Genomic DNA, 55,208 nt, shown 5'->3' with positions numbered 1-55,208 from the left:
CCGAGGCTGCAACGGACGGGTGCAATGAAGCCACCCTCCTAATTAGCGGTTGCCCAACGGTCGGCGGCGAGATCGTTGACGGCGGTGTTGAGCTGGGCGGTGAGGTGGCAGTCCCTGGATCCGGCAACGGTGGCGGTAACGGTACAGGGGGTGCAGGAAGCAACGCCCCTGTTGTCGCCCCGCCGCAACCGGGCCAATGGCTGCCGGGCAGCGATCGCGGCGCTCCCACCGTGACTGGTCCGGTAACGCTGAGTGACCTGGTGAATTTCCGTCCTGCGCCCGGGGTCGACCACATGGAGCCCAACGGCTGGATGATCGTCGGCCTCGACACCAACTTCTATGCCAGGTCCGCAGTGCAGGTGCAGGACGGTCTGTTGTTGGGGGAGCCGGCATCCGTTCGTTTCACCCCGGTGCGTTACCACTGGACCTACGGCGACGGCACGCGAGCATCACGCTCGATGCCAGGCACGACCTGGCGCGCTCAGGGAGTCGATGAGTTCGATCCGACGCCGACGAGCCACGTGTACACGTCGTCCGGTACCTACTACATCGACCTCACCATCGACTTCGCCGCCGAATATCGCTGGGCCGGAAGCGACTGGACCACCATTGCCGGGACCATCCCGGTGCCGGCGAACCGGCTGGTCGCCACCGCCGGCGGAGCCAAGACGGTGCTGGTCGAGCACGAGTGCACGCTCAACCCGACCGGTCCCGGCTGCTGATTGCTCTCACCACCGAATCGAGCCGCCGCTCTGGGCCGCTCCGCTCCTGTGTGCTGCTGACGCGCACGGGTCGCTGACACGCGAACGGATCTGCAGCACCGTAATCCGCGACGCGTACCGATCGGAGGCACGCCTATACATATGGGCAAGCGACTCTCCGATCGATGCGCGCGACGGCTATGAGCGGATGCCACGCGCCGCTTTGCGTCGCGCTCGGCCATTCGAAACCGGGCGCGCCACTGGAAAGGCAGTGCGGCACTGACTCTCGCCCGGGAAAACGAAGAGTTAACCGGGAATGCCCATGCCCGCGCCGCCGTTCAACCAACGAGCGGCGCGCTCTCAGTGTGCGCAAATAGAATGCTCAGGTTGCCGGTGAAAGCTGGCTGCGCCGCCTGAAAGGAGCACCCGATGTCCGACAACACACCGTCGCAGCCGAAACCCGAGTCCGAGACCCCGAGCACCGAACCGAACACCGACCCGAGCATTCCGAACCCGAACCCGGACCCGACCGAGCCCGAGACTCCGCAAACAACGCCGAGCACTGAGCCCGACGCCCCGCGTAGGGAACCCAGCAACCCGAGCGCACCAGACCCCACCACGCCGACCACGCCGGCACTGAGCCCCGGGGCGCCACCGGCACCCCCCGCTCCGCCAGTACCGCCGACCGGGTCGCACCCGCAGCAAGCGTCCGCGACACACCAGTCCACGGCACACCCGTCGCCGGCACAATCGGCGTCAGCGCCACAAACGGCGCCAGCCGAGAAGCGCAACGGCAACGTCGGCGTGATCGCCGCGCTCGCCGTCGGTGCCCTGATCGGTGGTGTGTCCGGGGCCGGCGTGACCGCCATCGCCTTCAACAACAATGGCGGCCAAAGCTCCACGATCAGCCCGACCGACACCAACATCACCGTCAACGACCCGGGCAACGCGACCACCATCACTGCGGTGGCTGCGGAAGCCGCCCAGTCAGTCGTGACGATCTCGGTTCGCGGCGAAGGAGCATCCGGAAGCGGTTCCGGCGTGTTCCTGAGCGATGACGGTTACGTTCTGACCAACGCCCACGTCGCCACCCTGAGTGGCGCGACGGCCGACCCTGCGCTGAAGGTGCAGACCTCTGACGGCCACCTCTACGACGCAAAGCTTGTCGGCAGCGACCCGATCGCCGACCTCGCCGTGGTGAAGATCGACGCGGAAGGGGTCGAGTTCAAGCCGGCGAAGTTCGCCGACTCGTCCCACCTCAACGTCGGTGACACGGTGGTCGCACTGGGCGCCCCGCTCGGCCTCCCCAATACGGTCACCAGCGGGATCATCAGCGCGCTGAACCGCAGCATCACCGTCTCGTCGTCCGCCGTTCCGGAGGAGACCGAAGACTCGGCGCCGCCGCCCGAGGATGACGGCAACAACAACGGCCCGTTCGATTTCTGGGAGTTCGACGACGATTCGGCGGACCGCCCGGCGCCCACCGCCACGATCGCCCTCCCGGTGATCCAGACGGATGCCGCAATCAACCCCGGCAACTCCGGCGGTGCCCTTCTGGACTCTGACGGAAACGTGATCGGCATCAACGTGGCCATCGCCAGCGCCGGAGGTTCGCAGCAGGCATCCGGCAACATCGGCCTCGGTTTCGCGATCCCCTCCAACCTGGCCGAACGCGTCGCGGAGGAACTGATCGAAGACGGAACCGCGAGCCACGGCCTGCTGGGCGCGAGCGTGCTCAGCGTCTCCGACGACCAGGAGGCGTCAAGCATCAGCGCCACCGTCGGCTCTGTCATCAAGCAGGTCACGCCCGGTGGCGCTGCGGATGCCGCGGGGCTGCAGCCTGGCGACATCGTGACGCAGTTCAACGGTATGCCGATCACCAGCAGTACCGACCTCACCGCACAGGTGCGCGTGCTTCCTGGCGGGGCGGATGCTGAACTCGTCTACGTGCGCGGCGACCGCACCGAGACGGTCACCGTGACCCTCGGCGAACTGTAGAAACGCACCAGCCAGACAGCGAGGTGCCGCCCGCTTCGGTGGGCGGCACGGTCGTGTTCACGTACCGGAATCACCGAGGTACGGAATACTAGGCTTAGCCGGGCCCACCTGCCGGGCCACCCATGACAAGGCGACGACTGGACAGAATGACGCGCGGAACCCCTGAGCATCCCGACAACGCCGGGACATCTCACGCTGCCGGGCCCGCCGACCCCGACACCCTGCCCGGAGTGTCCTATGTGATGCCCGTGCTCAACGAGGTGGAGCACATCGAGGCCGCCGTGCTCAGCCTCGTCGACCAGGACTATGCTGGCCCGTTCGAGGTCGTGCTGGCGCTCGGCCCCAGCGTCGACGGAACCAACCAGGTCATCGACGAGTTGGCGAAAGCCGACCCGCGCATCCGCAGCATCCCCAACGAATTAGGCTCGACGCCCGGTGGGCTGAACGCGGCCATCCGGGCATCCAGCTACCCGGTCGTGGTCAGGGTGGATGCGCACTCCGTGCTTCCGCGCGACTACACGCGGCTCGGCGTTGCCGCACTCCTTCGCAGTGGTGCAGACAACGTTGGCGGCATCATGAAGGCCGAAGGGGTGACCCCGTTCGAGAAGGCGGTCGCCCACGCCTACGGGGCGAAGGCGGGCCTGGGGGGCACGCCGCACCACGTCGGCGGAAAAGAAGGGCCGGCGGATACCGCCTACCTGGGCATCTTCCAGCGGCACCGCCTGGTCGAGGTAGGCCTCTTCGATGAGGGCATCAAGCGCGGGCAGGACTGGGAACTGAACCGGCGGCTCCGGGCTACCGGCGGAACCGTCTGGTTCACGCCCGAACTGGTCGTCGTCTATCGCCCCAGGTCGAGCCTGTCGAAGCTGGTGCGGCAATTCGTCGCGACCGGCATCTGGCGCGGCGAACTGGCGAGGCGTTTCGCGCGGGAGAACGGCATCCGCTACTTCATCCCGCCGGCGATGGTGCTCACGGTGCTGGTCGGGATCGTGCTCGGGATCTCCGGCGTGATGAACAACAACTGGCTCACGCTCGCGTTCATCCCGCCGGTCGTCTACGGCCTCTTCGTGCTGGCGGCGACCATCCCCGTGCTGACCGCCCATGGCATCCGCACCGCTGCGTGGTACCTGGTGGTGCTGCCCTGCATACACTTCGGGTGGGGAACCGGTTTCATCCTCGGGTTCCTCAAGCTCACGCGCAACATCACGGCACACACGGGAAGGTGACAATTGACGTCATCCGCCGGCGGCACCGCCCGCCCCACGTCCATCGCGCAACTGCGTGAAGTGTCGCAGCCGCCCGAGGTGCGCTCGCGTGCGAACGCCGAGCACTGGACCGCATCGCTTTACCTGCGTGACGTGTCGCCGTACCTCACCTGGCTGCTGCTGAGAACGTCGATCTCGGCGAACGGCGTCACTGGGCTGATGATCCTGGTCGGCTGGGCGACCGCACTCTCGCTGCTCGTGCCGGGGATCGCCGGGGCAGCCCTGGCGCTGGTGATGGGCCAGCTGCAGATGCTGGTGGACTGCTGCGACGGCGAGGTGGCACGCTGGCGCGGCACCAGTTCGCCAGCGGGGGTCTTCCTCGACAAGGTCGGGCATTACACGACGGAGGCGCTGATCCCGATCGTGATCGGCATCCGCGCCGCCGGCTACCCATTCGACGCCCCCGACGACTTCTTCTGGACCACCCTCGGTTTCGCCCTGGCGGTGTTCATCATCCTGAACAAGGCGCTCAACGACATGGTGCACGTCGCCCGCGCCAACGCCGGGCTGCCGAAACTGGCCGACCGCAAGGGGGAGGCGGAACCCAGTCAGCGGATGATCGCGAAGCTTCGTCGCGCGGCCCGCTTCGTGCCATTCCACCGCCTGTACCACTCGGTCGAGTTGACCATGCTCGCGTTCCTGGCCGCCATCGTCGGCCTCTTCGTCGGCGCCGAGGTGGCCGACCGGGCCCTGTTGCTCGTGCTGGTTCCCCTCGCGCTGCTTGCGCTGCTCGGGCACTTCGTCGCCATCATGGCGTCGCGTCGGGTGCGCGCGTGACCGCTGAGAACCACCCAGAGTTGCCGTTCCGGAGCGATGTGCCCGTTCCGCCGGGCACATCTCTCCGGAACGGGCACAATCGCAGTGTCGGGGTGGTGGTACTCACCCAGGGGACGCGTCCGGATGACCTCGCAACGGGCATCCGCAGCGTGCTCGCCCAGACCGGGGTGGCCCTCGACGTGGTGGTGGTGGGCAACGGATGGCAGCCGACCGGACTCCCCAAAGGGGTGAAAGCCCTCGCCCTCGACGAGAACCTGGGCATTCCGGCTGGCCGCAACCGCGGCGTCGCCCAGGTGAGCGGCGACTACATCTTCTTTCTCGACGATGACGCGAACGTTCCGTCGCCGACTTTCCTGACGGATGCGATCGGCCTGATCGAAGCGGACCCGGGCATCGGCCTGGTGCAGCCGCGCGTGGTTGACCCGTCTGGCGTCACCAATCCGCGGCGCTGGGTTCCGCGCATCCGCAAGGGGGAGGCCACCCACTCCAGCAACGTCTTCTCGGTGTGGGAGGGCGCGGTGCTGTTGCCGCGCGCGGTATTCGACGCCACCGGAGGCTGGGCCGAGCCGTTCTTCTATGCCCACGAAGGCATAGAACTGGCCTGGCGGGTGTGGGACCAGGGACTGCGGGCCTGGTACGCGGGCGAGCTGGTGGCGCATCATCCGGCGATCGAGCCCACCAGGCACAGCTACTACTACCGGTTGAACGCGCGTAACCGCGTGTGGCTGGCAAAACGGAACCTGCCAGCGGTGTTCGTGCCGCTGTATGTCGGATGCTGGACCGGTGTGCAGGTCATCCGCTGGGCGCGCAGGCCCGCCGCGCTGAAGGCCTGGTTCGGCGGCTGGGCGGCCGGCTGGCGGGAGAGCGCAGGCGAGCGACGGAGCATCGGGTGGGTAACGGTTTGGCGGATGACGCTCGCCGGTCGTCCCCCGTTGATTTAATGTCATGGTGCCCTTGATCCACGATGTGAAGACCGCGACGCGGGTCGCCCGCAACCTGCTGCGATCGCGGCGGACGCGCCGGGAGCTGGCCAACCGTCGTGACAGCTTCGCCCCCCAGAGCCCGGGCAGCATCCAGATCGCCGTCTACTTCGCCGACACCAAGGTGAACCTCTACCAGTTGCGGCAGTGGTACGCGCCGCTCGCCGAGCTGTCGAAGAGCTGGCCGGTCGCCATCATCTCCCGCTCGCCCAGCGCGGCACTCCGCCTCATCGATGAGGCTCCGGTTCCCACTCTGTATCTGCGCAAGGTGGCCGACCTGGAGAGCTTCGTCAACGAGCAGGATCTCAAGATCGTGTTCTACGTGAACCAGAACGCGCGCAACTTCCAGATGTTCCGGTACGGGCGCATGTGGCACGTTTTCATCAACCATGGTGAGAGCGACAAGATGTACATGACCACCAATCAGTTCAAGGCGTACGACTACAGCTTGGTCGCGGGAGACGCCGCAGTGGAGCGGCTGCGTCGCAAACTCTGGGATTTCGACGTCGACGGGCGAACCATCAAGATCGGCCGGCCACAGGCCGACCATTTCGCCGGCGAGTTTCCATACACACCGGATGATCGCACCGTCGTGCTCTACGCCCCCACCTGGGAAGGTGACCGCGAGGCCGCGGCCTACGGCTCGGTGCAGTCGCACGGCGTGACCCTGGTGAGCAAGCTGCTGGCTTCCGGCAAGCACCGGGTCATCTACCGTCCGCATCCGCGCAGCGGCGTGCTCGACCCCGGGTTCAAGCGGGCGAATGAGCAGATCATCGCGGCCATCGCGGCGGCTAACGCCCGCGACCCTCAGGCCCAGCACGTGTACGACGACGGCCCGACTCTCGGCTGGCAGCTGGCCGCCGCGGACATCGCGATAACGGATGTCTCGGCCATGGTTTACGACCGCCTCGCCACCGGCAAACCGCTCCTGGTCGCGCGCCCGGTGTCGGAGACTGCCGAAATCGATGAGAGCGGGTATCTGGGCGCAGCGGAGTGGCTGAACGCAGACCAGGCCGGTGACATCATCGACCTGATCGAGCGTGTGCGTACCAGTGACGAGGCGCAACGGCGTCTCGAGTACTGGGTGGAACGCCACTTCGGCGACACGACGCCCGGAGTCACCACCGCCCGGTTCCACGCGGCGGTCGAGCGACTGGTGACCGAGTGGCACCGCAACGCCGCGCTGCACGTCGGGGAGAAGCGGGTTCGGGAGTCCGACCCGTTCGACGCCGACGCCGATCAGGAAGACGACGGCCCCTCCGCCGACTGAGCACCAAGGCTGCCTGAACTCGTCGAGACCCTGGCCCACGCCGAGGCCCCAACGCTGAACTCCTTCTCAGCTTCGGCTCCTACGCTCGAACAATGTCATTCGCAGACGATGTGCGCGCCGCACAGCGGGTCCTGCGCAACGGCTGGCGGTCTATGCGATCGCGAAACCGGCTGGCCGCAATGCCGGGTGCGTTGGAGCATCCGCCCCCCAATTCGGTACGAATCGCGGTCTACTATTCGGACAGCAACGTCAACCTCTACCAAGTGAGGCAGTGGTACGCGCCGCTGCTGGAGCTGTCGAAGACCTGGCCGGTGGTGGTCATCGCCCGGTCCCCGGGGGCGATGCTGCGCCTGCTCGAGGAGTGCCCGCTCCCGGTCGTCTACCTCCGCAAGATCGTGGACCTCGAGAATTTCGTGCTCGAGCAGAACCTGGCCGCGGTGCTGTACGTCAACCAGAATGCCCGCAATTTCCAGATGTTCCGGTACGGGCGCATGTGGCACGTTTTCATCAACCACGGTGAGAGCGACAAGGCCTACATGTCGAGCAACCAGTACAAGTCGTACGACTACGCCTTCATTGCAGGGCAGGCCGCAAGTGACCGCCTGCGCCACGCCCTCTGGAACTACGACGTCGACGCTCGAACGTTCATGATCGGGCGGCCTCAGGCGGACTATTTTGCCGGGGAGCCGCCCTTCCCGCCAGACGGCCGAACGGTGGTGCTGTACGCGCCGACCTGGGAGGGCGACCGATCGTCGATGAGCTACGGGTCCGTCGCGTCGCACGGCGTGGAGCTGACCAGCTCGCTGCTGGCCGACCCGAATTATCGCCTCATCTACCGGCCACACCCGCGCAGCGGGGTCGTCGACCGTGAGTATGGCCGCGCCAACGAGCAGATCATCGCAGCCATCCGCAAGGCGAATGCGACCGACCCGGATGCCCACCACGTGTACGACGACGGCGGCGTGATCGGCTGGCAGTTGGTGGTGGCGGATGTCGCTATTTCGGATGTCTCGGCGATGGTTTACGACCGACTGGCGACGGGAAAGCCGATCCTGATCACCCGGCCGGTGTCGCCGGACGCCGAGATCGACGACTCCGGCTACCTGGGTGCGTGCGAGTGGCTCACCGTCGACGGGGCGCGGGACGTGATCTCCCAGGTGCACGCGGTGCTGAACAATCCGGATGCTCGAGAGCGGTTGCAGTTCTGGGTGGAACGGTACTTCGGCGACACCACCTCTGGAGTGGCAACCCAGCGCCTGCACGACGCCGTCGCCCGGCTGGTCGCCGAGTGGGAGCGGCACGCGAGGCTGCACGTGGACGACCCGCGAACCCGTGAGCCCGACCCCTTCGTGGAGGACGCCGAGCACGAGGAGGGCCTCCCCGCCACCTAGCCCCACGCCCCTGTGGGTTGAGTAGTCCGCGAAGCGGGCGTATCGAAACCGCGCTTCGAACTACCCGTTCGTCCCAGGAGGCAACTGTTTCCGCAACGGAACCACACGCATCCGTCGCTTCGCGCCAGGCTCCCGCGGTACCCGCACCCGCGGCTCAAGGTTCCCCGGGAAGGCCGCCGGAGCCGGTCCGAACGCCTGCCGCGAGGCCTGCACGATTTTGCGCCCCAGGATGTTGCTGCCCACTCCACCGATGACGGCGCCGATGCCGAACGGAAGCAGACGTCCGACCGCGTTGGTGGTGGTGGTCCGTGCGAACCGGGCGAGGAACGCGCGCTTGACCCGGTCGGCGATCGGCCCCATGAACGCTTGCGGCACGTTCCGGCCGATCACGTCGCCCCAGAAACGCGTGCGCGGCACGGCCTGACCCGTGGCCTGTGCAGCCAGGTTGCGCACCAGGTCGGCGCCAGACGTTCCGAGCATCATGGCCATGACGATCGTGCGTGCACGGTCGGGGTCGGTGACGGCGATTCCGTGGATCTCGGTCACCGACTGCGCGAACAGGGCGCTCGCCTCCAGGAATACTGCGGTCTCGACCCCGGTGAGCGCGAGCCCGATGCCGGTTCCGACCCCAGGGATGACGGCGGATGCCCCAACTCCGGCACCGCCGGCCGTCACCGCGGTGAGGAAGTGGCGCTCCAGGATACGGATGATCTGCTCGGGCGAGGCATCCGGATGCCGCCGGCGAACGTTGCGTACATGCGCAAGCACGGCCGGCCGCTGCGTGGTGAGCAGCCGGTCGAAGCCGCGCACCGCCATCGGATGCTCGGCGACGTGCTCAGGGTTGATCTGGTTCGGGTCAACGATCTGCATGGCATCCTCTCGCGGGGTTCACCATCATAAGTCGCCGCGCTGATGGGTTGTCGGTTGCCCCCCACCTGCCAACGATGACCGGCCTTTCATCGATGAGAGGTAATGCCGGGTTCATCGAAGACAAGCGTGGGCACGCTTCAGCGACTACCGTGGTGACACCATGAATCCCCAATCGCTTACCGACTCCTACTCCGCTGCCTGGGCTGAATGGGAGCAGTCCGGAGAAGACGAACTGTGGGAGTGCGTCGCAGCCGACTTTTGATCGTAACGATGACGAGGTTTGTCGTCGATGACGGTGTTTAGAACAGGCGCATCGTCGACAAACACCGTCATCGTCAGAAGACTTGCTCGTGAGCCTCGACGGGCTGAAGTTACGCGGGCTCGCCGTAATCGGCGTTGTAGCGGTCGAGCACCTCGCCGATCGAGGAGTCGAGCACGAGCGCCCCCTTGTCCAGGTACAGGCCGCGGGTGCAGAACCGCTTCAGGTCTTTCTCGTTGTGGGACACGAAGAACAGGGTGCGACCACCGGTGAGCAGTTCCTCGATGCGGCGGTAGCACTTCTCGCGGAAGGCCTTGTCGCCGACCGCCAGCACCTCGTCGACGAGGATGATCGGCTCCTCCAGCCGGGAGATCACGGCGAACGCGATGCGCACCTTCATCCCGCTCGACAGGTGCTTGTACGGGGTGTCCAGGAAGTCGCCGATCTCGGCGAAGTCGATGATCTCGTCGAAGCGGGCCTCGATCTCGTGCCGCTTCATGCCGTGCAGCCCGGCAGTGAGGAACACGTTGTCGCGCACGGTGAGGTCATCGACGAAACCGCCGGTGATCTCGATCAGCGGCGCAACACCGCCGTGCACGCTCACCGAACCCTCGTCGGGCAGGATCACCTCGGCGACCAGCTTCAGCAACGTCGACTTGCCCTGGCCGTTGCGCCCGACCACGCCGATAGCCTCGCCGGCGGCCACCGTGAAGTCCACATCACGCAGCGCCCAGAACTCGCCGGGCCGGCTGCGCCGCCTGCTGCCGGCGAACAGGTCCTTGAACGAGCGGCGGGCGCGACGGTTCCTCTTGAAGCGGATGCCGGCATCCGCCACCGTGATGACCGGCGCCCCTTCGACGTGCTCGCTGACCGTGGTGGACATCAGATCTCCTTCAGCACGGCACGCTCGGTGCGTTTGAAGATCATGAGGCCCAACACCAGGAAGAGCACACACATCGCTGCCCCGATCCCCACGGTCAGCCAGTCGAGCTGGTCGGGGAAGAACGCCGCGCGGTACAGGCTGAAGATGCCGGCCAGCGGGTTGAAGGACGCCCAGAAGCGCAGGTCCTCCGGAAGGTCGACGACGCCGTAGATGATCGGCGAGGCATAGAAGAGGAACCGCAACGCCAGCTTGGTGGCGCGCTCCAGGTCGCGGAAGAAGACCACCAGCGGTGCGACGATCAGGCCGATGCCGGTCACCAGCATCGCCTGCAACAGCAGCGCGAGCGGGAAGAACACGACCTGCCAGTGCAGCTGGGCCCCGGGGGAGAAGACCGCGAACACGACGAGCACCGGGATGCTGGCGATGAACTCGATGCCCTTCGACAGCACCAGGCGATTCACCCAGATCGTGCGTGGGATCTTGGTGGAGCGCACCAGCTTCGCCTCGCGCAGGAAGGCACGCGTACTGTCGGAAACGGCGCCGTTGAACCACATCCACGGCAGCAACGCGGTGAGCAGGAACACGATGTACGGCTCTTCGCCCACCGGGCGTTCGAACACCTGCGTGAACACGAACCAGTAGATCCCGGCCATGACCAGCGGGTCGAGGATCGACCAGACATAGCCAAGGGCGGATGTCGAATACCGCACCCGCAGGTCGCGAACGGTCAGCAGCCAGAGGGAATGGCGATACCGTTCGAACGGCGACCACGCTGGTCGGGTTGGGGCGAGTGCGGACACGACCACTATCGTATGGTCTCGCGCATGCGGGTTGAGTAAGTCGCTTAGCGACCGTATCGGAATCGAGGTCTCGATACGCGCCTTCGCTGCGCTCAGGGGCTACTCGACCCGCATGAGGAATGCGGGTTACACGAAGAGGTTCGCGCGCTCCAGGTCTTCCTGGAAGTCGACCTCGACCGCGTACAGGTCGGAGATGTCGACCGGCTCGAAGCGCAGGCCGTTCTGCTCGATCGCCAGCTCGATGCCGCGCTCGAAGTAGTCCTGGTCGCCGACCCGGCCCAACTGGCGGAGCAGCACGGCCTTGTCGTCGCGTGAAACGTAGTTGATTCCTACGGCCTCGCCCAGCCCGCCCTTGACGGTCTTGGACAGTTCGCGGATGTAGCCCTCAGCATCCGTCGTGTACTTGACCTCTTCATCCGCCACCCGTGAGGTGTTGACGGAGATGAACGACTGGTCGCGGGCGACCAGCTTGGCGGCACGCTCCAGGGTCTCGGGGTCGAAGACGACGTCACCGTTCATCCACAGCACGCCACCGGGGGCGGATGCCCGCAGCGCGCGCATCAGGGACTTGGACGTGTTCGTCTGGTCGTACTGCTCGTTGTAGACGAAGTTTGCCTCGGGGAACGCCTCGATGATGTGCTCGAGCTTGTAGCCGACGACGATCGTCACCTTCGCGTTGTTTCCGAACGCGTAACTGATGTTGTCGAACTGCTGCTGCATGATGGTGCGGCCGTCGCTGAGTTCAGTCAGCGGCTTGGGCAGCGAACGACCGAGACGGCTGCCCATTCCGGCTGCCAGGATGACGATCTGCGTGCTCACGAGTTTCTCCTCAATGTCTGTGACCTGCCGCACTCGGCAATCCGTGGGGTTCACCGATTGTTGGGGGCGCGACTGTTGACTAGACACCTCGTTGTGCTCTAAGTACGTTACCGGCGGATTCACCGTTCTCACAGGATTCACAGGTGCTTGTAGTCAATTTGTGATGAGCCCGTCAGCGTGGCTCCCGATGCCCGGCCGCGTTGGTACGGTTGCTGTGTGGCCACCGAACCGATCGCATCCGAGACCCGGTATTCGCTGGAGGATGCGCTGGCCCGCTTCGACACCCTCATCGATCAGCTGTCGTCGGCCACGGATGATGCCGTCACCGACGAGGTCGATGAACTGCAGGCGGATGCCACTGAGCCCGTCATCGAGGAGCGCGCCCCGCTCACGAGGCCGGCGAAGCGCCCCACCGGCGAGTTGGTGTTGCAGGTGAGCGGCCTGGTGAAGTCGTTCGGCGACACTGTCGCCGTCGACCGCATCGACCTCGACGTGCGTCCCGGAACGATCTTCGGCATCGTCGGCCCGAACGGTGCGGGCAAGACCACGACCCTGTCGATGGTCACCGGGCTGCTGCGCCCGGATGCCGGCGAGATCAAGCTGGCCGGCGCCGACGTGTGGGCGGATGCCTCGCGAGCGAAACGGGAGATGGGCATTCTGCCCGACCGCCTCATCCTGTTCGACCGCCTGACCGGCCGCCAGCTGCTGCACTATGCCGGCCTGCTTCACGGGATGGACACGAAGACGGTGAAGGCGCGCACCGCTGACCTGGTCTCCACCATCGGCCTGGACGAGGCGCAGCACCGCCTGGTCACCGACTACTCGGCGGGCATGACGAAGAAGGTGGCGCTCGCTGCGGCGATGATCCACGCCCCGCGCCTGCTGGTGCTCGATGAGCCGTTCGAGTCAGTCGATACGGTTTCCGCTGAGCGCATCATCGACATCCTGAACCGCTACGTCGTTGCGGGCGGAACGGTCATCCTGTCCAGCCACAGCATGGACCTGATCGAGCGCATCTGCGATGCGGTCGCGGTGATCGTCGACGGACGCATCCTGGCGACCGGCACGGTGGCGGATGTTCGTGGTGACCAGTCGCTGGAGGAGCGGTTCGTCGACCTGGTCAAGACGAACAATGCGGGGGAGGACCTGGAGTGGTTGCGGTCTTTCTCCGACTGAGGCTCGCGCAACTCGCGAACTCGCTGCGTCGTCCGCCGGTGCACCTGCTCGGACTCGCCGTGCTGCTCGGCTACGCCATCGCCGGCACCATGACCGCTCTGGGCGCTGTTGACGACTTGCGCATGGCCGACACCGACTTCGCGGCAAGCGTGATCGTCGTCTGCGGCTCACTGACCATCTTCCTGTTCCTCTTCATCCCACTGTTCTTCGGGTCTGACGACCCGGCAGACCCGCGCGCCTGCGCGACCAGCGGGTTGCAGCCGCGGCAGATCGCCACCGGACTGGCCGTTTCTGCGCTTCTCAGCGTCCCGGCGCTGCTGCTGGCAGTTCTGGCTGGTTCGCAGGTGCGTGCCTGGGTCGAGCATCCGGATGCCGTGGTCGTTGCTGTCGTCGCAGCCATCATCATCGTCGCTACCGGTGTTCTCGGCGCCAGGCTCACCCGGTCGATCGCCGCCTTCTGGTTGCACGGGAGGCGTGCCCGCGAGATTGTCGGCCTGATCGTGACCGGCATGCTGCTGGTGGTCAGCCCCGGCCTGATCGCCATCGCGTCGACCGACTGGTCGACTCGCGACGCGCGGTCGAGGCTGGCGGATGTCGCGCAGGCGCTCAGCGAGACACCCCTCGGCGCGCCGTGGGCGGCTCCGGCACTGGCTGCCGGCGGCGACTCGGAGGGAGCCTGGCTGCTGCTCCTGTACGGGGTGGCCGTTCTCCTGGTGCTGTGGATTCTCTGGCAACTCCTGGTCGCACGGATGCTGGTCACCCCCCACCGGCCGGAGACGGTGATTCGCGCGACCGGGCTCGGCTGGTTCGCCGTGATGCCGGGCAATCCGCTCGGCGCGATCGCCGCCCGCAGCCTCAGCTACTGGATGCGCGACGGCCGGTACCGGCTTGCCCTGCTGGTCGTCCCCGTCGTCCCGATCCTGCTGATCGTCCCGTTGCTTATCGCGGGGGTCTGGTGGCAGAACCTCGCCCTGATTCCTCTTCCGGTGATGTGTCTCTTCCTGGGCTGGATGATCCACAACGACATCTCCACCGACAACACGGCCCTCTGGCTGCACCTGGCGACCGAGACCTCAGGCTGGGCCGACCGTATCGGCCGAACCGTCCCCCCGCTGCTGTTGGGCATCCCGCTCATCGCCATCGGAGCGCCGATCACCGCGCGGCTCTACGGGGTTCCGGATGTCCTGCCAGCCGTTTTCGGAGTCAGCGTCTGCCTGCTGCTGGCCGGGCTGGGAATCTCCAGTGTCGTGTCTGCCCGGCATCCGTACCCCACGGTGCGCCCAGGGGACAGCCCGTTCGCGCAACCGCAGTCGACGGCGTCGTCGCCCGGGCAGGCGCTCTCATTCTTCGGCACCATCCTGGTCACCTCGCCCGTGCTGGTGCTGGCCGGGCTCGGGCTGGGCGTCGGCGAGGACTGGAACCGGCTGGCGCTCATTGCGGGGCTCGCCATCGGCGTCGGCGGCTACACCCTCGGGGTGAGCATCGGGGCACGGACGTTCGCCAAGCGCGCCCCCGAACTGCTCGCGTTCAACCTGCGCAACTGACCGCGGCGTCTCGCGCATTTTCTGGTGCACCAGCTCTTGCACGTGTTGGCGCGCCTGTGCCAGTTGGCAACCGATACCTTCTCGGTGCAGCCGTGCCTAAACTGGATGCCATGAGTGACACCGAACCCGGAGGCGGCACCACCACCATCGACCGCGAGCTCGAGGAGCTCCTCAAGCAGGAGCAGGTGGATGATGGCGACCACGAGCGCTACTCGCACTACGTGCAGAAGGAGAAGATCCTCAAGTCGGCGCTGAGCGGCAAGCCGGTCATTGCGCTGTGCGGCAAGGTGTGGACCCCCGGCCGCGACCCGCAGAAGTTTCCCGTCTGCCCCACCTGCAAAGAGATCTACGAGGGCCTGAAAAAGTAGCCCGGGCGAGCTTCTCCCTGAGAGATGCTTGGCGCGCACCCTTCCGTGGTGCGCGAACGAATGCGTGAGGCCGGAACAGGTGGCGCGGTCTGACCGATGAGCTGCGCACGGATATGCGCAAGCGAGCCACGGATCGGTGCGCGCTGCTGAAGATGGGCAGTCTCGAGCCGCGAGCGACGCGCGCAGGCTACGCGTAGACGGTGGGGATGACGGGCTCGCCGCGGCCGAGCCGGAAGGCCTCCGGGGGGAGCTCGGCGATGGCAGATGCCCGGTGCTCGCGGGCGAGCACCGTTCCGGCCGGCCCGCGGTAGCGATCATCCGCCACCCCACCGGTCACCAGCGGCACCAGCAGCGGGCGCCCGCCATGATCGTCGCGTTTGCCGACGTGGATGGTCTCCTCGACTGCTACACCGCCCTCGAGAGTGCGCACGGGAAACTTGCGGCCGCCGACGGAGATCTTGTTCGCCGACTTCTTGGCGACGGCCACCCATTCGCCGTCCGAACCCTGGCGGGCCACCAGCTTGTAGACCATCCCGGCGGCGGGGGATCCGGACCCGGTGACGACGGATGTCCCGACGCCGTAAGAGTCGACCGGCGCCGCACGCAGGGCAGCGATGGTGAACTCGTCGAGGTCGTTGGTCACGGTGATCTTCGTTCCGGTGGCTCCCAGGCCGTCGAGCTGCTTGCGAACCGCTGCGACCTGACCGGGGAGGTCGCCGCTGTCGATCCGGACGGCGCCGAGCCCCGTCCCGGCGACCTTGACGGCCAGGTCGACCGCGGTGGTGACGTCGTAGGTGTCGATCAGCAGCGTGGTCCCGGCGCCGAGGGCTGCGACCTGGGCGCGGAAGGCATCCTCTTCGCTGTCGTGGAGGAGGGTGAACGAGTGGGCGGCCGTGCCCATCGTCGGAACACCCCAGGTGCGGCCGGCCTCCAGGTTGCTGGTGGCGCTGAAGCCGGCGATGTACGCAGCCCGGGCGGCGGCTACCGCGCTGTGCTCGCCGGTGCGGCGAGAACCCATCTCGGCGAGGGGGCGCCCGTTCGCGGCGCTCACCATGCGGGCGGCCGCGCTGGCGACCGAGGAATCGTAGTTGAACACGCTGAGTGCCAGGGTCTCGAGCACCACGGCTTCGGCGAAGGTGCCCTCGACGATGAGCAATGGCGAACCGGGAAAGTAGACGTCGCCCTCCTGGTAACCCCAGATGTCGCCGGTGAAGCGGTAGTCGGCCAGCCAGTCCGCGGCCTTGTCGTGCAGCACGCCGTTGTCGCGCAGCCAGCCGATTTCGGCATCCGTGAACCGGAACCGGTCAATGAGGTCCAGAAGTCGGCCGGTGCCGGCAACGATCCCGTAGCGGCGTCCGCCCGGCAGGCGCCGCGCGAACGCCTCGAAGACGCACTGGCGTTCATGGGTGCCGGCGCGGATGGCGGCATCCACCATGGTGAGCTCATACCGGTCGGTCAAAAGTGAGGAAACACTGTTCGCGCTGGTCACTCGGCAAGCCTACTCACGGGCGAACACTAAACTGGAGCGCGTGACTGACGCGCCGATCGGCATTTTCGATTCCGGGGTCGGCGGGCTGACCGTCGCCCGGGCGATCATCGACCAGCTTCCCGGCGAGTCGATCCTGTACGTCGGCGACACCGCCCATTCCCCGTACGGGCCGAAGCCGATCGCCGAAGTGCGTGGCTACGCGCTTGAGCTGATGGACGACCTGGTCGCGCAGGGTGTCAAGCTGCTGGTCATCGCCTGCAACACGGCATCCGCTGCCATGCTCCGTGACGCCCGCGAGCGGTTCACCGAGGCCCACGGCATCCCGGTGGTCGAGGTCATCCAGCCGGCCGTGCGCGCCGCCGTGCGCCAGACCCGCAACCAGCGCGTCGGTGTCATCGGCACCCACAGCACCATCAAGTCGAAGGCGTACGAGGATGCTTTCGCCGCAGCCCCCGACCTGCAGATCTTCACCCAGGCCTGCCCCCGTTTCGTGGAGTTCGTCGAAGCCGGCGTCACCTCGGGCGACGAGCTGTTCGCGGTGGCCCGCGAGTACCTGCAGCCGCTTGTCGACGCCGAGGTTGACACCCTGGTTCTCGGCTGCACGCACTACCCACTCATGTCAGCCGCCATCCAGTACGTGATGGGGCGTGACGTGACCCTGGTCTCCAGTGCGGAGGAGACCGCCTACGACGTCTACCGCAAGCTGGTCAAGCACGGGCTCCAGCGCACAGCCCCGGAGCCCCCGACCTACACTTTCGAGGCCACCGGGGAGAGCAAGAGCGAGTTCACCTCCCTGGCGAGGCGGTTCCTCGGCCCCGAGGTTTCTACCGTCGACCTGGTGCAGACCGGCGCCATCCACCTTCCCGTCACGAACTAGAACACCAACCTGAGAGCAGACGCCACCCATGACAGAACTCCGCGCCGACGGCCGCACCAACGACGCCCTGCGGGACATCACGATCGAACGAGGCTGGAGCGACCAGGCGGAAGGCTCGGCGCTGATCTCGTTCGGCCGCACCAAGGTGCTCTGCACGGCATCCTTCACCAACGGCGTACCGCGCTGGATGGCTGGCAAGGGCAAGGGCTGGGTCACGGCCGAGTACGCGATGCTGCCGCGTTCCACCAACGAGCGGATGGGCCGTGAGTCCGTGAAGGGCAAGATCGGTGGCCGCACCCACGAGATCTCCCGCCTGATCGGCCGTTCGCTGCGCGCCGTCGTCGACATGAAGGCACTCGGGGAGAACACCATCGTCATCGACTGCGACGTTCTGCAGGCGGATGGCGGCACCCGCACGGCCGCCATCACAGGTGCGTATGTCGCTTTGGCGGATGCCCTCGACTGGGGCCGCGCGAACAAGTTCATCGCCCAGAAGGGCACCCCATTGATCGACAGTGTCGCCGCAGTATCGGTCGGGATCATCGCCGGCACGCCCATGCTCGATCTGGCATACACCGAGGACGTCCGCGCCGAAACGGACATGAACGTGGTGACGACCGGCCGCGGGCTGTTCATCGAGGTGCAGGGCACAGCCGAGGGTGCGCCGTTCGACCGCACCGAACTGGATGCGCTGCTCGACCTGGCGTTGGCAGGCACCACCGTGCTCACCGAGTTCCAGAAGGCGTCGCTGCAATCGTGACCGGTGTGAAGGTGGTTCTCGCGACGCACAATGCGCACAAGGTCGTTGAACTGCGCAGGATCCTGGGGGAGCAGCTCGCCGGGTTGGACCTGGTGGGCTACGACGGACCTGAGCCGGTCGAGGATGGCGAGACTTTCGAGGCGAACGCGCTGATCAAGGCCCGCGCAGCATCCGCTCACACCGGGTTGCCGGCGATCGCCGACGACTCCGGGATCAGCGTCTACGTGCTGGGCGGCGCACCGGGCGTGCACTCCGCCCGTTACGCGAGCACGCGGGACGACGCAGACAACTACCGGCTGCTCCTCAAGAACCTGGGTGAGAGCACCAACCGTGACGCCGACTTCATGTGCGCCGCCGCGTTCGTCGATGGCGACTTCGAGCATGTCGAACTCGGCGTCTGGCCGGGGACCGTGCTGCTCGAACCGGTGGGGTCCGGTGGGTTCGGTTACGACCCGATCTTCCGGCCGGCCGGGCTCGAGGTGGCGTCTGCGGAGTTGACGGCCGACGAGAAGAACGCGATCAGCCATCGTTCGCGTGCATTCGCGGCGCTGCTGCCGGTGGTACGCGAGCGGTTGCTCTCCCGATAGCGCTAAAGTTTCGGTATGCCGAAACTTTGGTCCGGTGTCAGCCGAAACCTGTTCACCGTCGTTGTGCTGACGGGGGTACTTACGGCGTGTGCACCGGTGGCCACGCCGGCAGCGCAGGACACCGGCAAACCGGTCGTGCTGACCACCTTCACGGTGATCGCTGACATGGCATCCGTCGTCGGGGGAGATATCGTCGACGTCCAGTCCATTACCAAGGTGGGGGCAGAGATCCACGGCTACGAGCCGACGCCGTCCGACCTGAAGCGGGCGGCATCCGCAGACCTGATTCTCGACAACGGTTTCGGGCTGGAACGCTGGTTCGAGTCGTTCGTCGAACGGCTGGACGTTCCGCACGCCGTGCTCACCGACGGCATCAAGCCGATCGACATCGAGGTGGGCGACTATGCCGGTCGCCCGAACCCGCACGCCTGGATGTCGCCACTGGCCGGACAGCGCTACGTCGACAACATCGCCGAGGCGCTGAGCGAACTGGTGCCAGAGCACGCGGCGACCTTCACCGCCAACGCGGATGCTTACAAGGCCCAGTTGCAGTCCCTCGTCGATGAGCTGAAAGCAGCGGTGGATGCCATGCCGACGCGGCAGCGGGTGCTGGTGACCTGCGAGGGCGCGTTCAGCTACCTGGCTCGGGACATCGGCCTCACCGAAGGCTACCTGTGGCCGGTCAACAGCGACACGCAGGGAACGCCCCAGCAGATCAAGGCGGCCATAGAGCTGGTGCGGGAAGCGGATGTCCCGGCGGTCTTCTGCGAGACAACGGTGAGTGACGAGTCCCAACTCCAGGTGGCCAGGGAGTCTGGCGCTGAGTTTGGCGGCAAGCTCTATGTCGACTCGCTCAGCGAGCCGGGCGGGCCGGTGCCCAGCTACCTGGACCTGCTGCGCTTCGATGTGGAGCTGATCGCGGAGGGGCTGTCGCAATGACCGGGCCGATCATTTCTGTCACCGGCCTCGCCGTTCGCTACGGCACCGTGCAGGCGCTCAGCGACGTGTCTCTTGAGCTGCTGCCTGGGCGCATCATCGGCGTCATCGGAATGAACGGCTCTGGCAAGTCCACGCTGTTCGCGTCGATCATGGGCACGGTGAAGGTGGCCGGTGGCACGGTCCGGTTGTTCGGGGGAGACCCCGCCAAGGCGCGCCGCAACAACCTGGTGTCGTACGTTCCCCAGTCCGAGGCGGTGGACTGGGACTTCCCGATCTCCGTTTCCGACGTCGTCATGACCGGCCGCTATGGCCGGCTCGGCGTGACCAGGCGGCCGCGTGCCGGTGACCGCGACGCGGTCGCCAGGGCGATCGAACGCGTCGGCCTCAGCGAGTTCGCCGACCGGCAGATCGGCGAGTTGAGCGGCGGACAGCGCAAGCGGGTGTTCGTCGCCCGCGGCATCGCGCAGGAGGCATCCCTGATGCTGCTGGACGAGCCGTTCGCCGGCGTCGACAAGGGATCAGAACACACCATCATCCAGCTCTTGCGAGCCCTCGCCGACGAGGGCCGTGGCATCCTGATCTCCACCCACGACCTGGCGGGAGTGCCTGAGCTCTGCGATGAGGTGGTCCTCCTGAAGAACCGGGTGCTCTTCCACGGACCACCGGAGGAGGCGTTGAACGCCGAACGGCTGGCGATGGCGTTCGGATGGGAGCCGGCATGATCGACTGGATCCTGGAGCCCCTGCAATTCGAGTTCATGACCCGCGCCCTGCTGGTCACGGTCGTCGCCGCGGTGACCTGCGCGCTGCTGTCCTGCTGGCTGGTGCAGATCGGCTGGTCGCTGATGGGCGACGCCGTCTCGCATGCGGTGCTGCCCGGGGTCGCGATCAGCTACATCCTGGGCTGGCCGTTCGCGGTCGGCGCCTTCATTTTCGGTGCCGGCGCGGTCGCCCTGATCGGCGGGGTGCGGGCCACCACGAAGATCAAGTCGGATGCTGCGATCGGCGTGGTCTTCACCAGTCTGTTCGCTCTCGGCCTGGTGATCATCTCGGCCACACCCAGCCAGACCGACCTGATGCACATTCTCTTCGGCAACGTGCTCGGGGTGAGCGACAGCGACATCTGGCAGGTGGTCGTGATCGGCGCCGTCGTGATCGCCGTGCTGCTGGTGAAGCGGCGCGACTTCACGCTGTTCGCATTCGACTCGGCGCACGCCAACGCGATCGGCATCAGCACCCGCTGGTTGTCAGTCGTGATGCTCGGTCTGCTGGCACTGACCGTGGTGGTCGCCCTGCAGGCGGTGGGCATCGTGCTGGTCGTCGCGATGTTAATCACCCCCGGCGCGACGGCCTACCTGCTGACCAAACGGTTCGACCGGATGCTCTGGCTGGCCATCGCGGTGACGGCGATCGCCTCGGTGCTCGGCGTGTACGGAAGCTACTACCTGGATGTTTCCACCGGTGGTGCGGTGGTCATCGCGCAGGCCGCGGCGTTCATGCTCGCCTACCTGTTCGGTGCGCGGGGCGGAGTGGTGACGACGTTGGTGCGCGAGCGGAAGGCCCTGGCGACATGAATATCGTGATCGAGGACTACGTCAAGACCATCTACTCGCACACCGAGTGGCAGGATGACCCGATCACCCCGTCGGAGTTGGCCGCGAGGCTGGGGCTGGCCGCCTCGTCGGTGACGGAGATGGTGAAGAAGCTGGCGGCATCCGGCCTGGTCACGCACGTGCCGTATGGGGCTGTCACCCTGACCGAGAGCGGCCGGATGCTCGCCCTCCGGATGCTGCGAAGGCACCGGCTGATCGAGACCTGGCTGGTCGACTCGTTCGGGTACAGCTGGGATGAGGTGCACGACGAGGCTGAGGTGCTGGAGCACGCGTTGTCGGACCGGTTGCTCGAGGCGATCGCGGACCAGCTCGGGCACCCGGTTCGCGACCCGCACGGTGACCCGATTCCGTCGGCGGATGGCGTGGTGGTGCGACCGGATGCCGTGCAGCTGGCAATTGCCGCGGACGGCCGGCGGGGCAGGGTGGTACGGATCAGCGACCGTGACCCCGGACTGTTGCGCTACCTGGAGGCGGAGGGCATCCGCCTGGATTCTTCGGTAGAGGTCGTCGGGCGAAAGCCGTTCGGTGGTGCTCTCGCGGTCCGGGTCGACGAGTCCGCGCACGACGTGGGTCACGAGGCTGCGGCGGCCATCTGGATTTCGCTCGACTAGCGTTGAGGGTGCCATGAATGACAATGAGATCAACCTCGAAGCCCCCCTCGCCACCCGCATCGCGCTCGCCGTCGAACGGTTCGGGGAGGACGCACTGGTGAAGCACGCGATCGGCCTGCTCCGGGGCCGCAACGAGGGGGAGGAGACCCTCCTCTGCCTTGGTGGCCGGCATGCTCGAGGGATCCTGGACGGTGCACCCGCGCTGTACTGGCCGGAAGTGTGGGGTGCGCGGGCGCTGCTCCACGTCTGGGACGACTCCGCGGCGTCCGCGGTGCTGGAGAGTGTGCAGAATCAGGCGTGGCGGGTCCGCGAGATGTGCCTGAAGGTGTGTGCGGTGCGAAAGCTCGGTGATGCCGGGCTGCTGAAGCGTCGCCTGACGGACGAGAACGCGCGGGTTCGGGCTTCTGCAGCGCATGCGCTCGCTGCGGTGGGAACGACGGATGACAGTCCCCTGCTCGAACCCCTGCTTCGCGACCCCGACAAAGACGTGCGGCGGGCAGCCGGCGAGGCGCTCAAGGCGCTGGCCTGACCGCTTCGGATCGTCTCGCTACTTCGGGTCGTTGCTGCGGTCCTGGTCGAAGAGGGCGGGGTCGAGCACGACCTCTTCCGCGGTGAGGGGCTGCACGCCGTCGCGCACCGCCTTCCGAGCCTTCATCGTCGACTGCACGTAGTGCCAGACGGTCGGGATCAGCGTGATGGTGACCGCACCGAGAAGGATGACGTCGATGTATTCGCGCACGAAGTCGGCGACCGGCGGGATGTAACCGAGGAGGTAACCGAAGAAGGTCAGCCCGGCGCCCCAGATCATCGCGCCGATGAGGTTGTACAGCGAGTACTTCTTGTAGTTCATGTGCCCGACGCCGGCGGCGACCGGAACGAAGGTGCGCAGGATGGGAACGAAGCGGGCCAGGATGACGGCGAGTCCGCCGAAGCGCACGAAGAAGGCGTTCGTGCGTTCGACGTTCTTGCGGCTGAACAGGCCGCTCTCCTTGCGTTCGAAGACCTTGGGGCCGAACTTGTGCCCGATCAGGTAGCCGACCTCACCGCCCAGGAAAGCGGCCACTCCGATGGCCAGGCACACCCACCAGATGTCGATCTCGATGACGCCGGCGAAGGTGAGCAGGCCGGTGATGACCAGGAGGGTGTCACCCGGCAGCAGGAAACCGACGAGGAGGCCGGTCTCGGAGAACACGATGGCGCAGACCCCGATCAGGGCGAATGCGCCGAACCCGTTGATCAGCTGCTCAGGGTCAAGCCAGGGAATGAGTGCGTAAGGCAACAAGCGGGGGGACTCCAGTCGGTGAGCTGGTGGAACGCGGGTGGTTCAAGGGTAACGGCACGATGGTCGGAACCACCTCGGGGTCAACCCTGGACTTCAGTACGGGAGAAGGGACTTGAACCCTCACGCCTTTCGGCACCAGAACCTAAATCTGGCGTGTATACCAATTTCACCACTCCCGCGGGAGAACCCAGTTTAGCGGGCGGCTACCGCTCAGGATGCGTCGGCGGCGCTGCAGGCATCCGCCAGCGTCTTCGGCAGTTCCAGCGTCTTGTGGATGCGCCAGGTCGCCTCATCCGATCCCGGGTAGGCGAAGACGAACGGCTTGTCCCCGATGGTCCCCGGTGCGGCCAGGGCCTGCAGTTTCTTCAGGTCCTGGGCGTAGGCATCGTGGAGGGTTGCCACGTCTGCGGGGTCGATCCCCTCGGCCCAGGTGGCGCTCGAGGAGAGGTCGGCGATGGTCGTCTCCAGCGCCGTGGCAAGGAGCCCGGCCTTCGTGGTGGCCGCCGCCAGGTCCTGGGCGTCGAGGGCTGCCTGGTATTCGGTGAGCGCGAGCTCGGACGGGCAGACCGCTTCAAGGTACTGGTCGCTGCCGCCGCCGGTGGCACCGCTGGCGCACCCCGTGATTGTCAGCGTGAGCACGGCTACCGCCGCGAATGCGATTCTTTTCAACGTCGCTCCCCCTGGTTTCCGACAAGACCGCGTTACAGCCTAGGGGAGGGCGGATGCGTTGTCAGCGCTTGGGGGGGCCCCAGAACGGGTCTGTGCTGCGGGCAGAGTGGCCTGTTCGGGCCATCCGCCGCCGTCAGCTGAAATGGCCCGTGCTGGCGAAGCAGGCAATGGGCAACGCCGCGGACACTAGATGCAGTCGTCCCCATCCGGGAACGTCAATTCAGAAAGGACCGGCTCATGCCGTTCATCGAAGTCAATGTGATCAAGGATGTTTTCACCCCTGAGCAGAAGCGGGAGATCATCACCAACCTCACCAATGCCATGGTCGGAATCGAGGGCGAGAACATGCGCCCGGTCACCTGGTGTGTCGTTCGCGAAGTGGCGAGCGGCGATTGGGGAATCGCGGGCAATGCACTCACCACTGCCGACGTGAAAGCCCTCGCTGCCGGAGTAGGAGTCTGAGCTTGTGGCAGCCGGGCCCCGGTGACACCATTGCGGGGTGTCCGTAACACCCGAGGACGTGGCTGCCGCCAAGGCCGCCCTGAGAGCGGGTCGCTGGCCAGAGGCTGCGGCCGCGTACTCAGCGCTCGCGGTAGCGACCGACGATCCGAGCGCCCATGACGGTCTCGCTCAGGCAAGCTGGTGGCTTGACGACTCAGAGACGACCCTCCAGGCTCGGGAGGCGGCATACCGCGGTTTTCGAGCGATCGGCAAGGATCGTGACGCGGTGCGGACCGCCGCCACCCTCGGCTACGACTCCATGCTCTTCAGCATGGGCGTCGCGGTCGGGCGCGGATGGCTGAGCCGGGCGGCGGACCTGCTCGACGGACGCTCAGACCTGGTTGAGGCAGGGTGGCTTGCTGTCAGGAAGGCCGAAGTCGCACTCGCGATAGACCACAACGCCACCGAGGCGCTCGCGGCGGCAACGTCGGCGCAACGGGTCGGCCGCGGCACCGACGACGACGACCTGGTCGTGGTCGGGCAGGCTCTTGCCGGGCTCTCCCTGGTCAGGCTCGGTGACGTGTCCGCGGGTATGCCGCTGCTGGATGCGGCCGCCACTGCGGCGACTTCCGGTGATGTCGATGACATCATGTGGATCGGCAAGATCTGCTGCTGGCTGATCAGCGCCTGTCAGGAGACTCATGATGTGGACCGTGCCACGCAGTGGTGCGCCCGGGTCGATGAACTCTGTACCCGACAGGAACTCGCACCGCTGTTCGCCGCGTGTCGCACGCTCTACGCCTCAGTTCTCGTCGCCCAGGGGGAATACGCGGAGGCGGAGGAGAAGCTGGTCGACGTGCTGGCCCTGCTTGAGCATTCCCGTCGGGTCGGACGACTGGATGCGGTCGTCCAACTGGGGGAGCTCCGCCGTCGCCAGGGCCGGCTCGCAGATGCCGAATCGCTCCTGAGACAGGGCGGGTTCGACACGCGTGCCATGACCGGCCTGGCCCAGGTCAAGCTCGCCCAGGGAGACGCGGCAAGCGCCTGGTCGATCATCAGCGAGCTGCTCCGTTCCGTGCCCCCGGAGCAGCAACTGGAGCGGGTTGACCCGTTGGCCGCGGCCGTCGAGATCGGAGTGACAGCCGGGCATACCGCTGAGGCACAGGATGCCGCCCGGGAACTACGAGCCATCGCAGAGCGGATTCGCACCGATTTCCTCGTCGGAGCGGCCGCGGCGGCTGAGGCTCGGTTGAGCGAACCAGAGCAGGCAGTGGTGCTCTGGCAGGTCTCGGTCCGGCGGCTCAACGCCGCGAGACTGCCCTTCGACGAAGCCGATTGCCGACTCGAACTCGCCGAGGTGATGCTTGCCCTGGGTGACCGAACCGGTTCCCGGGAGCACGCCGCGCTCGCCCTTGACGTGCTTCTGCCGCTCCAGGCGGGCCAGGCCATTGATCGCGCACGACGCCTGCTCGGCCAACACAATGCCGGCCCGCTCACCGGGCGCCAGACCGAAGTTCTCCGCCTGGTCGCGCGCGGACTGTCCAATGTCGAGATCGCCGCGGCGCTGCACCTCAGCGAACACACCGTGCACCGTCACATCGCAAACATTTACAGTGCACTCGACCTCGGTTCCCGCGCCGCCGCCGCCGCGTACGCGGTCAACCGGAGGATTATCTGAGTGGCTACGAAGCTCCTAGCAATTGTGCCATCGCCTTCTCGAGCTGCTGTTCGGGATTCGTTCCCTCGCCCTGTGAGCGCCAGGCCACGACTCCGTCCGGTCGCACAATGACTGCCCCCGAAGGGGACAAGCCGTACGCCAGTTCGAAGGTGTCCGCTTCAGCCAGGAGATCCGCGCCGTCGCCGACGCGGTAGGAGCGCAGCGGCACCGAGCTTTTCGTCTGGACGGCGGCCGCAGCATCCGACCACGCCTGTCCGGCGGATGCTGCCAGCAGCACGAAGGAATCGGTGAACAGGTCGTGAATCGGCACGTCGGCACCACCCTGCCGCAAGGTCAGGTGGGGGGCCCGTGCACCGACCTCGGTCAGCGGTTCGCGCGGGTGCACTGTTGCGGATTCGCGGTCCGGGTCGACCGGGCCGCCGCTCGGGTCGATGACCGCCGATGAGCGGTACACGCTTCCCAACTCGACCGCTTCGGCTGCGCGAGGGGTGGCCAACGGCTTGGTGTCGTCGGTGGCCCTCTCCGCATAGCGGCCCGCGTAGATCGCGTAGGCCTGCTCCATGGTCATCAGGCCGGCCGGGCGACGCTCGGCGTCGTAGCTGTCGAGCAGTGAGGGGTCGGCGTGGCCGTTCAGCACCATGGCCAACTTCCAGGCCAGGTTGTGGGCATCCGCCACCCCGGTGTTGCCGCCCCAGCCGCCGGTCGGTGGCATGGTGTGGGCGGCGTCGCCGGCCAGGAACACGCGGCCGTCGCTGTAGCGCTCGGCTGAGGTCGCCGACGCCTCCCAGCGCTGCACGCTCTCGATGTCGACCGGTGTGTCGTCTGCGCAGCCGAGGGCGGTTCGCACATAGCTGGCGCAGGTCTCATCGCTCAGGTCGGCGATGAGGTCTTTCTTCTCGCCGGTCGTAGGGTCGTTCGCCGAGAATACGGAGAGGAACCCGGAACCGCGGTCAAAGGAGAACCGGAAGAAACCGAGCAGGTTCGGGTTGAGTACGTAGATCACGCTCAGGTTGCGGTCGCCGATCATCTCGGTGAGGTCGGCCTTGAAGTAGATGGTGATGCACTCGGAGCTTCCGTGCCCCTGCATCGCGATACCCAGCTGTTCCCTGATCGAGCTGTGGGCGCCATCCGCCGCCACCAGGTATTGGGATCGGATGGTGCTGGTCGCCTCTGAATCCCGATCCTTGACGACCGCGGTGACGCCGTTGTCGTCCTGCTCCAGCGAGACCAGTTCGGTGCCGAAGGCATGGGACGCCCCGTGATCGCCGGCGGCCTTCTGCAGCACCGGTTCCAGGCCGACCTGGGTGATGAACAGCCGCGACGTGGCGCTGAGGTCTTCGACGCCCTCGTTCCAGGACTTGTAGAAGTACTGCAGCTCCTTGCCGCAGAGGCTCTCGACGGCGACGATCGCGCCGTTCTGCACGAACTCTTTCGCGGCGGCCTCTTCGACGATGTCCTGCACGCCGGCATGGCGGAACACTTCCATGGTCCCCTGGTGGAATGACGCCGCTCGGGGGTGGATTGCCGTTCCGCGGTGTTTTTCCACCACCAGGTTCGGTACGCCGTACTTGGAGAGCATCAGGGAGGTGGTCAGCCCGACCAGGCTTCCTCCGACTATGAGTACGGGTACTTCCTGGTCCGCTGTGGTTGCAGTGTCGCTCATCTTGTGACTCCGTTGTCTTCTCAAGAGGTGCTCGCGTCCGCTGTGCGGGGCCTTGGGCCGAGGCGGGGGAGTAGTTGAATTATGGGATTGCCGAGCGCTCGCTGTCAAGTGACACTGTACAAACATCAGCAATAGCAGACATTCTGGGCTGTGGATAACTGGCACGGGCGGTTCCGGGTTTGCACCATGATTGCCGCATGTCCAAGGCCGTGGCGATCATTACTGACCGCGTGCGCGAGCGCATCCGCCTGGACGGGGTCGACCTCGCTGCGGACCGCACGCTCGCCGGTCGCTACGTGCACGAAGAGGTGCAGCGTTACAGTGAGCACGCCCTCGGAGGCTCACTGCCGCTATTGGTCGATGAGCAGCAGGCCGCCCGCGACGTGGTGGCCGCGATCGCCGGGTTCGGCGTACTCCAGCCGCTCCTCGACGACCCGGAGATCGAAGAGATCTGGATCAACGGGCCCAGCAAGGTGTTCGTGGCGCGCAACGGCATCCCGGAGCAGACGCCCATCGAGCTGACCGACTCCTCAGTGCGGGACCTGGTCGAGCGGATGCTGCAGTCCACCGGGCGCCGCGTCGACCTGTCATCGCCGTTCGTGGACGCCTCGCTTCCGGACGGTTCCCGCCTTCACGTGGTGATTCCGGATGTGACGCAGAAGCATTGGGCGGTGAACATCCGCAAGTTCACCCAGCGCATCAAAGACCTGCAGCACCTGGTGGAACTCGGTTCGCTGACGGTGCCCGCCGCCCAATTCCTGCGGATGTGCGTGCTGTCGGGGCAGAACATCCTCGTCTCCGGTGCGACGCAGAGCGGCAAGACGACCCTGCTGAATGCGCTTCTCTCCTCCTCCCGCCCGACCGAGCGCATCGTCACCGTGGAGGAGACCTTCGAGCTCGACCTCTCCGCGCGAGATGTCGTGTCGATGCAGTGCCGCCAGCCCAGCCTGGAGGGCACCGGTGAGATCACGCTGCGCCGGCTCATCAAGGAAGCGCTGCGGATGCGCCCCGACCGTCTGGTCGTCGGCGAGGTGCGTGAGGCGGAATCACTCGACCTGCTCATCGCGCTGAATTCCGGCCTTCCCGGCATGTGCAGCATCCACGCGAACGGGGCGAGGGACGCCCTGTCGAAGCTGTCGACTCTGCCGCTCCTGGCCGGGCGCAACATCGACTCGTCGTTCGTCGTCCCGACGGTCGCCTCAACCATCGACATGGTGGTGCACTGCGAGTTGGAGCGCAGCGGCAAGCGACGGATCACCGAGGTCGTCGCGCCGAGCGGTCAGGTCAGCGGGTCGGTGATCGAAACCAGCACGATCTTCACCCTGCAGGACGGCGTGCTGGAGCCGACCGGCAGCTACCCGGTGCGAACGTCGAAGTTCCGGGCATCCGGGCTCGATCCGGTCACGGTACTGGCGCGGGCGGCATCGTGACCCTCCTGATCGGATGCGCGCTCGGTCTCGGGCTGCTCCTGGCCGCGTCACCATTCCTGTGGCCGAACCGGGATCGCCGCGTCCGGCTGCGCCCCCGCAAGGTCGGCGCGCTCGAGCAGCGCATCGCGCTGGCAGGCTTGCACGCGGTCAGCGTGCCAGGGCTCATTGCGGTTTCGATGGTGCTCGGCCTGGCGGCTGGCGCTGGGACGCTTGCCCTGGTGCCGGTGCTCGCGCTGGCGGTTGCCGCCGGAATCGTGGTTTCCCTGGCGCCGGCGGCCATCGTCAATTGGCGGGCGGCAGCCCACCGCCGGGCGAATCGGATTCTCTGGCCGGACCTGGTCGATCACCTGGTCTCCGCGGTGCGCTCGGGCCTCGCGCTGCCCGACAGTGTCGTCACCCTGGCGCACAGCGGGCCGGCGCCAACTCGCGAGGCATTCGCTGCCTTCGAGCGGGACTACCGCGCCACAGCCAACTTCGGTGCCTGCCTTGACAACGCCAAGGCGCGGCTGGCCGACCCGGTCGCCGATCGCATCCTGGAAACGCTGCGGATGTCCCGTGAGGTTGGCGGAAGCGAACTCACCACGGTCCTGCGCAACCTCTCTGCCTACCTCCGGCAGGAGACCGCCATCCGCACCGAGGTGGAGGCCCGCCAGTCGTGGGTGCTGAATGCGGCGCGGCTCGGTATCGCCGCACCGTGGGTGATCCTCCTCCTGCTGGCGACGCGGCCTGAGGCTGCGGCCGCCTACAACACGGCGGCCGGGGCGGTGCTCATAGCGTCCGGCGCGGCCGTGACGTTTGTGGCCTACCGGGTGATGGTCGCGCTGGGCAGGTTGCCGGAGGAACGGCGGTGGTTCCAATGAACCCACTCATCGGGTGGGGCGTGCTGCTCGGGGCCATGCTCGGTCTCGGCTTGTGGTCCCTCGTGAGCCTGGTTCCCAGGCTCGGCCGGCCGAGCCTGGCCAGTCGGGTTGCCCCGTACGTCGCCGACTTCTCCGACGGGGCCAGGGCCATGCTGGGGAGGCGCACGGTGGACCCGTTGCCGATCATCGGTGCGCTGTTCTCGCCCGGGGTCGACCGCGGGCGGAGCGCGCTCTCGCAGGTGCTCGGTGGCAATGCGACCATCGCGCTGCGGCTGCGCCAATCCGGGTCGACGCTGGGCGTCGATGCGTTCCGGTCACGGCAATTGGCCTGGGCGCTCGCCGGTGGTGCTGTTGGTGTGCTCGCGGCTTTCGCGTTGAGTCGCAGCCAATCGTTGCCCCTGGTCGCGCACGTTCTGGTGGTTGTGGTGTTCGCCGCTGCGGGTCTCGTGGGCCGCGACTATGTGCTGCAGCGGGCCGCCTCCGCCCGCTTGGCCCGGATGGCGAGCGAGCTTCCCACCGTCCTCGAGTTCCTCACGCTGAGCATGTCGGCCGGAGAGGGAGTGCTCGACGCCATCCGCCGGGTGTCCTGCATCAGCCGCGGCGAACTCGCCTCCGAATTGGGCCGGGTCATCTCCGAGGTGAATACCGGGCTTCCGCTCTCCGAATCGTTGACCCGGATGGCGGCCGGCGTGCAACTCCCCGCCCTGACCCGATCCGTCGAGCAGATCACCGGGGCACTGGAGCGGGGGACGCCGCTGGCCGAAGTGTTCCGGGCTCAGGCGCAGGACTCTCGCGAGGATGCCAAACGGCAACTGATCGAGATCGCCGGGAAGAAGGAGGTCGCCATGCTCATTCCGCTGGTCTTCCTCATTCTGCCCACCACCATCATCTTCGCCATCTTCCCTGGGATCCTCGTGCTCCAGGTCGGATTCTGAACCCGTCAACCCGAAAGGAACCCCGTGATGAACGATCTCGTCCCAGAGAACGCGCTGGCGCTGAACCCTGACCGATTGCTCGCCGAAGAACGCGGGGATGTTCCCGGCTGGGTTCTCATTACACTCATGACTGCTGGTTTGGTCGTGATCATCTGGAGCCTGGCCGGGCCGGCGCTGAGCAGTGTGTTCCAGCAGGCCATCGAACGCGTCACCGGATTCTGAAGCCACCGTGCGGTGGGGCAGGCTTGCAGATGACACCGGCACCGCGGTGGCCGAGTTCGTCATGGTCGGTGCCCTGCTCACCATCCTCACCTTGTCGGTGATCCAGCTGGGGCTCGCCCTGCACATCCGCAACACGGTGCTGGATGCTGCGGCCGAGGGTGCTCGGTTCGCCGCGCTCGCCGACAACGAGTTGGCGGATGGCGTCGCCCGAACCCGTGACCTGATCAGCGTCGCGCTCGGGCCCGACTATGCCGCCGACGTGACGGCGTCCACCGGAAGCTATCTCGGGCATCCGGCGGCCGCGGTCACGGTGCGCACGCCGCTGCCGCTGATCGGATTGGTCGGCATCGACGGCGGTTTGGAGGTGGTCGGCCATGCGGCGATCGAAACCCTCGACTGAAGCCGTCTCGCCGAAGTGCCCGTTCCGGAGAGATGCACCCGTTCCGCGGGGCACATCCCTCCGGAACGGGCACTATCGCAGCGAAGAAGGATCGGCGTCGCTCGAGTTCATCACCGCCGGCATGCTGCTGTTGCTGCCGCTCGTCTATCTGGTGCTGGTCATGTCCGCCCTGCAGGCCGGGGCGCTCGCGGTGGAAGGTGCAGCGCGGCAGGCTGCGCGCGTGTTCGTGCAGGGTGACACCGTGGCGAGTGCGACCGCGCAGGCCGAGCGGGCCATCCAGTTCGCGCTCGCCGACTACGGGCTGGACGCGGCGGATGCGACGGTGGCGGTCAACTGCGCACCGAACCCCTCCCAGTGCCTCACCCGGCTGGGAACAGTGACCGTCAACGTCGGCGTCGAGGTGACCCTGCCGCTGGTGCCTCCTGGCCTCACCCTCGACGTGCCGCTCGCCGTTCCGCTGGAGGCGACCGCGACCCAGCAGGTCTCCCGTTTCTGGAGCGGACGATGAAACGCACCGACTTCTCCGACGAGTCCGGCTCCACGCTGCTGCTCACCATCTTCTACGGGTTCCTCGCACTCGTGCTGGTGCTGCTCGTCGTCGCGGCCACCTCGCTCTACCTCGAACGCAAGCGCTTGTTCACGCTGGCCGATGGTGCCGCCCTTGCCGGCGCGGAGGCGTTCGAGCTCGACAGTGTCACCATGACTCCGGATGGCCCGCGGCCGGTGCTCCATTCGCCGGAGGTCACTGACGCCGTGACCGACTACCTCGCCAGCGCACCGCACGCGTTCCAGAACCTGGCGGTCGAGCGAGCCCAGACCGTCGACGGGCGAAGCGCCACCGTGCAACTCTCCGCGGATTGGCGTCCACCGATGGTGTCCCTGCTGGTGCCGGACGGCATCCGCATCGACGTCACCGCCGTCGCGCGGTCCGTCTTCTCGTAGCTGCCTGGGACCACGGCACCCGCTTCGTGGGTCCACGCGCATCGATCGGTGGATCGCCGGTGGATATGCACCCGCCCGCCACCGATCCGTGCGCGCCGTGGTGTGACCCGCCGCGGATTCGTACGCGTGCCTGCGATGCATGGGCGCTCCCACGCTGAACGCAAGCTGCTTCAGGCGGCCTTGCCGTGCCCGAGGAAGAGAACGGATGCGCCGAGCCCGATCATCATGACGCCGCCGGTGGCGCTGAGTCCGGCCATCCGGTTCGGTGACCTGCCGAACCATTCGCGGGCGGAACCGGCGACCAACGCCCAGATGCTGTCACTGGTGAGCGCGACTGCGACGAACACGGCCCCCAGCAGCATGATCTGCCCGGGGATGCCGCCGCTCGAATGGTCCACGAACAGCGGAAGAACGGCGACCAGGAAGATGATCGTCTTCACGTTGGTGACCCCGACCACGAAACCCTCCCAGAGGGTGAGTACCGGCCCGCGCCGAGCCACGATGGTGGTGGCGGCGTCCGCCTTCTGGTTGCGATCCCGGATCGCCTGCACGCCGAGGAAGGCGATGTAGGCGGCTCCGAGCACCTTGACGATGGTGAACAGCACGACTGAATCCTCGAGGATCGCGCCCAGCCCGAATGCGATCGCCACCGTGATGATGAACGCACCGATCGAGTTGCCGACCACGGTGAGCAGCCCGCCCACGCGCCCGAGGGACAGGGAACGACCGATGGTGAACAGCACGCTCGGCCCCGGAATGATGATCAACGGGATGGATGCCAAGCCGAACGCGATGAGGTTGGCGGCAGGAATCATAAGCAATGCTAACGCCGGTGCGGCACGTATTTCGGCACGTAGCGCAGCAGGATTCCAGCGCCCACGAACCCCAGCACTCCCATGGTCGCCGCAGCGAACGGGAGCGACGCGAGAGCGGTGATTCCGGCGATGGCGAGCGGGGCTCCCGCGGAGCCGATCCCGCCGGTGAAGCGCCAGGCGCCCAGGAACGGCGCCGGGTTCCGCTTGTCGGCCAGATCCGCCCCCAGTGTCATCAGGATGCCGCTCCCGATGCCGTTCGCCAGCGACAGGAACATGGCCGCGGCGATGAACCACTCCACGTTCTGGGGGAGGTCGTGGGTGAGCGAGAGCACGAGGTGGCCGAGGCCGAGCCCGACCATCGACGGGAGGGCGGTGAACAGGCGGCCCCAGCGGTCCATGATCTGGCCGCTGGCGTAGAACAGGGCGAAGTCTGCCGCGCCGGCGATCCCGATGATGAGGGCGGTGTTGGCGTCCCCGATGCCGATGCTGACCGCCCACAGCGGCAGGATGACCGCCCGACTGGCCCGCAGCGCGCCGATGAGGGCGGCCCCGGAGCCCAGCTTGGTGAGAACAGCGCGGTTCGCATAGATGGTACGGAACAGCCCGCGCGCTTCGCCGGCGACCAGCGCCTCACCCTCGCGCATCCGCTTTCCGTCTTCGGCGCGCACCGTGTTCAGCGTGCCGAACGCGGCGGTCGGATCCCGCACCAGGATCAGCACGGCGGCCGCGGCCAGGCAGGCGACGATGTGGATCCAGAAAGCGGATGCCACGGTGCCGAACAGGTGGATCGCACCGGCCGTGATGAACGGCCCGATGAAATAGCCGAACCGGAAGATGCCGCCCAGGCTCGAGAGGGCACGGGCGCGGTGGGTGATCGGCACGAAGCTGGTCATGAAGGCGTGGCGGGCGAGGGCGAACACGGCTGTGGCCAGGCCGACCAGGAAGACACCGAAGCTGAGGGCGACCGCGCTGGCCGAGAGCAGGCAGATCACCAGGCCGATCACGCTGAGGAACGCCGCGCCGATCATCGCCGGGCGCTCGCCGATGCGGCTGACCAGCCAGCCGCTCGGAATGTCGCCGACCAGCTCCCCGATCATCAGGATGCCGCCCACCAGGCCCGCGACCGCCAGCGTCGCCCCCAGGTTCTCGGCGAACAGCGGGATGATCGGGATGATCGCGCCCTCGCCGATCGAGAACAGCAGGGTTGGCACCAGGGCGGGTAGCGCGATGGACCGCCAGCGGAATGACGGGTCCGGCGCGGTGCTCACGGATCAACACTAGGCGCGATCAACCCGCGATCAACGCCGTGGTGCTGGCCGGTAGGCTTGTCTCGACATGGACGAGCTAGATCTTTCCGGGCAGATCGCCGCCCTCCGCGCGACCTTCAACGACATCCGTTCGGTGGTGGGTGTTGAGCGCCTCGAGGCGGAGATCGTCAGGCTGAGTGCCGAGGCGGGCGAGCCCGACCTCTGGGACGACACCGACAAGGCGCAGAAAGTCACCAGCGACCTCAGCCACCGGCAGGCGGAACTGGCCAAGATCACCAGCATCGCCGGCCGCCTCGACGACCTCGAGATCATGGTCGAGCTGGCCAACGAGGAGGGCGACGCCGACGCGGCCGCCGAAGCGCGAACCGAGCTGACCAGCATCCAGAAGATACTCGGTGACCTGGAGGTGCAAACACTGCTCAACGGCGAGTGGGACTCGCGCCCGGCCGTCATCACCATCCGCGCGGGAGCCGGTGGAGTCGACGCCGCTGACTTCGCCGAAATGCTGCAGCGGATGTACCTGCGCTGGGCCGAACAGCACGGCCACCCGACCCGGGTGCTCGACACCAGCTACGCGGAGGAGGCCGGCATCAAGTCGACCACCATCGAAGTGGATGCCCCGTACGCGTTCGGCACGCTCAGCGTCGAGGCCGGAACCCATCGCCTGGTGCGGATGAGTCCGTTCAACTCGGCAGGCAAGCGCCAGACGTCGTTCGCAGCCGTCGAGGTGATCCCGCTGATGGAGGAGAAGGAGGCGATCGAGATCCCGGAGAACGACATCCGGGTCGACGTCTTCCGCTCCAGCGGACCGGGTGGCCAGTCGGTGAACACCACAGACTCTGCTGTGCGCCTCACCCACATCCCGACCGGCACCGTCGTCTCCATGCAGAACGAGAAGAGCCAGATTCAGAACCGCGCGGCGGCCATGCGAGTGCTGCAGTCCCGGCTGCTGGTGTTGCAGCACGAGCAGGAGGCCGCAACCAAGAAGGAACTGGCCGGCATCATCACCGCCAGCTGGGGCGATCAGATGCGCAGCTACGTGCTCGCGCCGTACCAGATGGTGAAGGACCTGCGTACCGAGTTCGAGGTGAACAACCCGTCCAATGTGTTCGACGGAGACCTCGACGGGTTCATCAACGCCGGCATCAAGTGGAGAAAGCGCGACAAGGGGTAGTAGCGCGGCCTGTCGCTCCGGGCGAAAGGCGGATGCTTGCCTAGGCTCGTAGAGCCATGATTCGCCTTGACAACGTCACCAAGCTGTACCGGGGTAACACGAGACCCGCTCTCAACAGCGTCACCCTCGAGATCCTCCGCGGGGAGTTCGTCTTCCTGGTCGGCGCATCCGGCAGCGGGAAGTCCAGCTTTCTTCGCCTGGTGCTGAAGGAGGAGAACCCGAGCAAGGGGCAGATCCATGTGCTCGGCCAGAACCTCGGCTCACTCTCGAGCCGCAAAGTGCCGTACTTCCGCCGCAACCTGGGTGTGGTGTTCCAGGACTTCCGCCTCCTGCCGCAGAAGACGGTTTTCGACAACGTGGCGTTCTCGCTGCAGGTGATCGGCAAGAGCAAGGGCTTCATCCAGGAGGCAGTTCCCGACGTGCTCAAGATGGTCGGCCTGGCCGGCAAGGCCGGTCGGCTCCCGCACGAGCTTTCCGGCGGTGAGCAGCAACGCGTTGCCATTGCCCGCGCCATCGTCAACCGGCCGGCCATCCTGCTCGCTGACGAGCCGACCGGTAACCTCGACCCTTCCACCAGCGCCGGCATCATGACCCTGCTGGAGCGCATCAGCCAGAGTGGCACCACCGTCATCATGGCCACCCACGATGCCGGCATCGTCGACCAGATGAAGCGTCGCGTCATCGAGCTGGTGAGCGGGCAGGTGGTACGCGATGAGCGCCATGGCGGTTACCAGACGCAGGCAGTGCCGATCCAGGGCTTCGGTACAGGGACAACAAAGGCTGGTCCAGCACAGTCGGGGGCAGCACTGTGAGGTTCAGCCTGATCATGTCGGAGGTCGGCAACGGCCTGCGACGCAACGTGTCCATGGTGATCTCCGTTGTGCTCGTCACCTTCATCTCGCTCACCTTCGTCGGCGCCGCGATCCTGCTGCAGATGCAGATCGGCGAGCTGAAGGGTTATTGGTACGACAAGGCGCAGGTGGCGGTCTACCTCTGCACGGCGACAACCGGAACTGAGGCCTGCAACCTGACCGAGGCGACACAGGCGGAGAAGGATGCTGTGGTCGGCGTGCTGAAATCGCCGCAGCTGGCGCCGCTCATCGACCACTACGAGTTCGAGAACCATGATGAGGCGTACGCCAGGTACCTCCAGTTCACGGATGCCGGCGACGCCGACTTCATCACGCCGGAACTGATGGCCGAAGCGTTCTGGGTCAACCTGGTCGACCCGACCCAATCCGACGTGCTGGTGGAGACCCTCTCCGGTCAACCCGGTGTCGAAGAGGTCGTCGACCAGCGCAAATACCTCGACCCGATCTTCGACGCGCTGAACGCGGCCAGCTTCACCGCCATCGGCATTGCGTCGCTGATGCTTGTGGCCGCCGTGCTGCTCATCGCCACGACCATCCGCCTCAGTGCGTTCAGTCGCCGCCGGGAACTCGGCATCATGCGGTTGGTCGGCGCATCCAACCGGTTCATCCAGACGCCGTTCATCCTCGAGGGGGTGATCGCCGCGCTGATCGGGTCCGTGCTGGCGGGTGCGGCCACGGTGGGTATCGTGCACTTCTTCGTGCAGGGTTATCTCGGTTCGCTGATGGTGTCCACCTCGTTCGTCGGGCTGTCGGAGGCGTTCGTGGTGGTGCCGATCCTGCTGGGTATCGGCGCGGTGCTGGCGGCCGTCTCGGCGAATGTGGCGATCAGCCGCTACCTGAAGGTCTAGCGGCGGGCGGTTCTTTCCCGATAGCGTGCTGAGTGATGTTCGGCTAAAGGGGGAGCTGCATGGCGGTCGTCCCCGGCCCTGTTCGCAGGGTGGTGCGCAATCGCGCGCGTGTCATTGCGGTCGCCATTCTCGCGCTGGTGAGCCTTGCGGCAGCCGGGATCAACGTCACCGCCGCCGACCGTCTTCAGTCCCTGCTCGATGAGAACTGGCGGGGTGCCTACGACATCCTGGTGACCGCAGAGGGCAGCGAGGTGGCTGGACTGCTGGCGCCCAACGCGCTGGCCGGGGGCTCCGAAACCATGACGCTGGAAGACCTCGCGAGCATCCGTTCTGTCGCCGGAATCGACGTTGCGGCGCCGATCGGAGAAGTCATCATCCCGGCGCTCGCGTCGCGGCAGGAGAGGTTTGTGCTGCCCCGGGGTGCTGCCGGGGCTAATCAGGTACCTCAGGCGTTCCGCCTGACGGTGACCCGCCACACGGATGACGGACTGGGTGAGCGCCTGGTCTCCGCCGAGGTGTATCCGCTGGTGGTCGACGAGACCGATCATCCAGAGCAGGAGTGGCCGCCCTGTGTCTTCGACGACTTCGAAGTCGACCCGGAGAAGTATCCGCTGCTGGCAGCCAGCTGCGGAAACCGCACGCCTGAGGCGACCGTCTCCTATCCGATTGGCGGTGGCTGGGCGAGTGGCGGTGAGATCGACGGTGACCAGGTGTTGTTCACGCTGGGCAGCGCCGTCAACGCCAGCACCCGGGTCACCCTCGTCGACCCGGTCGCCGAGCGGGCACTGCTCGGCGAGGCCGGCGACTTCCTGAAGCCGCTCGAGGCGCTCTCGGGAGACGGGCCAGCATCGACGGCCGCGGTCGAAGCTTGGAGCGCATCGGTCGACAACGACTTCACCCGGGCGTTTGCACAGCAGAAGGAGGCGCTGGATGCCCTGCAGAGCGGGCACTACCGCTGGCTTGCTGAACTGAAGCAACTCTATGAGGACAACGGTTCGGCCATCGACTTCGAGTCCTCTGAGGCGGAATACATCCCGCTGGTGGTGCGGAAGACCGGGCCGGCTCCGTTGACGGTCACCATCACGGTGGAGGCGTTCGGCCCGGCGATCGCGTCAGGGCCGCCAGCCCCATTCGCGTCACAGCTGTTCGAACTCCCCGCGGCACTGGAAGCGGGCGACCCGGGAAGACCGATCGGATCCACCACAGTGGACGCGTCGGCCCTCCTCAACCCGTTCAATGATCGGGAAGTCCGGATCCCGTGGCCCGGCACTTCGAAGGAGGTGGGGGAGGGGCGACTCTCACCGTACGGAATGAACATCTATGCCTTGGGCAGCGCTAAGCCCCCGAACTACCGGGTGACCAGCGACGAGAAGGACGGCGTCGAAGTCGACGTGCGATCGAGCGGATACCTGGCCCCGCTCCTGTCGATGCATGACCCGAATAACATGGTCCCCCTGCAGGAGGACGGCACGGTGGCCGGAGTGGAGAGTACCTTCATCTCTGAGCTCCGGGCCAGGGCGATCACCTCCGGCTACGGGTTCGCGGCCGTCCCGGTCGGCGGTTTCTCCCTCGACGGCATCGCCGACCTGCAGACCGAACTGGGCCACGTTCCGCTCGGTGCCTACCACGCCCTGGGGTCGACGGTCGCGCTCGAGTCGCCACGCGGCGGAACCAGCACGGTGGAGTTGAACCCGAGCGTTTCCGGCCTGGGGCTGGTCAGCGCCGATACCGTGGCGATCGCATCCGTCGATTCCGCGGTCGCGATGGGCCAGCTCTCGCCGATCAATGCGGTGCGGGTGCGGGTCGCGGATGTCGAGTCATCCTCCGTCGCCGGGTTCGGCACCATTGCCACCGTCGCGCAGGAGCTGCAGGATCTCGGGTTCGTGGCCACCATCGTGGCCGGATCGTCGCCCACGGATGTGACGCTGCACGTCGACGACTACGCGTTCGGTGTGACCAGTGCCGATGACGAGCAGGAGATCGGGTATCTCGGCGCGGTCACCCAGCGGTGGTCGGAACTGGGTGCGGCATCCCGCGTCGACCTGGCCGTCTCCTTCTCAAGCTTCGGCGTACTCGCCGTGGCGCTCGCGGCATCCGCGCTGTTGCTGGCGGCGGTGCAGCTGGCGTCGGTTCCTGGTCGCCGGGCGCAGGCATCCGTCATGCGTACCATCGGCTGGGACCGCAGGCAGGTGTTCCGCTGGATGGCGGCCGAAGAGCTGGTTTCACTCGCGCTGATAGCACTGGCCGGTATTGCCGCGCTTGTCGTGTCGGGTATGCGACCGAGCGTGGGTCTCGTGGTCGGCGCCTCGACGGCGGTGCTGGTGCTCACCTCAGCGCTTGCCGTTGCGCTCGGAGCGCGCCCGACGACGGAGGGTTCCCGGTGGTGGCAACGCGGTGCACGCGTCCGAGGGGAAGGCGAGCTGGACGCGTGGGTGACGTCGAGCCCACGCTTCGCGGTGCGCCAGTTGGTGGTGCATCCGACGAGCGCCATTGTCCAACTGCTCGCGACCGTCGTTGTCGGGGCATCCGCAGCGGTGGTGGCTGTGACGGTGCTGGAGGGTCGCAGGGCAGCCGGGGATTCGGCCCTCGGCGAGTTCGCGTTCACCCAGGCTCTTGTCTCGCAGGCCGGCCTTGGGCTCCTCGCCCTGAGTGCCGGAATCGTCCTCGCGGTGATTGCCCGTCGCATCGGGCTGGCACGCAGGCGTGGGCAGTGGGCGACGATGAGCGCGATGGGGTTCAGTGCTGGCCAGCTTCGGATGGTGCAGCTGGCCGAAGGGCTCCTGGCCGGGTTGCCGTCGCTCGCCCTGGCCGGCGCCGCCGCCTGGTTCTACGTCGGAGCCGTGGCCGTCGAGTTCCGGGAGCTGAGCCTGCCGGTTGCCGCCGGTGCTGCAGGAGTATTGACGGTCGCGCTCGTGCTGGCCGGCTGGAGGGAGAAACGATGACGGATCAGGCCCAGGCAGGTCCGCTGCAATCGACACGGAGGCAGTCGGTGTCGTCGGCGACCAGTGCCCCGGTCGTCGAACTGGCGGGGGTGACCATCCGTTACCCAAGGGCTGACGGGCATCCGCTGGACATTGTGACCAACTACGATCTGCGGCTCGTGCGCGGCGAGATGCACTGCCTGGCCGGGCGGAGCGGGTCGGGCAAGACCAGCATCCTGCGAGTGGCAGCCGGCCTCGCCGCGCCGACCACCGGGGAGGTGCGCTGGAACGGCGACAGCATCGCCGCGCTCGGCGACGCCAGGATCACCGCGCTGCGACGGGACTTCGTCGGCTACCTCGACCAGAACGGGACCCTGATTCCCGGCCTCAGCGCGATCGAGAATGTGCTGCTGCCTGCTGTCGCCGCGCGGCGAACCCGCGAACTGGCATCCGTCGCGCTCGACCTGCTCGATGTGCTCGGAATCGGCGGGCAGGCCAGGAACCGGCCGGACCAGCTCAGCGGCGGGGAGCGGCAGCGGGTGGCTTTCGCGCGATCGCTGCTGCTCAGCCCACGGGTGCTCATGGTGGATGAGCCGACGGCCAGTCTCGACCGGGCCAGTGCCGACTCGGTCATCCGACTGCTGAAGGAACTGTCGGCGGATGGCATCACCGTGCTGGTCTCCGCCCACGATGAGAACCTGATCGCGGCGGCCGACAGCACGACCAGGCTTGCCTGAGTGGCACGAGCAGGGCGTTAGACTGATGGGCTGCCGAACGCAGCATCAACCGATCAGGAGTGAATCGTGCCCAGGGAACGTGGACAGAAAGTTGTCGCGTCGAACCGCAAAGCACGCCACGACTACACCATCGAAGACACCTATGAGGCCGGACTGGTCTTGACGGGCACCGAGGTGAAGTCGCTGCGTGCCGGTCGGGCGAGCCTGGTCGACGGTTACGCGTTCATCGATGGCGGGGAGGCGTGGCTGGATGCCGTTCACATTCCCGAATACACCGGCGGCACCTGGAACAATCACCCGCCGCGGCGCAAGCGCAAGCTGCTGCTGCACAAGGCGCAGATCCTGAAGATCCACAACAAGGTCAAGGAGGGTGGCTACACGCTGGTGCCGCTCTCGTTGTACTTCAGCGACGGCCGCGCCAAGGTGGAGATCGCCGTCGCGAAGGGAAAGCGCGAGTACGACAAGCGCCAGGCGCTGCGTGAGCGGCAGGACACCCGCGAGGCGCAGCGGGCCATGTCGGCCCGCCGTAACCTCGGCGAGTAAGGCCTATCCAAGGTAGGGGTACTCGGCGCCTTTGCCCTCGAGTGAGCCGGTGACCTGGCCGTTCATGTCGAATGCCAGGCAGACCACCTCACGGTCGCCCTGATCCCAACTCTGCTCACTCGGGTAGTACGGGAAGTAGTTCAGTGACGTCTCTTCGTATGGCGCGCCGATCCAGCTCCCGAAGTCCGCGAAGCACCCGTTGTCGGCATCACCGGAAACCGTTTCGTCGCCGGGATATGCGGTACCGGCGGGGAACTCATCGGCGTCGAACTCCCAGGTCAGGTACACCTCGTTGTCATGAAGGTCGTCGCAGGACGCGTCCCTGACCGCAGTCACTTCGGTCGCTTCGCTGTCGTCATCGTTCATGCAGTCACCGACCTGGATGCTGAACACATCCTTCTTGCCCTGGGCGGCATCCGTCACCTGGGTGACAAAGGCACACCCGGTCAGGCCGAAAGCCAGAATTGCACCGGTGGTGGCGGTAGCGAGCAGCATTGTGCGAGACGGCACGGGCATGCCTTTCCGGGTTGGTCAGTCGTGATGAGGGGTCGACCCAACTCCCCAAGGGAGCTGACGACCCCTCACCGTATCAGCCGATGCGGATCAGCTTCTTGTTGACGAACTCGGCAGCACCGAAACGACCCAGCTCGCGGCCCATTCCACTGCGCTTCACCCCACCGAATGGCAGCTCTGCGCTGTCCGCGCCGACGACGTTGACGTAGACCATGCCGGCTTCGATGCGGTCGGCGACCCGAAGGGCCTGCTCCTCGTCAGTGGTGAACAGGTAGGAGCCGAGCCCGAACGGGGTGTCGTTGGCGAGCTCGACAGCGTCCTCCTCTGATGCCGCCCGGTAGAGGGTGGCGACCGGGCCGAAGAACTCCTCGTGGAATGCGTCGTTGTCGCGCGTCACATCGGTGAGCACGGTTGCCGGGTAGAAGGCGCCATTGCGCTCACCCTTGACGGCGACAGTGGCGCCCTGCGCCTCCGCCCGCTTCACCTGCTCTTCGAGGTGCTCTGCGGCATCCAGCGACGACAGCGGCCCGTAGTCGGCACCATCGACGGTGGGGTCACTCGGGGTGCTGTCCAGGAGGGCGGCGGTGAACTTGTCGCGGAACTCGTCGAACAGCTCGTCGAGCACGATGAATCGCTTCGCCGCGTTGCACGACTGGCCACTGTTGTCGAGGCGACCGGCGATGGCTGCCTCCACCGTGGCATCCATGTCATCGGTGCTGAGCAGGATGAACGGGTCGGAGCCGCCCAGCTCCAGCACCACCTTCTTGAGGTGACGGCCAGCCACCTCGGCGACGGCGGCGCCGGCGGCCTCCGAACCGGTGAGGGAGACGCCGGCCAGCCGCGGGTCGGCGATGACCTTCGCGACCTGCTTGCTGTCGGCGTAGACGTTCGTGTACGCGCCTTCCGGGAATCCGGCATCCCGGAAGACCTGCTCGATGGCGGCAGCTGATTCCGGGCACTGGGAGGCATGCTTCAGGATGATCGTGTTGCCGATCATCAGGTTGGGGCCGGCGAAGCGGGCCACCTGGTAGTACGGGAAGTTCCACGGCATGACCCCCAGCAGCACGCCGAGGGAGTTGGTGCGCATGAACGCCGAACCCTCCCCGCCCAGCAGGGTGATCGGCTCGTCCTTCAGGAACTCCTGCGCGTTGTCGGCGTAGTAGCGGTAGATGTCGGCCGAGAAGTCGACTTCGCCGAGTGCCTGGTCGACCGGCTTGCCCATCTCGCGCACGATGATCGCTGCCAACTCGTCGCGGCGCTCCTCGTGCAGGTCGCCGACCTTCCGCAGCATGGCGGCGCGATCGTCGATGGACGAGTTGCGGGACCAGGTGCGGTGGGCGTCATGGGCGGTGGCAATCACCTGCTCGAGTTGGTCATCCGTGATCTGCGGGAACGTCTGGACAGTGTCCCCGGTGGCGGGGTTGACAACGGCATAACGGCTCACGAGCCATCTCCTTTCACGTCTCGGGCAGCACTACCCGAAATCCTTCTGTATGAGCTAATCATGTCTGCGGAGCCGGTGGGGACAGCGGATGTCGGCCTGGCCGGCCAGTGGCGCATCCGGTCCCGATGACGTAGACTAGAGGGCTGCCCGGGGCTCACTGAAGCGTCGGCGGCTTGACAACTCAACAGCGCGCGATAGTGACTAACTCTTCACAGGGTTGCATGGGGATGATCGGTTTCGACATTGCCTGCGCAATTGTGAGAAGCGGGTCGAGGATGCCGGCTTATCTCGTAAACGATGCCTGCAAACTATAAGTGCCAATAAATCACGCACTGACTTCGCCCTCGCTGCCTAAGCGAGCGCACTAAAGAAGTCCGTCAGTCCGGGAATGCTCTCTACCCGGGTCCTGGCGTTATCTAGAGAGATTGCTTCGTAGAGTCGTCAGAGGGCTACGAGGGACTTGAACTCTGGCTGGGCTTGTCGGTTTGGCTGTTAGTGGCAAATTCCGGAGCCGAGTAGAACGATTTCACTGACTACACCCGTAGAAGGCACATGACCACAGCAGTGGACCGGGGTTCAATTCCCCGCATCTCCACCATGGGAATGCTATCGCGCGCTGTTCGAGTCACCTATCCCGCTGGAGCCTGCTCGGCCAGTTCGCGCCATTCATCGAGAGTGCCGTCTTCAATTGCGCGTCGAGCCTCATCGACTTCGTCGGGCGTGACCAGCCCTTCCGCGACGGATGCCTCGATGTCGGCGGTCGACAGCAGTACGGCTGCAAGCACGACGCCTTCAGCGCTCACCGTGTCGCTGACCGGGAGAACGGATGCGGCTGTCCCGCCTGGACCGCAGCCGGTCAGGGCCAGGGCGGTCGCCAGCATAATAGCGACCATGGCGCCGGTGGGGCGCGGCCGACTCATCGTCCGCTCTTGCCGTTCCCGGAACCCTTGTTGCCGTTTCCGTTGCCCCTGTCTGTCTTGTCAGGCTTGTCTGCCTTGTCAGGCTTGTGCGCCTTATCCGCCTTGCCTGGCTTGGTGTCGGTCACGTCGTCGGACATCCCGTCCAGCGAGATCGGAGCATCCTCGAGCGGTTCGCCGGTCTTCTTCTCGAGCTGGACGCGAGCACGGTCCAGGCGAGCGGCGGCGTGCTCGCCCTGACGCTCAAGTTTGGCCAGGGCTGCGGCCTGCTCGTCTTCCGGCAGTGCGGTGATGTCGCCGACCTTTGCCGCGTGTCTGGCCAGCCAGGCGGTGACGTGGTTCACCTGCATCTCGTAGCGAAACTGGTGCGCACACAGGTTGGCTCCGGCTTCCGCAGCTTCGCGGCACTCGGCGAAGTCGGCTTTGATGGTGTCGAAGGCGGCGTGCCAGGCAGTCGCGACTTCGTCCCAGGCGTCGCCCTGTTCGCCGAGTTCTTCGGCGAGTGCTTCCTCGATCTCGCCCTTGTCAACGGACTCCGGGTCATCGATGGCCTGTTCGGCCAGCTCTTCCACGCTGAGTGAGATCACGCCGGCTTCGAGCGCGGCGGAAATGGCGGCCTGCAGGGCCGCAGCCAGGTCTGCGTCCGGGGCGGTGACGTTCAGGTTCTCCAGCGTCGACTCAGTGATCCAGGCGGCGACATCTTGCTCGGTGGCCGCGTTCGCCGGTGCCGCGCCAAGTGCTACTGAACCGACCACCAGGGCCAACGCCATCCCGGCCGGCCGAAGAATTCCCCACGATTTCACGATGCCCCCAAACGAAGAATATTCGGAGCGTAGCAGTCTTGGGCGCGTACCGCACCTGGGGACAGACCGATCGGTCCGCGCGGCGGACGCTCATCCCGGCTCGATCAATCGATCGGGGAGAATCGAGGCGCTCGTCGCGGTGGAGGAGGCGGTACAGCCTTGGCCGCGGTGACCTCGCTCAGCGTTATGGTGACCATCCCGCGGCGCGTTTCGATGGTGCATTCGTGGTCGCTGCGTTCGCGGAGGTAACCGACTGCGTCGGTGAATCCGTCCTCGATGCGTTTGCGCACCGTCATCCGCGTTCCCAGCGGCGCATTCTTGATGAACTCGGCCGGATTTGCCATGGCCATCAGCCTACATCGACCCACTCTTCGCCCGCCGGCTCGACGGTGCCCGCGCCTGAGGTGATACCGGAAACCAGCGATGCGAGGTCAACGCGGTCGCCTGCCGTCATCCGTAACATCGCCGTTCGCCCATAGTCCGTGCCGAGGACGGTGACGCCGCGCTGGCGAAGCTCAGCCTCGACGCGTCCGGCATCCGCGTGGGCCAGCGAGAGGCTGAAGAGTTCGCGCCGCTGGCGTTGTACAACGAGGCCGGCGACGATGGCGTCGTCGATGCTGCTGAGCACTGCGTCGGAGTACGCACGCGCCAGGCCGCCGGCACCCAGCAGGGTTCCGCCGAAGTACCGTGTCACCACGGCAACGGTGTCGATGAAGCCTCGGCCGCTGAGTACTTCGAGCATCGGCCGACCGGCCGTTCCGGACGGTTCGCCGTCGTCGTTCGAGCGCCGCACCTGGGTGGGGGCGGATGCCGGGCCGAGCACGAACGCTGAGCAGTGATGCCTCGCGGCGAAATGCTCGCGACGGGCGTCATCGATAACCGAGCGCGCTGCCTCCTCCGTTTCGACCCTGACCAGCCGGCAGAGGAATCGCGATCGCTTGACCTCGATTTCGGAGTCGACGCGGACGCCGACCCCGCCGCGCAACGTCACGTCCGCCATGCGGCTATTCTCGCGTACTGCCGCTCCGGTCCGAGGGGGTGGCGACCGGGTTGTCCGAAGTGATCAGCAACTGGCCCTCCGCAACCGACTCCGGCATGATGTCGCGCTCGATGGTGGTCGCCAGTGGGACCTCCTTGACGAAGAGCAGCAGCACGAACGCCGCGAGCGCGAGCGGCACCATGTACAGGAACAGGGGAGCCAGCGCGTCGTTGTAGGCCAGGTCGATGACCTCCCGCAGTGGGCCAGGAAGCTCCTTCACCGCACCGGGCGTCAGCGAGTTGATGCCGCCGACAGCGGATGGCCCGCCGGCGGGCAGCCGCTCGATCAGCAGGTCGCTGAGCCGGGTGGCGAAGAGGCTCCCCACCACGGCGCTTCCCAGGGACGCGCCGATCTGGCGGAAGAAGTTGTTCGAGGCGGTCGCCGTTCCGACCTGGCTGTTCGGGAACGAGTTCTGCACGATCAGCACCAGGATCTGCATACTCGTGCCGAGGCCCATACCCATGATCGCGATGTAGGTGCAGAACAACCAGAGCGGCGTGTCCGGAGTCAGCGTGCCCAGCAGCCCCATACCGACGGCGACCACGAGGGAGCCGACGATGGGCATCCACTTGTACCGTCCGTACTTGCTCACCAGTGCACCCGTGCCGACCGAGGTGATCAGCAGCGCACCCATCATCGGGATCATCAGGAGGCCGGCCTGGGTGGCATCCGCGCTGAAGGTCATCTGCAGGTAGGTGGGGAGGTAGCCGATCGCGCCGAACATGGCCACACCGGTGAGCAGCCCGGCGATGGTGGTCAGGTTGAAGTTGCGGTCCTTGAACAGGTGGAGCGGGATGATCGGCTCCGCGGTCTTGCGCTCGACCAGCACGAAGGCAATCGCGGCGACAACGGTCAGCACCGCGAGGCCGATGATGGTGATCGAGTCCCAGGCGTAATCCTTTCCGCCCCACGAGGCGACCAGCACCAGGGCGGTCGTCGCCACGGCGAGCAGGGCCATGCCCCAGCCGTCGATCCGCACCTTGCCCGGGGCACGCTTCGGCAGGTGCAGGAAGTAGACGGCGGCGAAGAGAGCCAGGATGCCCAGCGGAATGTTGATCCAGAAGGTCCAGCGCCAGCCGATGCCCTCGGTGAACCAGCCGCCGAGCAGCGGTCCAGCGACGGATGAGACGGCGAAGACCGCGCCCATCACGCCCATGTACTTGCCGCGCTCCCTGGCGGGCACGACGTCGGCGATGATCGCCTGCGAGAGGATCAGCAGTCCTCCGCCCCCGAGCCCCTGAACAACGCGACCGATGATGAGCACGTTCATGTCACCGGCCAGCCCGCCGACGACGGACCCGGCCATGAACAGCAGGATCGCCGCGATCAGCAGGCTCTTGCGGCCGATCAGGTCACCGAGCTTGCCGTAGATGGGCATCGTGATGGTGGACGCCAGGATGTAGGCGGTCATGATCCAGAGCATGTTCTCGACGCCGTTCAGCTCGCCGACCATGGTCGGCATGGCTGCGCTGAGCACGGTCTGGCTGAGGGAAGCGAGAAGCATGGACAGCATGAGGCCGATGAACAGCAGCAGGAGGCCGCGCCTGGACTCGTGGGATTGTGCTCGTGGTGCCTTGGTGGTTGTGGTCATTGAATTCGTGCAGCTACCTCTCGGAGGGTGGAAAGCGATGCCTCGAGCGCACGATTTTCGTCGGCATCGGTCGAGGGCAGTTCGGGAGATTGGGTGACATTGCGAATGGCGATGCGGATGGTTGTGGTCGCCAGCAGGACGAGCGTCTGTGCCGCGGCGGCGGGGTCGGAGAGCCCGCGGAACGACTGGTGGTTGCGCATCCGCTCGGCGACCACGGGAATTATTCGCTGCTCGATGGAGAAGACCCGAGCCATTTGGCGCTGCAGCAGTTCGGGATGCTGGCGGACGAGTTGTCGACGATCCCGCATGGTGTCGTGGTCGGTGGGCGATGACGAGAAGACGTTCCGCATCAGGTGCACCAGCTCGCGCAGCAGGTCGGGCTCACTCGATTCAGCGAATTCCGCGAGTTCGCCATCCGTCGGAATGTCCTCGTGGAAGCCGAGCATGGCGTCTTCCTTGGTGGGGAAGTAGTTGAAGAAGGTGCGGGCGGAAATCCCGGCTTCTTCGCTGATTTCGGCTGCCGTGACGGCGTTGGGGCCGACGGCGAGCGCCCGCTCCACAGCGATACGGTGGATTGCTTCCCGGGTGGCGCGCTGTTTGCGAGCCCGCAGTCCAACATCCGCTGTCATTTAAGCTATTATTGCATGGTGTGCAAGTTTGCACAACTGCAATATAGTGCACGATCGAGCCAGCATAGGATTGCCAGTTGATGACAGACGACGGCCCGAATTCGAAGCACGCGGACCGGATCCGCTGGGAAGCATTTGCAGTGTGTGCTGCCGTCGCTGCTCTGACGATCATGGACCTGTCCAAGATCAACGTCGGTCTGCCGACCATCGAGCTTTCCCTCGGCGGTGGGCCCACCGAGCTGCAATTGATCGTTGCCGGTTACGCCCTCGCCTTCGGGCTGGCGCTGGTGCCGGCAGGCAGGCTTGGTGACGTCGGTTCCCGCAAGGCCATGTTCGTCATCGGCCTGGTCTCGTTCACACTCGCGAGCGTGCTGTGTGCGCTGGCCCCGACCATCGAGGTGCTCGTCATCGGCCGCATCCTGCAAGGGGTGGCGGCCGGCATCCAGATGCCGCAGGTACTCGGGCTCATCCAGCAACTGTTCCAAGGGCAAGAGCGGGGCAAGGCGTTCGGGCTCTTCGGCGCAATCATCGGACTGTCCACGGCCTTCGGACCGACCCTTGGCGGCCTCCTCATCGCGATCGGTGGGGAAGTGGACGGCTGGCGGCTGATGTTCTGGATGAACGTACCGCTGGGAATCCTTGCCCTGATCTTCGCCATCCGGCTGTTGCCGGCCCATCAGCAGCACGAGTCGCTGAAGACGGAGCTCGATGTGGTCGGCATCCTGCTCCTCGGTGCTGCGATCTTCAGCCTCATGCTGCCGTTCGTTCTCACCACCGGTGGGCCGGACGACGATCCGAACCGCTGGTACTGGCTGATCGGATTCGTGGTGGCCGGCGTCGCCTTCGTACTCTGGGAGAAGAACTTCCTTGCTCGGGGCAAGTCGCCGGTGATCCGCTTCGCCCTGCTGAAACTGCAGTCGTACCGGAACGGCGTCCTGGTGGCCACAGCGTATTTCGCAGCGTTGCCGGCGGTCTTCCTGCTCACCACCCTGTACCTCCAGCAGGGACTCGGGCTTGCCGCCGCCTTCGCCGGCATGGTCACCATCCCGTTCGCGCTGGTCTCGGCGTACACCTCGTGGATCGGCGGGCGGCTGGTGAACAAATACGGACCGTGGCTGGTACTCACCGGCCTCGGTCTCGTCATCGCCGGGTTAGCGCTCGCCCTCCCCATCGCCGCGTACGCTCCAACAGAACTGGTGCCTTGGCTGTTATCGGCTGCGATGATCATCTCCGGTGCCGGAGGCGGACTGGTCATCTCCCCGAATCAGACGCTCACCCTGCAAGACGTTCCGGTTGCGCAGGGCGGCGTCGCCGGCTCGGTCGCCCAGGTCGGGCAGCGGGCCGGGACTGCGATCGGTGTGGCGGCAGCAACGTCCACCTACTTCGCCACCATCTACGGCGAATCCGACGCTCCAGGGATCACGGTGTACGCGGACGCTTTCCACAATGGTCTGTATGTTGCGCTCGGGCTGGTGGCAGTCGCGCTGGTGTTCGGGGTGCTCGACCTGAAAAAGTCCGCTACCGCTCCCTGAGTTCGTCGAGGGGTCTGCGCGCTAGGAGTCGCCTGCGGGCTCGCCTTCATCTGGCACTGCTGCGGCTGCCCGTTCGGCACCCTTGCCTTTGAGGCTGTACGTGGTTTTCGCCGCCGAATCGTAGACATAACAGAGGACCTCGCGGTCGCCCAGTTTCCAACTGGCGGCACTAGGTGCGAAGAAGTCGAACGTCAGGGTGCCGGCCTCCGCGAGCGGCACCCCGATGAACTTCTCGAACTCAACGAGGCAGTCCGCGGTGCCCTGCAGGGTCACGGTGTCGTCGCCGGGAAACTTCTCGGCATCCAAGTGGATGCTGGCGATGGCCTCGTTGTCGTGATCGAGCGTGCAGTTCTCGCGCGGAACATCCACTACGGCGTCCTCTGCGGTCAGGATGCTCACGGTGTTGTTGAAGCATTCGCCGACCACCAGTGTGTGGGCGCCGATGCGCTCGGGCAAGACCTGTTCGACGACAGCGGACACCTGGCTGCATCCGGTGAGGGCGACGGATGCCAGCAGTACGCTGACGAGAGCCACCGGCCGGGCGAAGCACAGGGAGAAGGTCAAGAGGGACTCTGCTTTCTGCTGGCACTCGAACGGACGGCTACATCCTATTGAGGTTTCGGCGACTTTCGTGTCAACCGGCCGAGACGACCTGCAGAACGGCGTCGTGCAGCAGGGTGTTGGTCGCGAGGGCCGATCCGTGCCACGGGCCCGGCCTGCCCGCCATCGACGTGAACCGGCCACCGGCCTCCTCGACGATCGGCACCAGGGCCGCCATGTCGTACGGTTGCAGGTCGTACTCCCCGGCGACATCGATGAGGCCCTCCGCCAGCATCATGTATGACCACATGTCGCCGTAGGCACGAGTGCGCCACACCTGGCGGGTAAGGGCGACCAACTGGTCCAGGTGCCCGTGCGCGTCCCATTGCTGGATGCTGTTGTAGCTGATGGACGCGTCGGCCAGCCGCGAGACGGCCGACACGCGCATCCGCCGCTCGCCGTCGACGTCGCGGACCCAGGCGCCGCTCCCCGTCGCGGCCCACCAGCGCTTGCCGAGCGCCGGCGCGCTGACGACGCCGACGGTCGGGGTGCCGTCGATGGCGAGGGCGATCAGGGTTGCCCAGACCGGCACCCCGCGAAGATAGTTCGCGGTGCCGTCGATCGGGTCGATGATCCACTGGCGTGACGACGAACCTTCGGTGCCGAACTCCTCGCCGAGGATCGAATCGTCCGCGCGGTCGGCGGCAAGCCGGCCTCGGATGGCGTGCTCGACGGCGCGGTCCGCATCCGTGACCGGCGTGCGGTCGGGCTTCGTGGCCACTTCCAGGTCGAGAGCGCGAAAGCGGGTGGCCGAGATCTCGTCGGCCGCGTCGGCTAATTCGTGGGCGAGGGCGAGGTCGTCGGCGAGGGAATATTCAGGCACCTGCCAAGGCTATCGCCAGCCTCGTTTCGATACGGCGCTTCGCGCCCACTCAGCCCGCAGAATTCGCGCCTGCTCAGGCGAGGGACGCGAGGAGCCGCTGGAACGAGTCCAGCCTGAGCTTGCCGGTCTCACCCAGCTCACCGCCCCCGACCCTCTCGTTCAGCTCGCAGTCCGGCGCATCCGCCAGATGGGTGCAGCCGCGCGGGCAGTCCTCGGCGATGGCGGCCAGGTCGGTGAACGACTTCAGGATGTTCGCGGCGTCGACGTGCCCCAGGCCGAATGAGCGCACGCCTGGCGTGTCGACGATCCATCCGCCTGCCACCCGGTACGACACCGTCGATGACGAGGTGTGCCGCCCGCGACCGGTCACCAGGTTCACCCGGCCGATCGCCCGGTGGGCATCCGGGACGAGCGCATTCACCAGGGTCGACTTGCCGACGCCGGAATGGCCGACCGCGACGGTGGTGTGGCCGGTGAGCAGCTTCTTGATCTCCTCGGTGGGCATCGCGCCGTGCCCGCTTGTGACAACCTTCACGTCGAGTGCGGCGAAATTCGCGAGGAACTCGGTCGGATCCTTCAGGTCGGTCTTGGTCACACAGAGGATGGGGGAGATGCCGGCGTCGAACGCGGCGACCAGGTACCGGTCGACCAGTCGGGGGCGCGGCTCCGGGTCTGCGGCCGCGACGACGATCAGCATCTGGTCGGCGTTCGCCACGATGATGCGCTCCACCTCGTCGGAGTCATCGGCGCTCCGTCTCAGCACCGTGGTGCGCGGCTGGATGCGCACAATCCGGGAGAGGCTTCCCTCGGAGCCGGAGGTGTCGCCGACCAGGTCGACGCGGTCGCCGGTGACGATCGCCTTCTTGCGCAGCTCGGAGGCCCTGGACGCGGTGGCCTCGCGCTCATCCGCGCCGTCCTCATCGATGAGGACCGTGTAGCGCCCGCGGTCGACCGTGAGCACCCGCCCGGTCACGGCGTCGCTGTGCTCCGGGCGGATCTTCGTGCGGGGCTTGTTGCCCTTCGGGTTGGGGCGATTCCGCGCCTCGTAGTCGGCGTACTTGTCGTCCTCATCGTCCTCATCGGTGAGCCAGCTCATGGGGAGGGATCAGATGAGGTTCAACGGGTCAGTGGGCTCTGCGCCGATGCCCAGGAGGGAGCGCTGCCAGAGCTCAGGGAACTGTGGCAGCGTCTTCGCGGTGGTGGCAATGTCGTCGATCTCCAGGCCCGGAACAGCGAGGCCGATGATCGCGCCGGCTGTTGCCATCCGGTGGTCTTCGTAGCTGTGCCAGAGGCCACCGGTCAGCGGCTTCGGGTCGATGGCGAGGCCGTCATCGAGTTCGGTGACCGAACCGCCCAGGGCGTTCAGCTCAGCGGTCAGCGCTGCCAGGCGATCGGTTTCGTGGCCGCGCAGGTGGCCGATTCCGGTGATGCGGCTGGGGCCGTCCGCCAGGGCGGCCAGGGCGACCAGGGCGGGCGCGAGTTCTCCGCCCAGGCTGAGGTCCAGTTCGACACCGCGGATGCGCCCGCCGCCGGCGAGCCCCACCCCGCCATCCACCGTGAAGTTGCCGTCGGCCCTGGTCACCGTCGCACCGAAGAGGGGGAGCAGGTGCTCGAGGTGCGCACCGACCTGCGTTGTCGCATCCGGCCAGCCCGTGATGGTCACCGTTCCGCCGGTGACCAGAGCGGCGGCCAGGAAAGGGGCGGCATTCGACAGGTCGGGCTCGATGTCGATCGAGCCGCCGGCAATCGGGCCAGCCGCGATGGTCCACTGGCCGGGGGCGGGGTTGACGACGGTGACTCCACGACCGGCAAGCGTGGCGATGGTCATCTCGATGTGGGGCAGGCTCGGGAGGGTGTCGCCCGTGTGAGTCAGCTGCAGGCCGTTCTCGAACCGGGCACCGGCCAGGAGCAGCCCGGACACGAACTGGCTCGACTGGGAGGCGTCGACCTCGATTGCCCCGCCGGCAACGCTGCCGGTGCCGTAGAGGCTGAACGGGAGCTTGCCCCGGCCGTCGTCGTTGACGTCGACGCCGAGCGCCCTCAGCGAATCGATGGTGGGGCGCATCGGGCGGCGGCGAGCCGACTCGTCACCGTCGAAAGCCACCGGACCCAGCGCGAGGGCAGCGACCGGGGGGATGAAGCGCATGACGGTGCCGGCGAGACCGCAGTCGATGAAGGTTCCCCCTTCGAGCTCTCCCGGGGTGACGAGAAGGTCAGGACCGTACGGTCCCTGGCCGGTTTCCTCGATGATGACGCCGAGCGCGCGCAGCGCCTGCATCATGAGCGCGGTGTCCCTCGAGTGCAGCGGAGACCGGAGGATCGTCGTCTCGCCCGCCAGCGCGGCAAGCACCAACTCCCGGTTGGTCAGGGACTTCGAGCCCGGAAGCGACAGCTCAGCGGCAATGGGGCCGGATGCGGTCGGCGCGGCCCACGGCCCGTCGGCGATGACCTCGACCAGGTCGTCATTCTCGTACGGGTCGAACTCGGGGTTGGAATATCTGGAGATCAACATTGGTTACCAGAGTATCGGCAGTCGGCCGCTGTCAGGCAGGAGAGTTGTTCGTGATCGTCTTGGAGCATGCACCCACAGTCGCTCCCCACCGCGGGCAACTAAGCTGGTCGGCGATGACGAACACGCCTGAAGACCCGCAGTCCGGTGACGCTCTGGCGGATGTCGAAGCCGAGGGGGCTGCCCTTCCGGAGCCTTCCGCCGACGAGTTGCGCGCCCTCTTCGAAGAGCAGGCGCTCCCGTACATGGACCAGCTGTATGCCGCTGCCATGCGGATGACTCGCAACCCATCAGACGCAGCCGACCTGGTGCAGGAGACCTTCATCAAGGCCTTCGCCGCCTTCCGCCAGTACACGCAGGGGACCAACCTGAAGGCCTGGCTGTACCGCATCCAGACCAACACCTTCATCAACACGTACCGCAAGAAGCAGCGCGACCCGTACCAGGGCACCATCGATGAGCTCGAGGACTGGCAGCTGGGCGGAGCGGAGTCGGCGACATCGTCGTCGACCAGGTCGACCAGGTCTGCCGAGGCTGAGGCGATCGACCACCTGCCGGACAGTGCGGTGAAGGATGCCCTGCAGGCGATCCCGGAAGACTTCCGTCTCGCGGTTTACTTCGCGGACGTCGAGGGCTTCTCCTACCAGGAGATAGCCGACATCATGAAAACGCCGGTGGGAACCGTCATGAGCCGCCTGCATCGTGGCAGACGACTCCTGCGCGGCCTGCTGGCTGAATATGCACAAAGTCGCGGCGTGGCATCCGCGCCGAGTTCCGGAGTGAAGAAATGACCGATTGCGGTTGCGAGAAAGCGAAAGCCGAACTCGAAGAGTACCTGCACAACGAGTTGCGTAAAGAAGACGCCGCAGACATCGCCGACCACATGACGAACTGCATCGAGTGCTCAAGCGAGGCGGAGGTCGGCAAGGTGCTCACGCTCGCCGTGCAGCGGGCGTGCCGCGAGACTGCGCCGGAAGACCTGCGTGCTCAGGTGCTGCTCAAGCTGAGGCAGATCCAGACCCACTGAGCTCCAGCCGGGGTTCGATCGCCTGAATCCGATGAGAATGCAAAAAGTCACCCAACCACGCTCGGTTGGGTGACTTTTCGCCTTCTCGCGGCGGGGATTCGCCGG

At 66.5% G+C, this 55,208-nt stretch carries 58 protein-coding genes, 1 tRNA gene and 1 other RNA gene; 37 read left to right on the top strand and 23 right to left on the bottom strand.

Annotated elements, in window-relative coordinates; translation table 11 throughout:
• Positions 1-230 precede the first annotated feature (230 nt).
• The 7 genes from ACX3PH_RS13980 (at position 231) to ACX3PH_RS13950 (ending at position 8,382) form a co-directional block, all read left to right on the top strand.
• A complete protein-coding gene (locus ACX3PH_RS13980) occupies positions 231-722 on the top strand; it encodes a PKD domain-containing protein (RefSeq protein WP_459093294.1) in 492 nt (163 codons plus the stop codon).
• Positions 723-1,130: 408 nt separating this feature from the next.
• Positions 1,131-2,699: a S1C family serine protease gene (locus ACX3PH_RS13975; RefSeq protein WP_459093293.1), complete on the top strand. Its 1,569-nt coding sequence runs from the start codon at positions 1,131-1,133 to the stop codon at positions 2,697-2,699.
• Positions 2,700-2,941: 242 nt separating this feature from the next.
• Positions 2,942-3,925 carry a glycosyltransferase family 2 protein gene (locus ACX3PH_RS13970; protein ID WP_459093338.1) on the top strand — a complete coding sequence of 328 codons (984 nt, stop codon included), beginning with the start codon at positions 2,942-2,944 and terminating at the stop codon, positions 3,923-3,925.
• A gap of 3 nt (positions 3,926-3,928) precedes the next feature.
• Complete coding sequence (locus tag ACX3PH_RS13965; protein ID WP_459093292.1) at positions 3,929-4,741, top strand: CDP-alcohol phosphatidyltransferase family protein; 813 nt, start codon at positions 3,929-3,931, stop codon at positions 4,739-4,741.
• Between the two features lie 38 nt (positions 4,742-4,779).
• Positions 4,780-5,682 (top strand): glycosyltransferase family 2 protein, encoded by a 903-nt coding sequence (locus ACX3PH_RS13960; RefSeq protein WP_459093337.1) that lies wholly within the window; start codon positions 4,780-4,782, stop codon positions 5,680-5,682.
• A gap of 7 nt (positions 5,683-5,689) precedes the next feature.
• The gene (locus ACX3PH_RS13955; RefSeq protein WP_459093336.1) at positions 5,690-6,991 is read left to right on the top strand and encodes a CDP-glycerol glycerophosphotransferase family protein; all 1,302 of its coding nucleotides are present in this window, start codon (positions 5,690-5,692) and stop codon (positions 6,989-6,991) included.
• 92 nt (positions 6,992-7,083) lie between these two features.
• Complete coding sequence (locus tag ACX3PH_RS13950) at positions 7,084-8,382, top strand: CDP-glycerol glycerophosphotransferase family protein (protein ID WP_459093291.1); 1,299 nt, start codon at positions 7,084-7,086, stop codon at positions 8,380-8,382.
• Positions 8,383-8,442: 60 nt separating this feature from the next.
• Here ACX3PH_RS13950 and ACX3PH_RS13945 read toward each other — a convergent pair whose 3' ends face one another.
• The 4 genes from ACX3PH_RS13945 to ACX3PH_RS13930 all read right to left on the bottom strand — a co-directional run bounded on the left by ACX3PH_RS13945 (position 8,443) and on the right by ACX3PH_RS13930 (position 12,013).
• Positions 8,443-9,252, bottom strand: coding sequence for a hypothetical protein (locus tag ACX3PH_RS13945; protein ID WP_459093290.1), 810 nt, complete (start codon positions 9,250-9,252; stop codon positions 8,443-8,445).
• 371 nt (positions 9,253-9,623) lie between these two features.
• Complete coding sequence (locus tag ACX3PH_RS13940; protein ID WP_459093289.1) at positions 9,624-10,394, bottom strand: ABC transporter ATP-binding protein; 771 nt, start codon at positions 10,392-10,394, stop codon at positions 9,624-9,626.
• Positions 10,394-11,194: an ABC transporter permease gene (locus tag ACX3PH_RS13935; protein WP_459093288.1), complete on the bottom strand. Its 801-nt coding sequence runs from the start codon at positions 11,192-11,194 to the stop codon at positions 10,394-10,396. The genes ACX3PH_RS13940 and ACX3PH_RS13935 overlap by 1 nt, the downstream gene beginning before the upstream one ends.
• A gap of 126 nt (positions 11,195-11,320) precedes the next feature.
• A complete protein-coding gene (locus tag ACX3PH_RS13930; RefSeq protein ID WP_459093287.1) occupies positions 11,321-12,013 on the bottom strand; it encodes a phosphocholine cytidylyltransferase family protein in 693 nt (230 codons plus the stop codon).
• A gap of 216 nt (positions 12,014-12,229) precedes the next feature.
• On the opposite strand from ACX3PH_RS13930, the gene ACX3PH_RS13925 reads away from it, so the two are divergent.
• From ACX3PH_RS13925 to ACX3PH_RS13915, 3 genes are all read left to right on the top strand, one after another.
• On the top strand, positions 12,230-13,189 hold the full coding sequence (locus ACX3PH_RS13925; RefSeq protein ID WP_459093286.1) for an ABC transporter ATP-binding protein: 960 nt from the start codon (positions 12,230-12,232) through the stop codon (positions 13,187-13,189).
• Entirely contained in the window at positions 13,165-14,733 is a 1,569-nt protein-coding gene (locus ACX3PH_RS13920) for an ABC transporter permease (RefSeq protein ID WP_459093285.1), read from the top strand. The genes ACX3PH_RS13925 and ACX3PH_RS13920 overlap by 25 nt, the downstream gene beginning before the upstream one ends.
• 110 nt (positions 14,734-14,843) lie before the next feature.
• Positions 14,844-15,101 carry a DUF3039 domain-containing protein gene (locus ACX3PH_RS13915; RefSeq protein ID WP_459093284.1) on the top strand — a complete coding sequence of 86 codons (258 nt, stop codon included), beginning with the start codon at positions 14,844-14,846 and terminating at the stop codon, positions 15,099-15,101.
• A 187-nt stretch (positions 15,102-15,288) separates the two neighbouring features.
• Here the strand turns inward: ACX3PH_RS13915 and ACX3PH_RS13910 are convergent, their stop codons facing one another.
• Positions 15,289-16,536 (bottom strand): nicotinate phosphoribosyltransferase, encoded by a 1,248-nt coding sequence (locus tag ACX3PH_RS13910; RefSeq protein WP_459093335.1) that lies wholly within the window; start codon positions 16,534-16,536, stop codon positions 15,289-15,291.
• A gap of 94 nt (positions 16,537-16,630) precedes the next feature.
• Here ACX3PH_RS13910 and murI point away from each other — a divergent pair, with 94 nt between their 5' ends.
• From murI to ACX3PH_RS13870, 8 genes are read left to right on the top strand one after another with little or no spacing between them, the layout of a single operon-like run.
• Positions 16,631-17,467 carry a glutamate racemase gene (gene murI, locus ACX3PH_RS13905; protein WP_459093283.1) on the top strand — a complete coding sequence of 279 codons (837 nt, stop codon included), beginning with the start codon at positions 16,631-16,633 and terminating at the stop codon, positions 17,465-17,467.
• 28 nt (positions 17,468-17,495) lie between these two features.
• Positions 17,496-18,227, top strand: coding sequence for a ribonuclease PH (gene rph / locus ACX3PH_RS13900; protein ID WP_459093282.1), 732 nt, complete (start codon positions 17,496-17,498; stop codon positions 18,225-18,227).
• Positions 18,224-18,814, top strand: a complete 591-nt coding sequence (rdgB, locus tag ACX3PH_RS13895) for an RdgB/HAM1 family non-canonical purine NTP pyrophosphatase (protein ID WP_459093281.1) — start codon at positions 18,224-18,226, stop codon at positions 18,812-18,814. The genes rph and rdgB overlap by 4 nt, the downstream gene beginning before the upstream one ends.
• A gap of 15 nt (positions 18,815-18,829) precedes the next feature.
• Positions 18,830-19,753: a metal ABC transporter substrate-binding protein gene (locus ACX3PH_RS13890; protein WP_459093280.1), complete on the top strand. Its 924-nt coding sequence runs from the start codon at positions 18,830-18,832 to the stop codon at positions 19,751-19,753.
• On the top strand, positions 19,750-20,475 hold the full coding sequence (locus ACX3PH_RS13885) for a metal ABC transporter ATP-binding protein (RefSeq protein ID WP_459093279.1): 726 nt from the start codon (positions 19,750-19,752) through the stop codon (positions 20,473-20,475). Before ACX3PH_RS13890 ends, ACX3PH_RS13885 begins: the two co-directional genes overlap by 4 nt.
• Complete coding sequence (locus tag ACX3PH_RS13880; RefSeq protein WP_459093278.1) at positions 20,472-21,326, top strand: metal ABC transporter permease; 855 nt, start codon at positions 20,472-20,474, stop codon at positions 21,324-21,326. The genes ACX3PH_RS13885 and ACX3PH_RS13880 overlap by 4 nt, the downstream gene beginning before the upstream one ends.
• Positions 21,323-21,976, top strand: coding sequence for a metal-dependent transcriptional regulator (locus ACX3PH_RS13875; protein ID WP_459093277.1), 654 nt, complete (start codon positions 21,323-21,325; stop codon positions 21,974-21,976). The genes ACX3PH_RS13880 and ACX3PH_RS13875 overlap by 4 nt, the downstream gene beginning before the upstream one ends.
• A 13-nt stretch (positions 21,977-21,989) precedes the next feature.
• Positions 21,990-22,505: a HEAT repeat domain-containing protein gene (locus ACX3PH_RS13870; protein WP_459093276.1), complete on the top strand. Its 516-nt coding sequence runs from the start codon at positions 21,990-21,992 to the stop codon at positions 22,503-22,505.
• A gap of 18 nt (positions 22,506-22,523) precedes the next feature.
• Here the strand turns inward: ACX3PH_RS13870 and ACX3PH_RS13865 are convergent, their stop codons facing one another.
• The 3 genes from ACX3PH_RS13865 to ACX3PH_RS13855 form a co-directional block, all read right to left on the bottom strand.
• Positions 22,524-23,258: a DedA family protein gene (locus ACX3PH_RS13865; RefSeq protein ID WP_459093275.1), complete on the bottom strand. Its 735-nt coding sequence runs from the start codon at positions 23,256-23,258 to the stop codon at positions 22,524-22,526.
• Between the two features lie 97 nt (positions 23,259-23,355).
• Positions 23,356-23,437, bottom strand: a tRNA-Leu gene (locus tag ACX3PH_RS13860).
• A 31-nt stretch (positions 23,438-23,468) separates the two neighbouring features.
• A complete protein-coding gene (locus ACX3PH_RS13855; RefSeq protein ID WP_459093274.1) occupies positions 23,469-23,927 on the bottom strand; it encodes a hypothetical protein in 459 nt (152 codons plus the stop codon).
• A 237-nt stretch (positions 23,928-24,164) separates the two neighbouring features.
• Here ACX3PH_RS13855 and ACX3PH_RS13850 point away from each other — a divergent pair, with 237 nt between their 5' ends.
• Both ACX3PH_RS13850 and ACX3PH_RS13845 read left to right on the top strand, forming a co-directional pair.
• Positions 24,165-24,389: a tautomerase family protein gene (locus ACX3PH_RS13850; protein ID WP_459093273.1), complete on the top strand. Its 225-nt coding sequence runs from the start codon at positions 24,165-24,167 to the stop codon at positions 24,387-24,389.
• 37 nt (positions 24,390-24,426) lie between these two features.
• Positions 24,427-26,046 carry a helix-turn-helix transcriptional regulator gene (locus ACX3PH_RS13845; RefSeq protein ID WP_459093272.1) on the top strand — a complete coding sequence of 540 codons (1,620 nt, stop codon included), beginning with the start codon at positions 24,427-24,429 and terminating at the stop codon, positions 26,044-26,046.
• A gap of 4 nt (positions 26,047-26,050) precedes the next feature.
• Here ACX3PH_RS13845 and ACX3PH_RS13840 read toward each other — a convergent pair whose 3' ends face one another.
• On the bottom strand, positions 26,051-27,709 hold the full coding sequence (locus ACX3PH_RS13840; protein ID WP_459093271.1) for an FAD-dependent monooxygenase: 1,659 nt from the start codon (positions 27,707-27,709) through the stop codon (positions 26,051-26,053).
• A 197-nt stretch (positions 27,710-27,906) separates the two neighbouring features.
• On the opposite strand from ACX3PH_RS13840, the gene ACX3PH_RS13835 reads away from it, so the two are divergent.
• From ACX3PH_RS13835 to ACX3PH_RS13805, 7 genes are read left to right on the top strand one after another with little or no spacing between them, the layout of a single operon-like run.
• The gene (locus ACX3PH_RS13835; protein ID WP_459093270.1) at positions 27,907-29,139 is read left to right on the top strand and encodes a CpaF family protein; all 1,233 of its coding nucleotides are present in this window, start codon (positions 27,907-27,909) and stop codon (positions 29,137-29,139) included.
• Positions 29,136-29,999 carry a type II secretion system F family protein gene (locus ACX3PH_RS13830; protein WP_459093269.1) on the top strand — a complete coding sequence of 288 codons (864 nt, stop codon included), beginning with the start codon at positions 29,136-29,138 and terminating at the stop codon, positions 29,997-29,999. The genes ACX3PH_RS13835 and ACX3PH_RS13830 overlap by 4 nt, the downstream gene beginning before the upstream one ends.
• Entirely contained in the window at positions 29,996-30,934 is a 939-nt protein-coding gene (locus ACX3PH_RS13825) for a type II secretion system F family protein (protein WP_459093268.1), read from the top strand. The genes ACX3PH_RS13830 and ACX3PH_RS13825 overlap by 4 nt, the downstream gene beginning before the upstream one ends.
• Before the next feature lie 27 nt (positions 30,935-30,961).
• Positions 30,962-31,156: a hypothetical protein gene (locus ACX3PH_RS13820; protein WP_459093267.1), complete on the top strand. Its 195-nt coding sequence runs from the start codon at positions 30,962-30,964 to the stop codon at positions 31,154-31,156.
• Between the two features lie 7 nt (positions 31,157-31,163).
• Positions 31,164-31,556, top strand: coding sequence for a TadE/TadG family type IV pilus assembly protein (locus tag ACX3PH_RS13815; RefSeq protein WP_459093266.1), 393 nt, complete (start codon positions 31,164-31,166; stop codon positions 31,554-31,556).
• Entirely contained in the window at positions 31,531-32,064 is a 534-nt protein-coding gene (locus ACX3PH_RS13810) for a hypothetical protein (RefSeq protein WP_459093265.1), read from the top strand. Before ACX3PH_RS13815 ends, ACX3PH_RS13810 begins: the two co-directional genes overlap by 26 nt.
• Positions 32,061-32,498, top strand: a complete 438-nt coding sequence (locus ACX3PH_RS13805; protein WP_459093264.1) for a pilus assembly protein TadG-related protein — start codon at positions 32,061-32,063, stop codon at positions 32,496-32,498. Before ACX3PH_RS13810 ends, ACX3PH_RS13805 begins: the two co-directional genes overlap by 4 nt.
• Before the next feature lie 170 nt (positions 32,499-32,668).
• Here the strand turns inward: ACX3PH_RS13805 and ACX3PH_RS13800 are convergent, their stop codons facing one another.
• Positions 32,669-33,313 (bottom strand): LysE family translocator, encoded by a 645-nt coding sequence (locus ACX3PH_RS13800; protein WP_459093263.1) that lies wholly within the window; start codon positions 33,311-33,313, stop codon positions 32,669-32,671.
• Positions 33,314-33,321: 8 nt separating this feature from the next.
• Positions 33,322-34,581: an MFS transporter gene (locus ACX3PH_RS13795; RefSeq protein WP_459093262.1), complete on the bottom strand. Its 1,260-nt coding sequence runs from the start codon at positions 34,579-34,581 to the stop codon at positions 33,322-33,324.
• A 67-nt stretch (positions 34,582-34,648) separates the two neighbouring features.
• Between ACX3PH_RS13795 and prfB the strand changes: the two genes are divergently transcribed.
• The 6 genes from prfB to smpB all read left to right on the top strand — a co-directional run bounded on the left by prfB (position 34,649) and on the right by smpB (position 41,676).
• The gene (gene prfB, locus ACX3PH_RS13790; RefSeq protein ID WP_459093261.1) at positions 34,649-35,755 is read left to right on the top strand and encodes a peptide chain release factor 2; all 1,107 of its coding nucleotides are present in this window, start codon (positions 34,649-34,651) and stop codon (positions 35,753-35,755) included.
• 56 nt (positions 35,756-35,811) lie between these two features.
• The gene (gene ftsE, locus ACX3PH_RS13785) at positions 35,812-36,567 is read left to right on the top strand and encodes a cell division ATP-binding protein FtsE (protein WP_459093260.1); all 756 of its coding nucleotides are present in this window, start codon (positions 35,812-35,814) and stop codon (positions 36,565-36,567) included.
• Positions 36,564-37,475 carry a permease-like cell division protein FtsX gene (ftsX, locus tag ACX3PH_RS13780; RefSeq protein ID WP_459093259.1) on the top strand — a complete coding sequence of 304 codons (912 nt, stop codon included), beginning with the start codon at positions 36,564-36,566 and terminating at the stop codon, positions 37,473-37,475. Before ftsE ends, ftsX begins: the two co-directional genes overlap by 4 nt.
• Positions 37,476-37,534: 59 nt before the next feature.
• Entirely contained in the window at positions 37,535-40,417 is a 2,883-nt protein-coding gene (locus ACX3PH_RS13775; RefSeq protein ID WP_459093258.1) for a hypothetical protein, read from the top strand.
• Positions 40,414-41,133, top strand: a complete 720-nt coding sequence (locus ACX3PH_RS13770; protein WP_459093257.1) for an ABC transporter ATP-binding protein — start codon at positions 40,414-40,416, stop codon at positions 41,131-41,133. Before ACX3PH_RS13775 ends, ACX3PH_RS13770 begins: the two co-directional genes overlap by 4 nt.
• Before the next feature lie 66 nt (positions 41,134-41,199).
• Positions 41,200-41,676 carry an SsrA-binding protein SmpB gene (smpB, locus tag ACX3PH_RS13765; RefSeq protein WP_459093256.1) on the top strand — a complete coding sequence of 159 codons (477 nt, stop codon included), beginning with the start codon at positions 41,200-41,202 and terminating at the stop codon, positions 41,674-41,676.
• A 3-nt stretch (positions 41,677-41,679) separates the two neighbouring features.
• Here smpB and ACX3PH_RS13760 read toward each other — a convergent pair whose 3' ends face one another.
• The gene (locus ACX3PH_RS13760) at positions 41,680-42,186 is read right to left on the bottom strand and encodes a septum formation family protein (protein ID WP_459093255.1); all 507 of its coding nucleotides are present in this window, start codon (positions 42,184-42,186) and stop codon (positions 41,680-41,682) included.
• 79 nt (positions 42,187-42,265) lie between these two features.
• Positions 42,266-43,633, bottom strand: a complete 1,368-nt coding sequence (locus tag ACX3PH_RS13755; RefSeq protein WP_459093254.1) for an NAD-dependent succinate-semialdehyde dehydrogenase — start codon at positions 43,631-43,633, stop codon at positions 42,266-42,268.
• Between the two features lie 223 nt (positions 43,634-43,856).
• Here ACX3PH_RS13755 and ssrA point away from each other — a divergent pair.
• Positions 43,857-44,231: a transfer-messenger RNA gene (gene ssrA, locus ACX3PH_RS13750) on the top strand.
• Between the two features lie 31 nt (positions 44,232-44,262).
• On the opposite strand, the gene ACX3PH_RS13745 is transcribed toward ssrA, so the two are convergent.
• From ACX3PH_RS13745 to ACX3PH_RS13720, 6 genes are all read right to left on the bottom strand, one after another.
• Positions 44,263-44,553 carry a hypothetical protein gene (locus ACX3PH_RS13745; protein ID WP_459093253.1) on the bottom strand — a complete coding sequence of 97 codons (291 nt, stop codon included), beginning with the start codon at positions 44,551-44,553 and terminating at the stop codon, positions 44,263-44,265.
• A complete protein-coding gene (locus ACX3PH_RS13740; RefSeq protein WP_459093252.1) occupies positions 44,550-45,353 on the bottom strand; it encodes a hypothetical protein in 804 nt (267 codons plus the stop codon). Before ACX3PH_RS13740 ends, ACX3PH_RS13745 begins: the two co-directional genes overlap by 4 nt.
• Positions 45,354-45,457: 104 nt before the next feature.
• Positions 45,458-45,697 carry a hypothetical protein gene (locus ACX3PH_RS13735; protein ID WP_459093251.1) on the bottom strand — a complete coding sequence of 80 codons (240 nt, stop codon included), beginning with the start codon at positions 45,695-45,697 and terminating at the stop codon, positions 45,458-45,460.
• Between the two features lie 5 nt (positions 45,698-45,702).
• Entirely contained in the window at positions 45,703-46,353 is a 651-nt protein-coding gene (locus ACX3PH_RS13730) for an IMPACT family protein (RefSeq protein WP_459093250.1), read from the bottom strand.
• 4 nt (positions 46,354-46,357) lie between these two features.
• Positions 46,358-47,983 (bottom strand): MDR family MFS transporter, encoded by a 1,626-nt coding sequence (locus ACX3PH_RS13725; protein ID WP_459093249.1) that lies wholly within the window; start codon positions 47,981-47,983, stop codon positions 46,358-46,360.
• Complete coding sequence (locus ACX3PH_RS13720; protein ID WP_459093248.1) at positions 47,980-48,612, bottom strand: TetR/AcrR family transcriptional regulator; 633 nt, start codon at positions 48,610-48,612, stop codon at positions 47,980-47,982. Before ACX3PH_RS13720 ends, ACX3PH_RS13725 begins: the two co-directional genes overlap by 4 nt.
• 80 nt (positions 48,613-48,692) lie before the next feature.
• On the opposite strand from ACX3PH_RS13720, the gene ACX3PH_RS13715 reads away from it, so the two are divergent.
• Positions 48,693-50,144 (top strand): MFS transporter, encoded by a 1,452-nt coding sequence (locus tag ACX3PH_RS13715; RefSeq protein WP_459093247.1) that lies wholly within the window; start codon positions 48,693-48,695, stop codon positions 50,142-50,144.
• A gap of 21 nt (positions 50,145-50,165) precedes the next feature.
• Here the strand turns inward: ACX3PH_RS13715 and ACX3PH_RS13710 are convergent, their stop codons facing one another.
• From ACX3PH_RS13710 to aroA, 4 genes are all read right to left on the bottom strand, one after another.
• Positions 50,166-50,708, bottom strand: coding sequence for a septum formation family protein (locus ACX3PH_RS13710; RefSeq protein WP_459093246.1), 543 nt, complete (start codon positions 50,706-50,708; stop codon positions 50,166-50,168).
• Positions 50,709-50,778: 70 nt separating this feature from the next.
• Positions 50,779-51,567 (bottom strand): histidinol-phosphatase, encoded by a 789-nt coding sequence (hisN, locus tag ACX3PH_RS13705; protein ID WP_459093245.1) that lies wholly within the window; start codon positions 51,565-51,567, stop codon positions 50,779-50,781.
• Between the two features lie 73 nt (positions 51,568-51,640).
• Complete coding sequence (gene rsgA / locus ACX3PH_RS13700) at positions 51,641-52,663, bottom strand: ribosome small subunit-dependent GTPase A (RefSeq protein WP_459093244.1); 1,023 nt, start codon at positions 52,661-52,663, stop codon at positions 51,641-51,643.
• A gap of 9 nt (positions 52,664-52,672) precedes the next feature.
• Entirely contained in the window at positions 52,673-54,079 is a 1,407-nt protein-coding gene (aroA, locus tag ACX3PH_RS13695) for a 3-phosphoshikimate 1-carboxyvinyltransferase (RefSeq protein ID WP_459093243.1), read from the bottom strand.
• Positions 54,080-54,192: 113 nt separating this feature from the next.
• Between aroA and ACX3PH_RS13690 the strand changes: the two genes are divergently transcribed.
• Together ACX3PH_RS13690 and ACX3PH_RS13685 are read left to right on the top strand one after the other, a co-directional pair.
• Positions 54,193-54,867 (top strand): sigma-70 family RNA polymerase sigma factor, encoded by a 675-nt coding sequence (locus ACX3PH_RS13690; RefSeq protein WP_459093242.1) that lies wholly within the window; start codon positions 54,193-54,195, stop codon positions 54,865-54,867.
• Positions 54,864-55,103: an alpha-ketoglutarate decarboxylase gene (locus ACX3PH_RS13685; protein ID WP_459093241.1), complete on the top strand. Its 240-nt coding sequence runs from the start codon at positions 54,864-54,866 to the stop codon at positions 55,101-55,103. Before ACX3PH_RS13690 ends, ACX3PH_RS13685 begins: the two co-directional genes overlap by 4 nt.
• Positions 55,104-55,208 lie beyond the last annotated feature (105 nt).

This window comes from Homoserinimonas sp. A520, assembly GCF_054489245.1.
This window is presented reverse-complemented; position numbering and strand designations above follow the sequence as displayed.

Excerpts from the sequence above, each read along its gene's own strand:
- aroA (WP_459093243.1), bottom strand. The coding sequence starts at position 54,079 with ATGTTGATCTCCAGATATTCCAACCCCGAGTTCGACCCGTACGAGAAT.
- ACX3PH_RS13820 (WP_459093267.1), top strand. The coding sequence starts at position 30,962 with ATGAACGATCTCGTCCCAGAGAACGCGCTGGCGCTGAACCCTGACCGA.
- ACX3PH_RS13805 (WP_459093264.1), top strand. The coding sequence starts at position 32,061 with ATGAAACGCACCGACTTCTCCGACGAGTCCGGCTCCACGCTGCTGCTC.
- ACX3PH_RS13825 (WP_459093268.1), top strand. The coding sequence starts at position 29,996 with ATGAACCCACTCATCGGGTGGGGCGTGCTGCTCGGGGCCATGCTCGGT.
- ACX3PH_RS13720 (WP_459093248.1), bottom strand. The coding sequence starts at position 48,612 with ATGACAGCGGATGTTGGACTGCGGGCTCGCAAACAGCGCGCCACCCGG.
- ACX3PH_RS13940 (WP_459093289.1), bottom strand. The coding sequence starts at position 10,394 with ATGTCCACCACGGTCAGCGAGCACGTCGAAGGGGCGCCGGTCATCACG.
- ACX3PH_RS13840 (WP_459093271.1), bottom strand. The coding sequence starts at position 27,709 with ATGAGCGACACTGCAACCACAGCGGACCAGGAAGTACCCGTACTCATA.
- ACX3PH_RS13950 (WP_459093291.1), top strand. The coding sequence starts at position 7,084 with ATGTCATTCGCAGACGATGTGCGCGCCGCACAGCGGGTCCTGCGCAAC.
- ACX3PH_RS13735 (WP_459093251.1), bottom strand. The coding sequence starts at position 45,697 with ATGGCAAATCCGGCCGAGTTCATCAAGAATGCGCCGCTGGGAACGCGG.
- ACX3PH_RS13915 (WP_459093284.1), top strand. The coding sequence starts at position 14,844 with ATGAGTGACACCGAACCCGGAGGCGGCACCACCACCATCGACCGCGAG.
- ACX3PH_RS13875 (WP_459093277.1), top strand. The coding sequence starts at position 21,323 with ATGAATATCGTGATCGAGGACTACGTCAAGACCATCTACTCGCACACC.
- ACX3PH_RS13885 (WP_459093279.1), top strand. The coding sequence starts at position 19,750 with ATGACCGGGCCGATCATTTCTGTCACCGGCCTCGCCGTTCGCTACGGC.
- ACX3PH_RS13715 (WP_459093247.1), top strand. The coding sequence starts at position 48,693 with ATGACAGACGACGGCCCGAATTCGAAGCACGCGGACCGGATCCGCTGG.
- ACX3PH_RS13775 (WP_459093258.1), top strand. The coding sequence starts at position 37,535 with ATGGCGGTCGTCCCCGGCCCTGTTCGCAGGGTGGTGCGCAATCGCGCG.
- rsgA (WP_459093244.1), bottom strand. The coding sequence starts at position 52,663 with ATGAGCTGGCTCACCGATGAGGACGATGAGGACGACAAGTACGCCGAC.
- ACX3PH_RS13770 (WP_459093257.1), top strand. The coding sequence starts at position 40,414 with ATGACGGATCAGGCCCAGGCAGGTCCGCTGCAATCGACACGGAGGCAG.
- ACX3PH_RS13800 (WP_459093263.1), bottom strand. The coding sequence starts at position 33,313 with ATGATTCCTGCCGCCAACCTCATCGCGTTCGGCTTGGCATCCATCCCG.
- ACX3PH_RS13890 (WP_459093280.1), top strand. The coding sequence starts at position 18,830 with ATGCCGAAACTTTGGTCCGGTGTCAGCCGAAACCTGTTCACCGTCGTT.
- ACX3PH_RS13910 (WP_459093335.1), bottom strand. The coding sequence starts at position 16,536 with ATGGTGGATGCCGCCATCCGCGCCGGCACCCATGAACGCCAGTGCGTC.
- ftsE (WP_459093260.1), top strand. The coding sequence starts at position 35,812 with ATGATTCGCCTTGACAACGTCACCAAGCTGTACCGGGGTAACACGAGA.
- ACX3PH_RS13690 (WP_459093242.1), top strand. The coding sequence starts at position 54,193 with ATGACGAACACGCCTGAAGACCCGCAGTCCGGTGACGCTCTGGCGGAT.
- ACX3PH_RS13850 (WP_459093273.1), top strand. The coding sequence starts at position 24,165 with ATGCCGTTCATCGAAGTCAATGTGATCAAGGATGTTTTCACCCCTGAG.
- ACX3PH_RS13970 (WP_459093338.1), top strand. The coding sequence starts at position 2,942 with ATGCCCGTGCTCAACGAGGTGGAGCACATCGAGGCCGCCGTGCTCAGC.
- ACX3PH_RS13685 (WP_459093241.1), top strand. The coding sequence starts at position 54,864 with ATGACCGATTGCGGTTGCGAGAAAGCGAAAGCCGAACTCGAAGAGTAC.
- ACX3PH_RS13810 (WP_459093265.1), top strand. The coding sequence starts at position 31,531 with ATGCGGCGATCGAAACCCTCGACTGAAGCCGTCTCGCCGAAGTGCCCG.
- ACX3PH_RS13725 (WP_459093249.1), bottom strand. The coding sequence starts at position 47,983 with ATGACCACAACCACCAAGGCACCACGAGCACAATCCCACGAGTCCAGG.
- ACX3PH_RS13730 (WP_459093250.1), bottom strand. The coding sequence starts at position 46,353 with ATGGCGGACGTGACGTTGCGCGGCGGGGTCGGCGTCCGCGTCGACTCC.
- prfB (WP_459093261.1), top strand. The coding sequence starts at position 34,649 with ATGGACGAGCTAGATCTTTCCGGGCAGATCGCCGCCCTCCGCGCGACC.
- rph (WP_459093282.1), top strand. The coding sequence starts at position 17,496 with ATGACAGAACTCCGCGCCGACGGCCGCACCAACGACGCCCTGCGGGAC.
- ACX3PH_RS13975 (WP_459093293.1), top strand. The coding sequence starts at position 1,131 with ATGTCCGACAACACACCGTCGCAGCCGAAACCCGAGTCCGAGACCCCG.
- ACX3PH_RS13745 (WP_459093253.1), bottom strand. The coding sequence starts at position 44,553 with ATGAGTCGGCCGCGCCCCACCGGCGCCATGGTCGCTATTATGCTGGCG.
- ACX3PH_RS13945 (WP_459093290.1), bottom strand. The coding sequence starts at position 9,252 with ATGCAGATCGTTGACCCGAACCAGATCAACCCTGAGCACGTCGCCGAG.
- ACX3PH_RS13880 (WP_459093278.1), top strand. The coding sequence starts at position 20,472 with ATGATCGACTGGATCCTGGAGCCCCTGCAATTCGAGTTCATGACCCGC.
- ACX3PH_RS13835 (WP_459093270.1), top strand. The coding sequence starts at position 27,907 with ATGTCCAAGGCCGTGGCGATCATTACTGACCGCGTGCGCGAGCGCATC.
- ACX3PH_RS13870 (WP_459093276.1), top strand. The coding sequence starts at position 21,990 with ATGAATGACAATGAGATCAACCTCGAAGCCCCCCTCGCCACCCGCATC.